Annotated in this window: 52 protein-coding genes, 1 tRNA gene, 1 riboswitch and 1 other annotated feature (2 of these 55 running past the window's edge); of the genes, 25 read left to right on the top strand and 28 right to left on the bottom strand. The window is 67.7% G+C overall.

Annotation, left to right across the window (positions count from 1 at the left end; translation table 11 throughout):
- The 3 genes from CHRYSEO8AT_RS03245 to CHRYSEO8AT_RS03255 all read left to right on the top strand — a co-directional run.
- Window positions 1-518, top strand: partial view of a DUF1800 family protein gene (locus tag CHRYSEO8AT_RS03245; RefSeq protein WP_159846196.1) — the 3' portion only. 985 nt of this gene lie to the left of the window's left edge; only the last 518 of its 1,503 coding nucleotides appear in the window; its start codon lies off the left edge, out of view; it ends in the stop codon at window positions 516-518.
- Window positions 515-1,708 carry a DUF1501 domain-containing protein gene (locus CHRYSEO8AT_RS03250; protein WP_159846199.1) on the top strand — a complete coding sequence of 398 codons (1,194 nt, stop codon included), beginning with the start codon at window positions 515-517 and terminating at the stop codon, window positions 1,706-1,708. Before CHRYSEO8AT_RS03245 ends, CHRYSEO8AT_RS03250 begins: the two co-directional genes overlap by 4 nt.
- A gap of 49 nt (window positions 1,709-1,757) precedes the next feature.
- Window positions 1,758-1,821 (top strand) — a sequence feature (sul1 is cis-regulatory element that is thought to sense ions involved in sulfur or methionine metabolism; They are found in Alphaproteobacteria).
- 56 nt (window positions 1,822-1,877) lie between these two features.
- Window positions 1,878-3,356: a SulP family inorganic anion transporter gene (locus CHRYSEO8AT_RS03255; protein ID WP_236547592.1), complete on the top strand. Its 1,479-nt coding sequence runs from the start codon at window positions 1,878-1,880 to the stop codon at window positions 3,354-3,356.
- A gap of 7 nt (window positions 3,357-3,363) precedes the next feature.
- Here the strand turns inward: CHRYSEO8AT_RS03255 and CHRYSEO8AT_RS03260 are convergent, their stop codons facing one another.
- Entirely contained in the window at window positions 3,364-3,588 is a 225-nt protein-coding gene (locus CHRYSEO8AT_RS03260; RefSeq protein WP_159846204.1) for a hypothetical protein, read from the bottom strand.
- 237 nt (window positions 3,589-3,825) lie between these two features.
- Here CHRYSEO8AT_RS03260 and CHRYSEO8AT_RS03265 point away from each other — a divergent pair, with 237 nt between their 5' ends.
- Complete coding sequence (locus CHRYSEO8AT_RS03265) at window positions 3,826-4,038, top strand: cold-shock protein (protein ID WP_008260410.1); 213 nt, start codon at window positions 3,826-3,828, stop codon at window positions 4,036-4,038.
- Window positions 4,039-4,552: 514 nt separating this feature from the next.
- Here the strand turns inward: CHRYSEO8AT_RS03265 and CHRYSEO8AT_RS03270 are convergent.
- The 12 genes from CHRYSEO8AT_RS03270 to coxB all read right to left on the bottom strand — a co-directional run bounded on the left by CHRYSEO8AT_RS03270 (window position 4,553) and on the right by coxB (window position 14,888).
- Entirely contained in the window at window positions 4,553-5,107 is a 555-nt protein-coding gene (locus tag CHRYSEO8AT_RS03270; RefSeq protein ID WP_159846207.1) for an NADPH-dependent FMN reductase, read from the bottom strand.
- Window positions 5,108-5,808: 701 nt separating this feature from the next.
- A complete protein-coding gene (locus CHRYSEO8AT_RS03275; RefSeq protein ID WP_159846210.1) occupies window positions 5,809-7,023 on the bottom strand; it encodes a pitrilysin family protein in 1,215 nt (404 codons plus the stop codon).
- A 50-nt stretch (window positions 7,024-7,073) separates the two neighbouring features.
- A complete protein-coding gene (locus CHRYSEO8AT_RS03280) occupies window positions 7,074-7,823 on the bottom strand; it encodes an SURF1 family protein (protein ID WP_159846213.1) in 750 nt (249 codons plus the stop codon).
- Complete coding sequence (locus CHRYSEO8AT_RS03285; RefSeq protein ID WP_159846216.1) at window positions 7,820-8,221, bottom strand: DUF983 domain-containing protein; 402 nt, start codon at window positions 8,219-8,221, stop codon at window positions 7,820-7,822. Before CHRYSEO8AT_RS03285 ends, CHRYSEO8AT_RS03280 begins: the two co-directional genes overlap by 4 nt.
- Window positions 8,218-9,126: a cytochrome c oxidase subunit 3 gene (locus CHRYSEO8AT_RS03290; protein ID WP_159846219.1), complete on the bottom strand. Its 909-nt coding sequence runs from the start codon at window positions 9,124-9,126 to the stop codon at window positions 8,218-8,220. The genes CHRYSEO8AT_RS03285 and CHRYSEO8AT_RS03290 overlap by 4 nt, the downstream gene beginning before the upstream one ends.
- Window positions 9,127-9,240: 114 nt before the next feature.
- Window positions 9,241-9,930, bottom strand: coding sequence for a hypothetical protein (locus tag CHRYSEO8AT_RS03295; protein ID WP_201304344.1), 690 nt, complete (start codon window positions 9,928-9,930; stop codon window positions 9,241-9,243).
- A 78-nt stretch (window positions 9,931-10,008) separates the two neighbouring features.
- A complete protein-coding gene (locus tag CHRYSEO8AT_RS03300; protein WP_159846222.1) occupies window positions 10,009-10,422 on the bottom strand; it encodes an NUDIX domain-containing protein in 414 nt (137 codons plus the stop codon).
- Window positions 10,419-10,955 (bottom strand): cytochrome c oxidase assembly protein, encoded by a 537-nt coding sequence (locus CHRYSEO8AT_RS03305; protein ID WP_159846225.1) that lies wholly within the window; start codon window positions 10,953-10,955, stop codon window positions 10,419-10,421. The genes CHRYSEO8AT_RS03300 and CHRYSEO8AT_RS03305 overlap by 4 nt, the downstream gene beginning before the upstream one ends.
- Window positions 10,952-11,125 carry a hypothetical protein gene (locus CHRYSEO8AT_RS03310; RefSeq protein WP_201304345.1) on the bottom strand — a complete coding sequence of 58 codons (174 nt, stop codon included), beginning with the start codon at window positions 11,123-11,125 and terminating at the stop codon, window positions 10,952-10,954. Before CHRYSEO8AT_RS03310 ends, CHRYSEO8AT_RS03305 begins: the two co-directional genes overlap by 4 nt.
- Window positions 11,126-11,129: 4 nt before the next feature.
- Window positions 11,130-12,095: a heme o synthase gene (gene cyoE, locus CHRYSEO8AT_RS03315; protein WP_159846228.1), complete on the bottom strand. Its 966-nt coding sequence runs from the start codon at window positions 12,093-12,095 to the stop codon at window positions 11,130-11,132.
- 90 nt (window positions 12,096-12,185) lie between these two features.
- Complete coding sequence (gene ctaD / locus CHRYSEO8AT_RS03320; RefSeq protein ID WP_159846231.1) at window positions 12,186-13,871, bottom strand: cytochrome c oxidase subunit I; 1,686 nt, start codon at window positions 13,869-13,871, stop codon at window positions 12,186-12,188.
- 15 nt (window positions 13,872-13,886) lie between these two features.
- Window positions 13,887-14,888, bottom strand: coding sequence for a cytochrome c oxidase subunit II (coxB, locus tag CHRYSEO8AT_RS03325; protein ID WP_370514223.1), 1,002 nt, complete (start codon window positions 14,886-14,888; stop codon window positions 13,887-13,889).
- Window positions 14,889-15,142: 254 nt separating this feature from the next.
- Between coxB and CHRYSEO8AT_RS03330 the strand changes: the two genes are divergently transcribed.
- The 5 genes from CHRYSEO8AT_RS03330 (at window position 15,143) to CHRYSEO8AT_RS03350 (ending at window position 19,008) form a co-directional block, all read left to right on the top strand.
- The gene (locus CHRYSEO8AT_RS03330) at window positions 15,143-15,487 is read left to right on the top strand and encodes a PadR family transcriptional regulator (protein WP_159846234.1); all 345 of its coding nucleotides are present in this window, start codon (window positions 15,143-15,145) and stop codon (window positions 15,485-15,487) included.
- Window positions 15,484-16,083, top strand: a complete 600-nt coding sequence (locus tag CHRYSEO8AT_RS03335) for a DUF1700 domain-containing protein (protein WP_159846237.1) — start codon at window positions 15,484-15,486, stop codon at window positions 16,081-16,083. Before CHRYSEO8AT_RS03330 ends, CHRYSEO8AT_RS03335 begins: the two co-directional genes overlap by 4 nt.
- The gene (locus CHRYSEO8AT_RS03340) at window positions 16,080-16,862 is read left to right on the top strand and encodes a GIN domain-containing protein (protein WP_159846240.1); all 783 of its coding nucleotides are present in this window, start codon (window positions 16,080-16,082) and stop codon (window positions 16,860-16,862) included. The genes CHRYSEO8AT_RS03335 and CHRYSEO8AT_RS03340 overlap by 4 nt, the downstream gene beginning before the upstream one ends.
- Window positions 16,863-17,140: 278 nt before the next feature.
- The gene (locus CHRYSEO8AT_RS03345; RefSeq protein ID WP_159846243.1) at window positions 17,141-18,169 is read left to right on the top strand and encodes a UbiA family prenyltransferase; all 1,029 of its coding nucleotides are present in this window, start codon (window positions 17,141-17,143) and stop codon (window positions 18,167-18,169) included.
- 14 nt (window positions 18,170-18,183) lie between these two features.
- Complete coding sequence (locus tag CHRYSEO8AT_RS03350; protein ID WP_201304347.1) at window positions 18,184-19,008, top strand: DUF3298 domain-containing protein; 825 nt, start codon at window positions 18,184-18,186, stop codon at window positions 19,006-19,008.
- Between the two features lie 133 nt (window positions 19,009-19,141).
- On the opposite strand, the gene CHRYSEO8AT_RS03355 is transcribed toward CHRYSEO8AT_RS03350, so the two are convergent.
- The 3 genes from CHRYSEO8AT_RS03355 to CHRYSEO8AT_RS03365 are packed head-to-tail and all read right to left on the bottom strand — an operon-like array spanning window position 19,142 to window position 20,731.
- Window positions 19,142-20,089, bottom strand: a complete 948-nt coding sequence (locus CHRYSEO8AT_RS03355) for an alpha/beta fold hydrolase (RefSeq protein ID WP_159846249.1) — start codon at window positions 20,087-20,089, stop codon at window positions 19,142-19,144.
- Window positions 20,090-20,126: 37 nt separating this feature from the next.
- Window positions 20,127-20,327, bottom strand: a complete 201-nt coding sequence (locus tag CHRYSEO8AT_RS03360; RefSeq protein ID WP_039244155.1) for a helix-turn-helix transcriptional regulator — start codon at window positions 20,325-20,327, stop codon at window positions 20,127-20,129.
- Entirely contained in the window at window positions 20,324-20,731 is a 408-nt protein-coding gene (locus CHRYSEO8AT_RS03365) for a hypothetical protein (RefSeq protein WP_159846252.1), read from the bottom strand. Before CHRYSEO8AT_RS03365 ends, CHRYSEO8AT_RS03360 begins: the two co-directional genes overlap by 4 nt.
- 127 nt (window positions 20,732-20,858) lie before the next feature.
- Here CHRYSEO8AT_RS03365 and CHRYSEO8AT_RS03370 point away from each other — a divergent pair, with 127 nt between their 5' ends.
- Window positions 20,859-21,827, top strand: coding sequence for a fatty acid desaturase family protein (locus CHRYSEO8AT_RS03370; protein ID WP_159846255.1), 969 nt, complete (start codon window positions 20,859-20,861; stop codon window positions 21,825-21,827).
- A complete protein-coding gene (locus CHRYSEO8AT_RS03375) occupies window positions 21,824-22,474 on the top strand; it encodes a methyltransferase (RefSeq protein ID WP_159846258.1) in 651 nt (216 codons plus the stop codon). The genes CHRYSEO8AT_RS03370 and CHRYSEO8AT_RS03375 overlap by 4 nt, the downstream gene beginning before the upstream one ends.
- Here the strand turns inward: CHRYSEO8AT_RS03375 and CHRYSEO8AT_RS03380 are convergent.
- A complete protein-coding gene (locus CHRYSEO8AT_RS03380; RefSeq protein ID WP_159846261.1) occupies window positions 22,471-23,034 on the bottom strand; it encodes a type 1 glutamine amidotransferase domain-containing protein in 564 nt (187 codons plus the stop codon). The genes CHRYSEO8AT_RS03375 and CHRYSEO8AT_RS03380 overlap by 4 nt on opposite strands.
- A gap of 106 nt (window positions 23,035-23,140) precedes the next feature.
- Between CHRYSEO8AT_RS03380 and CHRYSEO8AT_RS03385 the strand changes: the two genes are divergently transcribed.
- The 3 genes from CHRYSEO8AT_RS03385 to pgm all read left to right on the top strand — a co-directional run bounded on the left by CHRYSEO8AT_RS03385 (window position 23,141) and on the right by pgm (window position 26,136).
- Window positions 23,141-23,530 carry a hypothetical protein gene (locus CHRYSEO8AT_RS03385; RefSeq protein WP_159846264.1) on the top strand — a complete coding sequence of 130 codons (390 nt, stop codon included), beginning with the start codon at window positions 23,141-23,143 and terminating at the stop codon, window positions 23,528-23,530.
- Between the two features lie 77 nt (window positions 23,531-23,607).
- A complete protein-coding gene (locus CHRYSEO8AT_RS03390) occupies window positions 23,608-24,462 on the top strand; it encodes a neutral zinc metallopeptidase (RefSeq protein ID WP_159846267.1) in 855 nt (284 codons plus the stop codon).
- 36 nt (window positions 24,463-24,498) lie between these two features.
- On the top strand, window positions 24,499-26,136 hold the full coding sequence (pgm, locus tag CHRYSEO8AT_RS03395) for a phosphoglucomutase (alpha-D-glucose-1,6-bisphosphate-dependent) (protein WP_159846270.1): 1,638 nt from the start codon (window positions 24,499-24,501) through the stop codon (window positions 26,134-26,136).
- Here the strand turns inward: pgm and CHRYSEO8AT_RS03400 are convergent.
- Together CHRYSEO8AT_RS03400 and CHRYSEO8AT_RS03405 are read right to left on the bottom strand one after the other, a co-directional pair.
- Window positions 26,133-26,921 carry a TSUP family transporter gene (locus tag CHRYSEO8AT_RS03400; protein ID WP_159846272.1) on the bottom strand — a complete coding sequence of 263 codons (789 nt, stop codon included), beginning with the start codon at window positions 26,919-26,921 and terminating at the stop codon, window positions 26,133-26,135. The two genes, pgm and CHRYSEO8AT_RS03400, sit on opposite strands and share 4 nt — an antisense overlap.
- A 47-nt stretch (window positions 26,922-26,968) precedes the next feature.
- Window positions 26,969-27,928, bottom strand: a complete 960-nt coding sequence (locus CHRYSEO8AT_RS03405; RefSeq protein WP_159846274.1) for a retropepsin-like aspartic protease — start codon at window positions 27,926-27,928, stop codon at window positions 26,969-26,971.
- A 342-nt stretch (window positions 27,929-28,270) separates the two neighbouring features.
- On the opposite strand from CHRYSEO8AT_RS03405, the gene thrC reads away from it, so the two are divergent.
- A complete protein-coding gene (gene thrC, locus CHRYSEO8AT_RS03410) occupies window positions 28,271-29,677 on the top strand; it encodes a threonine synthase (protein WP_159846276.1) in 1,407 nt (468 codons plus the stop codon).
- Between the two features lie 66 nt (window positions 29,678-29,743).
- Entirely contained in the window at window positions 29,744-30,742 is a 999-nt protein-coding gene (locus CHRYSEO8AT_RS03415; protein WP_159846278.1) for a hypothetical protein, read from the top strand.
- 18 nt (window positions 30,743-30,760) lie between these two features.
- On the opposite strand, the gene CHRYSEO8AT_RS03420 is transcribed toward CHRYSEO8AT_RS03415, so the two are convergent.
- The 4 genes from CHRYSEO8AT_RS03420 to CHRYSEO8AT_RS03435 form a co-directional block, all read right to left on the bottom strand.
- Window positions 30,761-31,075 (bottom strand): CsbD family protein, encoded by a 315-nt coding sequence (locus CHRYSEO8AT_RS03420; RefSeq protein WP_135194776.1) that lies wholly within the window; start codon window positions 31,073-31,075, stop codon window positions 30,761-30,763.
- 572 nt (window positions 31,076-31,647) lie between these two features.
- Window positions 31,648-32,601, bottom strand: a complete 954-nt coding sequence (thrB, locus tag CHRYSEO8AT_RS03425) for a homoserine kinase (protein WP_159846280.1) — start codon at window positions 32,599-32,601, stop codon at window positions 31,648-31,650.
- A gap of 4 nt (window positions 32,602-32,605) precedes the next feature.
- Window positions 32,606-34,342 (bottom strand): Gfo/Idh/MocA family oxidoreductase, encoded by a 1,737-nt coding sequence (locus CHRYSEO8AT_RS03430; RefSeq protein ID WP_159846282.1) that lies wholly within the window; start codon window positions 34,340-34,342, stop codon window positions 32,606-32,608.
- A gap of 102 nt (window positions 34,343-34,444) precedes the next feature.
- Entirely contained in the window at window positions 34,445-34,588 is a 144-nt protein-coding gene (locus CHRYSEO8AT_RS03435; protein ID WP_201304348.1) for a hypothetical protein, read from the bottom strand.
- Window positions 34,589-34,775: 187 nt separating this feature from the next.
- A riboswitch (SAM riboswitch) is annotated at window positions 34,776-34,892 on the top strand.
- 75 nt (window positions 34,893-34,967) lie between these two features.
- Between CHRYSEO8AT_RS03435 and CHRYSEO8AT_RS03440 the strand changes: the two genes are divergently transcribed.
- From CHRYSEO8AT_RS03440 to CHRYSEO8AT_RS03455, 4 genes are all read left to right on the top strand, one after another.
- Window positions 34,968-36,008 (top strand): homoserine O-succinyltransferase, encoded by a 1,041-nt coding sequence (locus tag CHRYSEO8AT_RS03440; RefSeq protein WP_159846284.1) that lies wholly within the window; start codon window positions 34,968-34,970, stop codon window positions 36,006-36,008.
- The gene (metB, locus tag CHRYSEO8AT_RS03445) at window positions 36,005-37,201 is read left to right on the top strand and encodes a cystathionine gamma-synthase (RefSeq protein ID WP_159846286.1); all 1,197 of its coding nucleotides are present in this window, start codon (window positions 36,005-36,007) and stop codon (window positions 37,199-37,201) included. The genes CHRYSEO8AT_RS03440 and metB overlap by 4 nt, the downstream gene beginning before the upstream one ends.
- Window positions 37,202-37,253: 52 nt before the next feature.
- Window positions 37,254-37,328 (top strand) — tRNA-Glu (locus CHRYSEO8AT_RS03450).
- A gap of 203 nt (window positions 37,329-37,531) precedes the next feature.
- A complete protein-coding gene (locus CHRYSEO8AT_RS03455) occupies window positions 37,532-37,798 on the top strand; it encodes a hypothetical protein (RefSeq protein ID WP_159846288.1) in 267 nt (88 codons plus the stop codon).
- Here the strand turns inward: CHRYSEO8AT_RS03455 and CHRYSEO8AT_RS03460 are convergent, their stop codons facing one another.
- The 4 genes from CHRYSEO8AT_RS03460 to CHRYSEO8AT_RS03475 all read right to left on the bottom strand — a co-directional run bounded on the left by CHRYSEO8AT_RS03460 (window position 37,799) and on the right by CHRYSEO8AT_RS03475 (window position 43,243).
- On the bottom strand, window positions 37,799-38,743 hold the full coding sequence (locus CHRYSEO8AT_RS03460) for a hypothetical protein (protein WP_159846290.1): 945 nt from the start codon (window positions 38,741-38,743) through the stop codon (window positions 37,799-37,801).
- 4 nt (window positions 38,744-38,747) lie between these two features.
- Complete coding sequence (gene carA, locus CHRYSEO8AT_RS03465) at window positions 38,748-39,908, bottom strand: glutamine-hydrolyzing carbamoyl-phosphate synthase small subunit (RefSeq protein ID WP_159846303.1); 1,161 nt, start codon at window positions 39,906-39,908, stop codon at window positions 38,748-38,750.
- 82 nt (window positions 39,909-39,990) lie between these two features.
- A complete protein-coding gene (locus CHRYSEO8AT_RS03470) occupies window positions 39,991-42,228 on the bottom strand; it encodes a glycoside hydrolase family 3 N-terminal domain-containing protein (RefSeq protein WP_159846306.1) in 2,238 nt (745 codons plus the stop codon).
- 235 nt (window positions 42,229-42,463) lie between these two features.
- Window positions 42,464-43,243 (bottom strand): ZIP family metal transporter, encoded by a 780-nt coding sequence (locus tag CHRYSEO8AT_RS03475; protein ID WP_236547408.1) that lies wholly within the window; start codon window positions 43,241-43,243, stop codon window positions 42,464-42,466.
- A gap of 67 nt (window positions 43,244-43,310) precedes the next feature.
- Between CHRYSEO8AT_RS03475 and proB the strand changes: the two genes are divergently transcribed.
- Window positions 43,311-44,480, top strand: a complete 1,170-nt coding sequence (gene proB, locus CHRYSEO8AT_RS03480; protein WP_159846309.1) for a glutamate 5-kinase — start codon at window positions 43,311-43,313, stop codon at window positions 44,478-44,480.
- On the top strand, window positions 44,477-45,754 hold the full coding sequence (locus CHRYSEO8AT_RS03485; RefSeq protein ID WP_159846312.1) for a glutamate-5-semialdehyde dehydrogenase: 1,278 nt from the start codon (window positions 44,477-44,479) through the stop codon (window positions 45,752-45,754). The genes proB and CHRYSEO8AT_RS03485 overlap by 4 nt, the downstream gene beginning before the upstream one ends.
- Window positions 45,755-45,924: 170 nt before the next feature.
- Here the strand turns inward: CHRYSEO8AT_RS03485 and CHRYSEO8AT_RS03490 are convergent, their stop codons facing one another.
- Entirely contained in the window at window positions 45,925-48,336 is a 2,412-nt protein-coding gene (locus tag CHRYSEO8AT_RS03490) for a membrane-bound PQQ-dependent dehydrogenase, glucose/quinate/shikimate family (RefSeq protein ID WP_159846315.1), read from the bottom strand.
- 228 nt (window positions 48,337-48,564) lie between these two features.
- On the opposite strand from CHRYSEO8AT_RS03490, the gene CHRYSEO8AT_RS03495 reads away from it, so the two are divergent.
- The 3 genes in view from CHRYSEO8AT_RS03495 to CHRYSEO8AT_RS03505 are tightly spaced (at most 28 nt apart) and all read left to right on the top strand, a layout consistent with a single transcriptional unit that may run on beyond the window.
- Window positions 48,565-49,992: an NAD(P)-dependent oxidoreductase gene (locus CHRYSEO8AT_RS03495; RefSeq protein WP_159851597.1), complete on the top strand. Its 1,428-nt coding sequence runs from the start codon at window positions 48,565-48,567 to the stop codon at window positions 49,990-49,992.
- On the top strand, window positions 49,989-54,500 hold the full coding sequence (gene gltB / locus CHRYSEO8AT_RS03500) for a glutamate synthase large subunit (RefSeq protein WP_159846318.1): 4,512 nt from the start codon (window positions 49,989-49,991) through the stop codon (window positions 54,498-54,500). Before CHRYSEO8AT_RS03495 ends, gltB begins: the two co-directional genes overlap by 4 nt.
- A 28-nt stretch (window positions 54,501-54,528) precedes the next feature.
- Window positions 54,529-54,740: the beginning of an ammonium transporter gene (locus CHRYSEO8AT_RS03505; protein WP_159846321.1), read on the top strand. Its footprint extends 1,102 nt past the window's final position; only the first 212 of its 1,314 coding nucleotides appear in the window; its start codon is at window positions 54,529-54,531; its stop codon lies off the right edge, out of view.

Genomic DNA, 54,740 nt, shown 5'->3' on the forward strand with positions numbered 1-54,740 from the left:
TGTCGCGCCGCCTCGCCGCCCATTTCGTCGCCGACGACCCGCCACCGGCCCTGGTCGCCCGGCTGGAAGACGCCTGGACCCGTTCGGGCGGCGATCTGGCCCAGGTCGCCCGCGCCCTGATCGATGCGCCCGAGACCTGGACGCCCCAGCCCGCCAAGATCAAGACGCCCTACGACTTCGTCGTCTCCACCCATCGCGCCCTGGGAACCCGCCCCCAGCGGATCCAGCCGCTGCGTCAGGCCCTGCTGGACATGGGCCAGCCGCCGTTCGCCGCCCCCTCGCCCGAGGGCTGGCCCGACGCCGCCGCCGACTGGGCCGGACCCGACGCCCTGGTCAAACGGCTGAACTGGTCGCGCACCGCCGCAGACCTGGCCCAGACGGCCGACACCAACGCCGTGGCTGTCGCCGCCCTGGGGCCGCGCCTCGGCGACCGCACCCGCCTCGCCATCGCCCGCGCCGAAAGCCGCCCCGAAGCCCTCACCCTTCTCTTCATGTCGCCGGAGTTCCAACGCCGATGACCGCCCTCAACATGAACCGCCGCCACCTGCTGGCCGCCGCATCCGCCGGGGTCGGCCTGGCCTTCGCCGGGCGGGTCGCCGCCCAGACCAACGGACCGTCCAACAAGCTGGTCGTCGTCATCGCGCGCGGCGCCATGGACGGCCTGTCCGTCACCGTCCCCTATGGCGACGCCAACTATGTCCCCCTGCGCGCCGGCCTGGCCATCGCCGCCCCTGGCGAGGCGAACGGCGCCCTGGCGCTGGGCGAAGGCTTCGGCCTGCATCCGGCGCTCGCCGGCCTGCACGGCCTGTATGGCGCCGGCCAGATGCGGTTTGCACCCGCCGTCGCCCTGCCCGTCCGCATCCGTTCCCATTTCGATGCCCAGGACGTGCTGGAGAACGGCGGCGAGGGGCTGCGGCAACAGACCGACGGCTGGCTGAACCGCGCCATCGTCGCGGCGGGCGGCACGTCGCTGAAGGGCCTGTCGATCGGCGCCCAGACCCCGTTGATCCTGCGCGGCGACGCCCCCGTCTCAAGCTGGGCGCCGGGCGGACAGGTGCGCGGCGGCGACCGCATCGCCTCCCTGCTGCAGGATCTGTATGTCGAGGATCCGATGCTGGGCCAGAACCTGGCGCGCGGCCTGGCGACAGAGGAACTGGTCGGCCAGGGGCAGAACATGGACGGCGAGGACAGCCGCCTGCGCCGCAACGACGTCCAGGGCCTGGGTCGCGCCGTCGCCCGGCTGATGTCGGGCGCCGAGGGGGCCGACATCGTCGCCGTCTCGCTGGACGGATGGGACACCCATGCGGGCCAGCGCGCGCAACTTCAGACGCGGCTGACCGGCTTGGATCAACTGGTCTCGGGTCTGAAGGACGGGCTGGGCGAAACATGGTCGCGCACGGCCGTCGTCGTCGCCACCGAGTTCGGCCGCACCGCCCGCGCCAACGGCACGCAAGGCACCGACCACGGCACCGGCTCGTCGCTGTTGCTGGCGGGCGGGGCGATCAAGCGCGGCGGCCCGATCGGCGACTGGCCGACCCTGGCCGACAATCGCCTGTTCGAGAACCGCGACCTGGCGCCGACGATGGACATCCGATCGGTGTTCAAGGGCGTGCTGCGCGATCACATGGGTCTGGACCGCGCCGTTCTGGACGCCCGCGTCTTCCCCGGCAGCGCCGCCGAGGCGCACGCGATGGACGGTCTGGTCTAGCCGCCACGCTTGCTTTTCGCGACGTGAGGTCGCATCAGGACGCCATCACCTTGGACCCGGCCCTGTTCGCAGGCGACGGGTGGCTATCCCCGCCGCCGATCCGCTGGGAAACCGAGCCCCAAAACCGAAGCATCGGCACGGCTCATCCAGATGAAATCCTGAAATGTCCATCATCGCCTCCGCGCGCCAGCAATGGCTCGCCAATCCTCGCCGCGACCTGCTGGCGGGGACCGTCGTGGCCCTGGCCCTGATCCCGGAAGCCATCGCCTTTTCCATCATCGCCGGCGTCGATCCGGCCGTGGGCCTTTACGCCAGCGTGGTCATCGCCGTGACCATCGCCTTCGTCGGCGGGCGCCCGGCCATGATCTCGGCCGCCACCGGGGCCATGGCCCTGCTGATGGTCACGCTCGTGCGCGATCACGGCATCGAATATCTGTTCGCCGCCTCCATCCTGTGCGGCGTGTTCCAGATCGTCATCGGCCTGCTGAAACTGGGCCGCTACATCAAGTTCGTCAGCCGCAGCGTCATGACCGGCTTCGTCAACTCCCTGGCCATCCTGATCTTCCTGGCCCAGATGCCCGAGCTGATCGGCAGGGGCTGGCTCACCTACGCCCTGGTCGCGGCGGCCCTGGTGGTCATCTACGGCTTCCCCCGCATCACCAAGGCCGTGCCCTCGCCCCTGGTCGCCATCGTCGCCATCAGCGCGGTGGTGATCATGCTGAAACTGGACGTGCGCACCGTCGGCGACATGGGCCAGATGCCCACGACCCTGCCGATGTTCCACCTGCCCGGCGTGCCGCTGACCTGGGAGACGCTGGCGATCATCGCCCCGATCTCGGCGACCCTGGCCTTCGTGGGTTTGCTGGAAAGCCTGCTGACCGCCAATCTGATCGACGACATCACCGACACCCCGTCCGACAAGGACCGCGAGACGCGCGGCCAAGGCATCGCCAACATCCTGTCGCCCCTGTTCGGCGGCATGGCCGGCTGCGCCATGATCGGCCAGTCGATGATCAACGTCGGGTCCGGCGCGCGCGGGCGGCTGTCGACCCTGTGGGCCGGTCTGTTCCTGTTGTTCCTGATGCTGGTGCTTCAGGACTGGGTCGCGCAGATCCCCATGGCGGCCCTGGTCGCGGTCATGATCATGGTCTCGGTCGGGACGTTCGACTGGTCCTCGGTGCGGAACCTGCGCACCCTGCCGTTCCAGTCGTCCCTGGTGATGATCGCCACCACGGTCACGGTCGTCCTCACCCACGACCTGTCCAAGGGCGTGATCCTGGGCGTGCTGCTGTCGGCGGTCTTCTTCATGCGCAAGGTCGGCAAGACCATCGTGGTCACCGAGATCGAAACGCCCGAGGACGGCGTGCTGCGCTACCGCGTGTCAGGTCAGCTGTTCTTCGCCTCGGCCGACCTGTTCGCCGCCAGCTTCGAGCATCACGGCCATCCCACACGCGTCGAAATCGATCTCAGTGACGCCCACTTGTGGGACCTGACCGGCGTCGCCGCCGTGGACAAGGTCGTCTTCCGCTACCGCCGCCAGGGCGCCGAGGTGCAGGTTGTCGGCATGAACGACGCCGGCCGCACCCTGGTCGCGCGGGTGGGGCGGTTTGAGAAGATGCATCTGCCGGACGGTTCCGGCGCGCATTAAGGTTGGGTCAGGCGGCGTCGGAGGTCGGTTCGGCCTCGGCGTTGGCGGCGTCCGGCTTGGGCATCTTGCAGATGCGGTTCAGGTCGGCGCGGATCGAACTGCCCTGGAAATGCGAGATTTCGGCGCCGGAATAACCCTCGCCGGACAAGGCCTTGACGACGTCGCCGGTGTTCAGACAATCGGGCGAACGGGCGAGCTGGTAAGCGCGCTCCACGACGTGAGTGCGGTTCATGATGGGAGCCTTTCGTGCCCCCTAACAACGTCCGCCAAGCTAAACCGTTCCGGTTGTTGAATTTCCTTCACACGGGGCGCGCTTGCATCCGTCACAAATATCTGCGCACATATAGCTCGTCGATCTCTCTGCGTAACGCCCACTCTCTCTGCGAACGCACGAGTCAAGGCCGCTCCCATTCAGACCCGACAGGCCGCAGGGGCGTTCCCTCGGTCAACTTCTAACGGAGGTCTCAAAATGGCTACCGGCACTGTTAAATGGTTCAACCCGACCAAGGGTTACGGCTTCATCCAACCCGACGACGGCGGCAAGGACGTCTTCGTCCACATTTCGGCCGTCGAAGGCGCTGGCCTGCGCGGCCTGGATGAAAACCAGAAGGTTTCCTACGAGCTGGAACGCGACAAGCGTTCGGGCAAGGAATCGGCTGGCCAGCTGCAAACCATCGGCTGATTTCAGCTTCACAGCTGATATGGCGACGGCGGCTCCTCACGGAGCCGCCGTTTTCAATTGCGGGTCTAGACGGCCTTTAACTCCGGCTCGTCTGCAAAACCCTGGATCGCAGGCCCCGTGATGTAATCCTCGGCCCAAATCTCCTTGGGATCGACCTTCGGGGCTGGGCGGGCTTCATCTCTTCGTTTCATGACGGCGCCCAGACTTACGAGCAGTGACGAGAGGAATTCGCCGAGTTCTAGAACCTGATGGTCGAAGTGATCTTCATCTTGATAGAGAGGCACAAGGGTTCGCGTCCAATAACGCTGTTCACAGTATCAGCGCTATTCGGGCGAATTTGTTCCATTTTCTCAATATTTGAGAGAACTTATTCTTATTTTTTATTTGATTTAGGCGATTATTTTACTGATTGGTATCGGAAGGTCGAAAATATTCGCACCATAATAACGTTGGATTTCAATGCGGTTTCAGTCGAATGACTTTAAACGCCGACACCGACACCCGACAAAGGTGATCACGCCTTCGTCTTGTCGATCCACGCCGCAAACGCATCCGTGAAGCTCTTCAGGAAGTCGCGCGTGCCGTCGGTTTTCAGCTTGCCGTCGTCGTCCAGCAAGTCGGCGACATTGCCGATATAGGCCTCGGGCTGCTGCATCACGGGCATGTTCAGGAAGACCAGGGGCTGGCGCAGGTGGTGGTTGGCGCCGAAGGCTCCGATGGCGCCGGGCGAGACGCTGACGATGGCGGCGGGCTTGCCCTGCCAGATGCTATGGCCATAGGGGCGCGAGCCGACGTCCAGGGCGTTCTTCAAGGCGCCGGGGATGGAGCGATTATACTCCGGGGTCACGAACAGGACGGCCTGCGTGGTCTCGACCTCCTCGCGGAACCGCACCCAGGGGGCCGGCGGGGCGTCCGTCTCCAGATCGGGATTGTAGAGCGGCAGGTCGCCGATCTCGATCAGTTCAAGTTCCAACTCCGGCGCGGCGATGGCCCTCATCTCAAGGCCAATGGCGCGGGAATAGGCGCCTTCGCGCAGGCTGCCGACGATCAGGGCGACGCGGACGGGCATGGGAAGTCTCCGGGCTGGACGGGTTCAAGCGCCAGCATAACCGATCCCAGTGGTCGGATGTTCCGATCAGATTAAATCCGTCACCCTCGGGCTTGTCCCGAGGGCCCACGGCGGGGCCGGTCGCCGATCTCGAACCCGTCGCAGCAACGGCGGGCCGTGTCCGGTGAAAAGTAGGCCCTCGGGACAAGCCCTACAATGAAGGGGATACACCAACACTGGCAAACCCGGTCGCCAGCGCAGAAAGCGGACATTGCGACGGGCTGTTCGGGGTGGAAAGCGGACGCGCGCGTCCGTGGTTACGCATCCTCAGTCCTCAGCATAGAAAGCCCCGACGCCTCAGCGCGCCCATGTGCTAAACAGATGATCGGGCCTTTTGCGCCCGTGCATACCATTCAAACTCGGGTTGGTTAGACTGTTGAAAAAACGCCGCTTTGACCCCGTACCCGCCTTCCTAGTGCTTGCGATGATCGCAGTCTCTGCCCTGCTTGCCTTCATGATGATCAAGGATATTTGGGACGTGACTACTTGGCTTTAAGTCCAATCTAACCGGCTTAGTTGATGACGATTGGTCCGCTTCGGGTCGTGAAGAGAAGTTTGCCCCGCCCCCTGACCCGAACATTCAGATGGCCACCGTGAGAAATTGTCTGTCCCGGTGAACTCCCGCCCGAGGGGACGGAAGTTAAGAAAGCAGAGCTAAAAGCCTAACCCCCGAACAGCGCCGTCGCGAACGCCTCGCCTGCCGGCCCGGCCGACTTGGGTCCCAGCACGGCGCTGGCCGCCTGGCCCGAGGCCAGCAAACGCCCGCCGACCGCTCGCACGTCCGCGACGGTCTGGGCTTCAAGCTGCTCGGTCATCGACAGGCTGGAGCGCGGCGCGCCGAAGATCAGGGTCTGGGCGGCGTTGCGGCCCGCCCGGCTCATCGGGTTTTCGTCCGACATCCACAGGCCCGCCTTCATCACCGCCTTGGCCCGCGACAGCTCCTTTTCGGTCGGGCCGGTCTCGGCCATGGCCCGCACCTCGGCCGCCGAGACCTCGGCCAGTTCCTTCGCCCGATCCGCCGCCGCCCCGGCGTAGATGCCCAACACCCCCGTGTCCTCGTACGGCTCCTGATAGGCGTCGATGGCATAGGCCAGGCCCCGCTCCTCGCGCGCGCTCTGGAACAGGCGCGAGGCCATGCCGCCGCCCAGGATCTCGCCGAACAGCCGCATCGCCGACAGGGCCGGATCGGTCGCCGACAGGGCCGGCAACTGGAACACCAGATTGGCCTGTTCGATCTTGCGCGTCAGCTTGGCATGACCGCCGACGAAGGCCGCCGGCGCCGGGGCCTCGACCGGCGTCGCGACCGCGTCGCCGAACCAGCGCTCGGCTAACGCCAGCAGTTCGGTCTCGTCCACCGCGCCCGACACCGACACCACCATCCGGTCGGGGGAATACAGCCGCGCGCGCCAGGCCTCGACGCTCGCCTTGTCCGCCGGCTTCAGGCTGGCGATGGAGCCCAGGATCGGCCGACCCAGCGGCTGTTTGGCGAAGGCGCGCGTCTGGACCATCTCGAACACATGGTCGTCGGGCGTGTCGAAGGCCTCGGCGATCTCCTGGGCCACCACGTCCTTTTCACGCTCGATCTCGGCCGGGTCCAGCGTGGGACGGAACACCAGGTCCGACAGCACCTGCATCGCCAGCGGCAGGGATCCGTCCAGACCCCGCACCTCGAAGCTGGTCCGCTCGTACCCGGTGGAGGCGTTGATCGTGCCGCCCTCAGCCTCGATCCGTTCGACGATCTCGCGCGCGGCCATGTCGCCGGCGCCCTTGAACACCAGATGCTCCAGCAGGTGCGACCAGCCGGAGCGATCCTGCGCCTCCCACCGCGCCCCGCCCTTGACGGTGACGACGACGGCTAAAGTCTTGAGCCCCGGCATGGGGTCACAGATGACGCGGACGCCGTTCGACAGGCTGTGCAGGGAAGCGGTCAGGACTTTTCTTCTTTCCTATCGCCTCGCACGCGGTGCGAGGCTTCTTGAGGAGCGTCTTTCTTGGTTCGACGCCGAAGCAAGGCCACATAGAAGCCCGCCAGCGCGATCGCCAGTCCGAACCACGTCAGGGCGTAACCGAAATGATTGTTGGAGAAGGCCGCCGGCGGCGCGGACGGCCTCAGGGCCGGGAACTCGGGATTGACGGCGGTGACGGCGAACACGGCTTCCGGCCGCACCGGCCCCGTGACGTTCAGCGCCTTGGCCATGGCGGCGGTGTCGCGGGCGTAGAAGCGGCCGTCCCTCGGGGCGGGGCTCATGGCGCCCGGCTTGTCGAAGGTGCGGAACTCCCCGACCATCACCAGCGGCAAGGTCGTCTCGACCACGCGCGGCCGCGCGGTCACGCCGTCGCCGACGAAGCCCCGGTCGATCAGCAGGCTGAAATCGGCCCCCGCTGGCTTGCACGCCGAGATCAGCCGCACCCCGGCCTCGCCGTCATGGATGGACTGAAGCTCGATGAAGGGCGCGCTGGCCAGGCCCGGGCAGACGATCAGCGCCTTGCGGAACTCCAGGTCGCCTTCACCCAACACCTGATCCAGCGGCGCGGGCGGTTCCGCCGCCGCCGCATCGGCCGCCGCGATCAGGCCTTCCTTCCACTTCAGCCGCTGGACCTGCCACACGCCCAGGCCGATCAACAGGATCAGGGCCAGGACCGTCAGCACGGTCAATATCCAGGGAAAACGCTTCATCGCTGATTCCGGTATTGCAGCCCGATCATCAGCCCCCGTCCCGGCCGCATCAAGGCCAGCGACAGGGCGACGACCAGGGGCAGCCAGACGATCAGATGCAGCCACATGGGCGGATGGTATTTGATCTCGACGAACAGGGCCGAGAACCCGACGATGAAGCCGGCGATCTGCATGATGAAACTGGCCGGGCCGTCGCCTGTGTGGATGGTCGAATAATCCAGGCCGCAGATCGCGCAGGCCGGCGCCACCTTCAGAAAGCCCGCGAACAGCGCACCCTGCCCGCACCGGGGACAGCGCCCCCGCATCGCCGCGCGAACCGGCGTGTCGCAAACGACGACGGCGCGGGACGATCCCTCGTCCCGCGCCGCCTCAAGGTCTTCAGGACCGTCTTGGATCAACCGAAGACGACATAGACGAAGGCGAACAGGAACAGCCAGACCACGTCGACGAAGTGCCAGTACCAGGCCGCCGCCTCGAAGCCGAAATGCTTCTGCGGGGTGAAGTCGCCGGCCAGCAGGCGGATCAGGCAGACCGCCAGGAAGATGGTGCCGATCAGGACGTGGAAGCCGTGGAAGCCCGTCGCCATGAAGAAGATCGAACCATACAGGCCCGAGTTCACGGCTTCTTCGTTGAAGAACAGGTGTTCGTGCAGGATGTGGTGATACTCATAGGCTTGGACGCAGGTGAAGATCACGCCCAGCGCCACGGTGATGCCCAGGGCGATCTTGGCGCCCTTGCGATCGCCGACCTGGATCGCGTGGTGCGCCCAGGTGACGGTGCAGCCGCTCAGCAGCAGGGTCACGGTGTTCAGCAGCGGCAGCTGCCAGGGGCTCAGCACCTCGACGCCCTTGGGCGGCCAGGTCGACCAGGCCTTGGCGGTGTCGGCCCAGGTGCCGACTTCCGGCGTCAGCGCCCGCGATTCATGGAACAGGGCCATGTCGAAGAACATCCAGAAGAAGGCGACGAAGAACATCACCTCCGACGCGATGAACAGGATCATGCCGTAGCGCAGGCCGATGGAGACGACCGGCGTATGGTCGCCCGCCTTGGATTCCTTGATCACGTCCGACCACCAGCCGAAGGCCGAGATCAGCACGCCCGCCAGACCGGCGAAGAAGACGCCCGGCTTGCCTTCGGCCAGGAAGTTGGCGGCGATCGGGCCGCCGTCCGCCGGGGCCAGACCCTTCATCCAGATCACGGCGCCGATGAACATGATGGTCGCCGCAACGGACGACAGCAGCGGCCAGGGGCTGGGCGGCACCAGGTGATAGTCGTGCTGCGGAGTGGCGTGGGCGTCAGCCATGTATCGCGTCTCTTCGTCGGCCAGAGTCGGTTGTTATAGCGGCTATAGCGTCCCCGTTTGCCCGACGCCAGAGCCGCGCCGCCTTTCGGCCTTGTTCGAACTCACGCGTGGGGCTCAGGCCTTGTGCACAGGCGGATCGGCGGGGTCGTCAGGGTTTGAGCCCATGCCGCCCCCCATGCCCATTCCTCCGCCCATGCCGCCTCCCATACCGCCTCCGCCACCACCGCCTCCCCCGCCGCCAGCCCCGCCGCCCCGACCTCCGCTAGACGACGGTCGCGTCGGTCCTTGCAGGGGAATGTCCGGCCCGGTCGGCACGGGCGCCAGGTCCAGGGCCTGGCGGATGAAGTCGCGTAAGGACACCACCAGCTCATGCGTCCGCACCGGCCGCCCCGCGACCAGCTCTCGCGCCGCTTGCTGCGCCAGCCGCACCTGCTCTTCGGTGCCCAACAGGATGATGTCCGCCAGGCACGCCTCGACGGCATCGCGGATGCGTCGGGTGCGGTCGGATCCCGCCGCCGCCTCGGCGCTCAGATCCAGCCCCGCCTCAGACGCATTGCGGCGGCTCAGGTCGCGCTTGTGCGTCGGATCGACGGTCAGGTCGCCGGTGAACGATCCGCCCAGCACCTTATAGGCGGCGATCAACGTCTTGAGCCGCTCGTTGATCTGGCGGTTCATCCGCTCGCGTCGCTGCTGGATGGTGAACATCATCACCAGCCGGATGCCCATGCCGATCAGGGTGACCAGCGCCAGACCGACCAGGGTGATCAGCAGACTGTGCCAGTTGGTGAAGTCCAGACCGCGCAAATCCCCGTCTCCGTCAGTTCGCCGTGCAGGCCGCACGCTGGAACGGAACGCGCGCCGACGCAAACGGCGCCGGTGTCGTCAGGCCGTCATCGCCGCGAACGCCTTGGCCGAAAAGGCCGACAGCGGTTGTGGCAGGTCGTTCAGATCGAACCAGCCGATGTCCGACAGCTTGTCCGGCTCGGTCAGCGTCGCCTCGCCGGTGAAGTCGCGCGTGACATAGATCAGCGACACCCAGTGCTGGCCGTCTGCGGGGATGATCTCTTCGGCCAGGCACAGGAAATCGACAGCCCCGATCTTCAGCCCGCTCTCTTCCTCGGCCTCGCGGCGCGCGGCCTCGATGCTGGGCTCCATCAGGTCGACCTTGCCGCCGACGATGTTCCAGAACCCGGCCTCGGGCGCCTTCAGCCGCTTGCACAGCAGCACCCGCCCGTCGCCGCGCTGGATCACCAGCCCGCAGCCGACGCCGGGAAAGTCTACGCCCGGTCTACTCACGCCTTGGGCGCGTCCGGGGACGGATAGAAGGTGTAGCTCAGGGTGATGTCGCGCGCGCCCTTGGACTCGCGGTCCGTGGCCAGCTCCGGGGCGATGAAATACTGCATCGGGAACTGACGCGTCTCGCCGGCCGCAATCGTCTGGTCGGTGAAGCAGAAGCATTGCAGCTTCAGGAAATACTGCCCCGTCTGTTCCGGCGAGACATTATAGCTGGCCCGCACGAACAGCGGCTTGTCCGAGGTGTTGGTCACGTCGAAATAGGCTAGGCCCGTCTCGCCGATCCGCACGCGCTGCGTCGACTGTTCGGCCTTGAAGGTCATGGGCAGGCCGCGGACATTGGTGTCGAACCGCACCAGCACCGTCTCTTCCAGCACCGTGTCCGAGGCTTTGTCCGCCTTCATGGTCGTGCCGCCGAAGCCGGTGACCTGGCAGAACATCCGGTACAGCGGCACCGCCGCGAACGCCGCCCCCGTCATCCCCATCACGCCCAGCACGCAGGCGATGGCGATCAGATTCTTGCGGCCCGCGTTCATTTCGGCGCGGTCCCCGTCGCCGCCTCCAGCAGCGCCCGCTCGGTCGCCTGGTTCTGTTGCAGCCGCAGGACGGTGGTGGTGAAGATCAGCACGATGAAGGCGACCAGCGCCGTCGCGATCCAGACGTTGCGACGCTTGCGCGCGCGAAGTTCCTCAGGCGTCAGACGCATGGTTTTACGCTCCCAGACCGGACAAGGCCTCGACCAGAAGGGCCGAGAACAGGGCCATCAGATAGAGGATGGAAAAGGCGAACAGGTCACGCGCCGGTTTGGCCTGGGCGCGCACATCATACAATGCGGCCTCGCGCCCCACGGCCTCGGCCTTGTCCGGCTCGTCGCCCGCGCGCGAACGGTACAGGCGCAGCGCCAGACCGAGGAAGCCCAGGCCGCCCGCGACCGACACCACCAGATAGATCAGGCCGCCCAGGCCCACGAAGGCCGGAGCGATGGCGACCGGCACGAAGACCAGGGTGTAGAGCAGGATCTGCAACCGCGTGGATTTTGCGCCCTTCGCCACCGGCATCATCGGAATGCCCGCCTTGGCGTAGTCGCCGGCCGAATACAGCGCCAGCGCCCAGCTGTGCGGCGGGGTCCACAGGAAGATGATGGCGAACAAGAGCCAGGCCTGCCACGGCGCATGGCCCGTCGCCGCCGCCCAGCCGATCACGGGCGGAAAGGCGCCCGCCGCCCCGCCGATGACGATGTTCTGCGGCGTCCTGCGCTTCAGCAGCAGGGTGTAGAAGCCGGCGTAATAGACAATGGTCATGGCCAGCAGACCCGCCGCCAACCAGTTCGCATTCATCCCCAGCAGCATGACCGAGAACAGGCTCAGGATCACGCCGAACGCCATGGCGTCGTTCTTCTTGACGCGCCCCGCCGCCACCGGCCGGCCGCGCGTGCGCCGCATCAGGGCGTCGGTCTCGCCTTCCAGCGCCATGTTCAGGGCGCCGGCCGCGCCGGCCCCCACGGCGATGCACAGCACGGCGATGGCCGCCACCAGCGGATTGATCGACCCCGGCGCCACCACCAGGCCGGTCGCGGCGGTGAACACCACCAGCGACATCACACGTGGCTTCAACAGCTGGAAGAAGTCCTCCGGCTGGGCGGTCGAGATGGCGGGTTGTGTTTGAACGTCAGTCATCTGTGCGCGCCGCATAGCACACCCAAAAGCAGAAGGCCGCCCCTTCCGATGGAAAGAGCGGCCCGCTGTTTTAGATAGGCAGGAAAGGGATCAGTGTTCTTCTTCTTTAATCACCGGCAGTTCGTTGAACTGGTGCGTCGGCGGCGGCGAGGACAGGGTCCACTCCAGGGTCGTGGCGCCTTCGCCCCACGGGTTGGCGACGCCTGGACGACGACGGATCGCCGCCTCGGCCAGCATGATCAGGAAGACCAGCACGCCGAAGGCCGTGATCGCATAGCCGACCGACGACACGTGGTTCCACAGGGTGAACGCCTCGGGATAGTCGATGTAGCGACGCGGCATGCCCTGCAGACCCAGGAAGTGCTGCGGGAAGAACACCAGGTTCACGCCCACGAACATGATCCAGAAGTGGGTCGCGCCCAGGAACTCGTTGTACTTCACGCCGAACATCTTCTCGAACCAGTAGTAGAAGCCCGCGAAGATGGCGAAGACGGCGCCCAGCGACAGCACATAGTGGAAGTGGGCCACCACGTAATAGGTGTCGTGCAGGCTGTAATCGATGCCCGCGTTGGACAGGACCACGCCGGTCACGCCGCCGACGGTGAACAGGAAGATGAAGCCGATCGCCCACAGCATGGGCGTCTTGAAGCTGATGGACCCGCCCCACATGGTGGCGATCCAGCTGAAGATCTTCACGCCCGTCGGCACCGCGATGATCATGGTGGCGGCGATGAAATAGGCGCGCAGATTGATGCTCATGCCGACCGTGTACATGTGGTGCGCCCACACGATGAAGCCGACGAAGCCGATGGCCACCATGGCGTAGGCCATGGCCAGATAGCCGAACACGGGCTTGCGGCTGAAGGTCGAGACGATGTGGCTGATGATGCCGAAGCCCGGCAGGATCAGGATGTACACTTCCGGGTGGCCGAAGAACCAGAACAGGTGCTGGTACATGACCGGATCGCCGCCGCCGGCGGGATCGAAGAAGTGGGTGCCGAAGTTGCGGTCCGTCAGCAGCATGGTGATGGCGCCGGCCAGGACCGGCAGGCTCAGCAGCAGCAGGAAGGCGGTGATCAGCACCGACCAGGCGAACAGCGGCATCCGGTGGATCGTCATGCCCGGCGCGCGCATGTTCAGAATGGTGGTGATGAAGTTGATCGCGCCCAGGATCGAACTGGCGCCCGCGACGTGCAGGGCGAAGATGGCCAGGTCGAAGGCCGGACCGACGTGGCCCGTGGTCGACAGCGGCGGATAGGCCGTCCAGCCCCCGCCGAAGCCCTTGCCCGGTCCCCCGTCGACGAACATCGACAGGATCAGCAGACACCAGGCGGCGACCAGCAGCCAGAACGAGATGTTGTTCATGCGCGGGAAGGCCATGTCCGGCGCGCCGATCATGATCGGCACGAACCAGTTGCCGAAGCCGCCAATCATGGCGGGCATGACCATGAAGAAGATCATGATCAGGGCGTGGGCCGTGACCACGGCGTTGTAGCCGTGTTTGGACTGCTCCACGAGACCCAGCAGTTGGATCGACGAGCCTTCCTTGAAGATCTGGATGCCCGGCTCGGCCAGTTCCCAGCGGATCAGGCCCGACAGGGCGCCGCCCACGATGCCCGCCATGATGGCGAACATCAGGTACAGGGTGCCGATGTCCTTGTGATTGGTGGACAGGAACCAGCGGGTGAAGAAGCCCACCTTGTGGTCGTCGTGATGATGGTGGTCATGAGCGTGACCGAGGTCGGTCGCGTCGCGGGTTACGGTAGCGTCAGCCATATGTCTGTTCGCCTCTTACTGGGCGGCCGGCGCGGCGGGCGCCGCGGCGGGAACGGGTTGGGCGGCAGGGGCGGTTGCGCCCGCCTCCGGGGTCGCGGCGGCTTCGCCGGCGGCGGGCGTCTCGGCGGTCGCGGCAGCGGGAGCAGCGGCGGCCGGCGCGGGTTCGGCGACCTTAGGGGTCATCGATCCGCCCTTGGAGGCGATCCACTGTTCGAACTGGGCCTGGGTCACGACCCGGATTTCCAGCGGCATGAAGGCGTGGTCGACGCCGCACAGTTCCGAGCACTGGCCGTAGAAGACGCCGGTGCGCTCGGCCTTGAACCAGGTGGTGTTGATCCGGCCCGGAACGGCGTCGGTCTTCAGGCCGAACGCCGGCAGGGCGACGGCGTGGATGACGTCGGAGGCGGTGATGACCAGTTGCACGGTCTTGCCGACCGGCACGACCATCGGCTCGGTCGCGGCCAGGCGATAGGGCACGCCCTTGGCCTTGGCTTCCTCTTCCGGGAGCATGTTGGAGATGTATTCGGCGACGCCCTGGTCCGGGTACTCATAGGCCCAGTTCCACTGGTTGCCGGTCACCTTCACCGTCAGGTCCGGCGACGGCATGTCGTGATAGGCGAACAGCAGGCGGAACGAGAACAGCGAGATGAAGACCAGGATCACCACCGGCAGCACGGTCCAGACGATCTCGACCGCCGTGTTGTGGCTCCAGCGCGCGGGCGTCGGATTGGACTTCTTGTTGTAGCGGATCGCGATCCACGCCAGCAGGCCCAGCACCAGCAGGGTGATGGCCGTGATGATCGGCATCAGGATGATGTTGTGGAACCAGATGGCGTCGTGCTTCAGCGGCGCGGCGGCCGGCTGAAGATCGATGCCGCCGGGTGTCGGCTGGCCCATCAGGTCCTGCGCCCACGTCGGCGCCGCAGCGAACATCGCCAGTCCGGCGCCCAGAACGATCGAAGACGCGCCAGTCGCAGCGCCCTTCAACGTCCCCCGGGCTCGCTTGCCCATCCCCATATGAGACTTCCCCATAAAACCGTTTAGCAGCAGATACTTGCGAATGGCTCGCAAGAAATCACACTGGCGCGATTCCCACGCCCGGCGATCTCGGTCACCTATCGGATCGCTTTCGGCTTGCCAAGCGATCAACGCCATCGACGCCCCGAAGCCGCCCCGAACCTGCCTCGATTAAATCGCTGTCATGTTTCGCCAGCTACCTTGCGTCACAAGATACCTTGCCGTAGTCAATGGGCATCAACGGGAGAGCCGAGGTGCCTGAAACCATCGAGATACAGCTGAAGAAGGGAGTGCTTGGACTGTGCGTCCTGGCGCTTCTGAACCGGGCGGACAGCTACGCCTACGAGATCGCCAGCCGCCTGTCGGACGCGATCGATATGGGGGAAGGAACCATCTATCCCCTGATGCGCCGCATGCAGTCGGACGGACAGGTGGAGACCTATCTGGTCGAATCCTCCGCCGGGCCTTCGCGCAAATACTACCGACTGACCGAAGCGGGCCGGGGGGCCCTCGCCGCCCAGACTGCCGAATGGTCCGCCTTCACCAAGGCCGTCGACGCCATCGTGGCGAACGACGCCGATCAGGGAGCCGCACAATGACGCGCGCCGAGTTCATCGATCGTCTGAAGGAAGGCCTCGTCGGCCTGCCGACCGCGACCGCCAACGACATCATCGCCGACTATCAGACCCATTTCGACGACGGCATCGCCGCCGGCCGGACCGAGGCCGAGGTCGCAACCGCCCTGGGCGATCCGATCCGCCTGGCCCGCGAGCTGAAGGCCGAGGCCGGCATCCAGCGCTGGCATCAGGAGAAGAACCCCTCCGCCGCCGCCGCCGCCGTCTTCGCGGTCCTGGGCCTGGGGGCGCTGGACATCCTGATCTTGCTGCCCCTGCTGATGGGCGTGGTCGGGACCGTGTTCGGCTTCTTCATCGCCGCCATCGCCCTGTTCATCTGCGGCGGCGTGATCATGGTCGCCGGACCCTTCGCCGGCTTCCCCGGCGGACCGTTCGCGGCGATCCTGATGGGTCTGGGCCTGATGGCCGGCTCCGTCTTCATCGGCGCCCTCTTGGCCATCTTCACCATCTGGCTGGTCAACGGCGTCGTCTGGTTCGCCCGGCTGCACTATCGCCTGCTGAAGCCGGCGCTTGAATCCTCGCCCGTCCAATCCACCTCGACCTCGGGAGTTTCGGCATGATCCGCACATTGTTCATCATCGCCGGCGCCGCCCTGGTGCTGTGCCTGGTCACCGTCGGCGGCGCCGTCGCCATCGGCGGCCACGACCTCCAGCGTCACGGCTGGGCCTGGACCTTCAAGGACGATAACGGCGAAAGCGTCCGCTTCGAGCGGGTCAAGGGCGGCGGGACCGACGACCTCGGCCCCCTCACCACCCGCACCCTCCCCTGGACCGGCGGCGAGAGCCTGACCGTCGATTCCAGCATCGACGCCGAATATGTCCAGGGTGACGCGAACACCGTCGTCATCACCGGGCCCAAGGGTCTGACCGACCGGGTCCGCCTGGTCGACGGCCGGCTGGACCTGGGCGACGGCGACGAGCGGATCGTGTTCGGCTGGAGCAGCGGCAACTTCTCCGCCCGCTCAGAGCGCGACGCGCTGAAGGTCGTCATCACAGCCCCCAAGGTGAACCGCTTCAACGCCAACGGCTCGGGCGATCTTCAGATCACCGGCTATGACCAGCCGTCGCTGGCGGTGGACATCGCCGGCTCGGCCGAGGTCACGGCCTCGGGTCGCACCGACGATCTGAAGCTGGACATCGACGGGTCGGGCGACGCCTCCCTCGGCGACCTGACGACCCGCGACGCCTCGGTGGACATCGCCGGCTCCGGCGACGCCCGCATCGCCCCGACGGGCCAGGTCAAGGTCGTCATCGCCGGTTCCGGCGACGTCGCCCTGGCCACCCGCGCCGCCAATGTGAACAGCACCGTCACCGGTTCGGGCGAGGTCTATCAGGACTGAACGACACAAAGCGTCGAACCGAAGGGGGCTGGATCCATCCAGCCCCCTTTTTTTCTTCCCTCTCCCATCGGGAGAGGGCTTGAGCGCCCGAGAGCGTAGCGATCGGTCTTGCGCGACCCGAAGGGCGGCGCGAAGCAGCCAAAGGGTGAGGGGTTACGCTGTGCGACCTCGTCCACCACCGTAACCCCTCATCCGGCCCTTCGGGCCACCTTCTCCCTCAGGGAGAAGGATCGCTCACCGCCCTTCACCCCCCGCCCCATTCCCGCTAAGTCACCCGCATGACTTTCGCCCCCCTTCCCGACGCCGGCGCCAACTGGGTGGATCGCCATGCGCCGGAAGGGCTTAAGCCGTGGCTGAAGCTGGGGCGGTTCGACCGGCCCATCGGCATCTGGCTGCTGCTGCTGCCCGGCTGGCAGGGGATCGCCCTGGCCCTGGCGCAGTATCGGCAAAGCCCCAGCCTCTATGACCTGTGGCTGTTCGTCGGCTTCGCCATCGGCGCCTGTCTCATGCGAGCGGCAGGCTGCGCCTTCAACGACATCGTCGACCGCGACTTCGACGCCCAGGTCGCCCGCACCGCCCAGCGTCCCATCCCCTCGGGTCGCATCACAGTCAAACAGGCCTGGGCCTTCGTGGTGGCGTGCAGCCTGATCAGCCTGATGGTCCTGCTGACCCTGCCGACCGTCGCCATCCTGCTGGGCATCGGGTCGCTGGCCCTGGTCGCCGCCTATCCCTTCATGAAGCGGATCACCTGGTGGCCCCAGGCCTGGCTGGGCCTGACCTTCAACTGGGGCGCCCTGATGGGGTTCGCCGCCGCCCTGCCGCTGGCGGCCGCCGCGCTCCTGCTGCCCGCCGACATCGCCGGCGAGTTCCGCCCCTTCCTATGGTCCCAAGCCAGCGACAGCAGCCATGCTATCGCCCTGGCCTGGCAGGCCTATATCCCCGCCGTCCTGCTGTGGATCGGCGGCGTCTTCTGGACCCTGGGCTACGACACCATCTACGCGCTGCAGGACATCGAGGACGACGCCATGATCGGCGTCAAATCCTCGGCCCGCCGCCTGGCCTCGGCCGTGCGGCCCGGCGTGGCGATCTTCTATGTCCTGACCGTCGTCATGGCGGCCCTGACCGGCCTCGCCGCCGGCCTGGGTCCGCTGTTCTGGCTGGGCCTGATCGCCTACGCCGCCCATCTGGCGCGTCAGGTCGTCCGCCTCGACCGCAACGACGGCGCCCTGGCGCTGAAACTGTTCAAGTCCAATCGCGAGGCCGGCTTCGTCCTGCTGGCGGCCATCGCGCTCGGATCCCTGGTTTGATGAAGGAGCCTTTCATGTCTCACGCCGCTCGCCTCCTCCTGCTGTCCGTCGCCGTCGCCGCGACCTTGGCCGCCTGCCAGCGCAAGGAGGACAAGACCCAGCCCCCGGCCAAGGCGGCGCCCGCCGCCGTTGCGCCTGCCGTTTCCAACACCCCCGTCGGCTATGACAGCAAGACCCCCTACGCCACCGTCAAACTGACCCTGCCCCAGGCGGTCAAGACCACCCCCGCCCTGCACGCCGCCCTCTATGCCGACATGGTGCGCGACCTGAAGCAGTTCGAGGAAGGCGCCCAGGCGGACCTCAGCGAGGCGGGCGGCGGCCCCAACCCCTATGAGAAGACCATCGCCTTCGCCCCCGGAGCGGAGACCGCCAAACTGGTCAGCCTGGCCCGCACCGATTTCGAGTTCACCGGCGGCGCCCACCCCAACACCAGCTTCGCCTCGGTGATCTGGGACAAGACGACCAACAAACGGCTGGGCTTCGCCGACCTGTTCCGGCCGGGCGCGGACCTGTCGGTGCTGGACAAGGCCCTGTGCGCCGCCGCCAACGCCGCCAAACAGGCCCGCTCGCCGGGATCGGAAACCGCCACCCTGGACGGCAAGATGTGGACCTGCCCCAAGGCCGTCTCGACCCCCTTCGTCCTGACCCCGGGCACGACGCCGGGCAAGGCGGGCGGCGTCACCTTCCTGATGGGACCGTATCAGATCGGCCCCTATTCGGACGGCCCCTACTGGATCGCCCTGCCGCAATCCGCCTTCCGCGCCCTGCTCGCCCCCGCCTACGCCGACCAGTTCGACGGTGCCCCCGCCAAGGCCGGCGATGTGACGCCGAAGAACTAAGCCCTCCGAATTAAAGCCCGTCATCCTCGCCCTTGTGGCGAGGATCCAGACTCCCGGTTCACACCTTGGATCACCGTCATCGACGGAGCGTATGAATCCTAGGCACAAGGCCTAGGATGACGGATCCAAGGGTTCACTTCGCCAGGAACGCATCCACCAGCTCGGCGAACCGCTCGGGCTGATCCGCCATGATGAAGTGCCGCGATCCATCCACCCGGATCAGCGTCACGCCCGGCAGGGCCGAATACTCCCGCCCCCACAGCCCGTCGGCCATCGCCGCCGGCGCCCCGCCGTCCGCATCGGCGGCGTACAGCGCCGTCACCGGCGTGGTCATGGCCGCCAGCCCCGGCCTTGCATCCGTAGTCATCACATCCTTCATCGCCGAGGCGACCGCATGGCGGTCGCTGGCCATAGACCAGTCCACGATCCGCGCCTGTTCCGACAACGTCCGCGACAGGGCCTTGGCCGTCGCCTCCTGCTGCGTGCGGAAACTCGCCACGTCCGCCCCCAGGATCATGCCCGCCGCCTGATCCGCGAACGGTCGCGCGCTTTCGGCGGTCGCAGTCGGCCCGAACATGGCGCTGTAGAAGGGCAGCGAATCCACCGTCATCACCCGCCCCACCAGACCCGGCTGCTGCTGCACCAGCAACAGGCCGCTCAAACCGCCCATCGAATGGCCGATCACCGCCGGCCGATCCAGTCCGGCCTCGCGGATATAGCGCGCCAGTTCCTCCACCTCGGGCCGGACGAAGGCCCCGTCGCCATGCGCCCAGGGCTCACCGGCGAACCCGGCCAGCTGCACCAGATGCACCCGGTGCGTCGCCTTCAGCCGATCCGCCGTCGCCCGCCACACCTCGCGCGAGGACGCCAGTCCGGGGATCAGGATCACGTCAGGCCCCGCCCCCACGACCTCGACCGATAGCCGGTCGGAGACGAAGGGCGCGGCGGCGGACGCCACGGGGGTCGCGGGCTGAGCGCGGGCCTGATCGTTCGCGACGGCGCAGGCGATCAGAACGCCGAGAATGACGGCGAGGCGCGGAGGGGCGAAGACGCCCCGGCAAGGGCGAATGAGGTTCGACATCACAGTCTCCATTTGTAAGGTTATTCTGACTTTTTGGTCAGCCCGCGTGCGGGTTCTCGAAGATTTCTTCCACCGGCCGCTCGAACACGGCGGCGATGCGGTAGGCCAAGTCCAGCGACGGATCGTGCCGCTCGGTCTCCAGGGCGATCACCGCCTGGCGCGACACTCCCAGCGCCTGCCCCATCTGTTCCTGGGTCCAGCCGCGCTCGACCCGCAGAAGCTTCAGACGGTTCTTCATCGGCTGGTCTTTATGAAGGGCGACACGACGCCGTACATCGCCCAGAACAGCGGCACGATCAGCCAGGTCTGCATATGCGGCGCCCGGGCGAAACTCTCGCCAAAGCCCCAGAAGGTCGCCACGGCCATCGCCAGGCCCGCCGCCACGATGAACTGTTTGGCGGTCACGCCCCGCACGAACTCGTCGCTCTCGCGCATCAGGGCCAGGGTCGCCCATATCTGACCGATCACCGGCGCCGACAACACCGCCGCCAGCCCCCAGGCCGCCGGCGTGCCCATGACCTGATCGAACGCGTCCGTCGTCATCATCGATATGCAGATCGCGACATAGGGCACGGAAAACGCCATAGTGCGGATGATGTAGCGCCGATGCGCCGGCGTTCCGTTCTTCCAGGCGGCAAACATCTTGGCTCTCCTTGTGTAAGGGCAACCTGACACCAAGCCAATGTCATGTCAACCTGACTTTTTGTCAGGCGCGCCCCACATTCATCCGTTGCTTTTCCAGACGCGCTTCAGGGGTTAGACTTGCCCCATGTCCGCCGCCCCGCGCATCGCCCCGTCGGCCCTGTTCACACCTCAGGAGTGGGCGCCGTTCCAGACCCGTTCGGCCTGGGCCGGCCCGCTTCTGGTTATGCATTGCTGGGCCGTGATCGCGCTGGCGGTCGTCGCGGGCGTCCTGATCCCCTGGCTGATCCCGCTGTGCATCATGATCGTCGGCACGCGTCAGCTAGGCCTGGCCATATTGATGCACGAGGCGGCCCATGGGGGCCTGTCGAAGTCGCCCCGCCTGAACGATTTTCTCGGCCACTGGCTGTGCGCCGTGCCGATCGGCGCCAGCCTGAAGGCCTATCGCCCCTATCACCTGACCCACCACCGCTTCGCCCAGCAGGCCGAGGATCCCGACCTGATGCTGTCGGCGCCCTTCCCGGTCACGCCCGCCTCGCTGCGCCGCAAGCTGATCCGCGACCTGACCGGCCAGACCTTCTTCAAGCAGCGGGTGCTGCTGCCGCTGAAGCAAGCGCGCTCGAGCAGCCCGACGGGCGATAGCGCAAAAGGAATGAGCGATAGCGCCCATGACTATGAGTCGATCGTCACCGGCCGATCCGTCCTGCCCTTCCTCGTCTTCAACGCCGTCCTGCTGGCGGGCTTCATCGTCGCCGGGGTCTGGTGGGCATTCTTCGCCCTGTGGCTTCTGCCGATGGCGACCTGGTTTCCGATGGTGACGCGCCTGAGGAACATCGCCGAACACGCCTGCGTCGAGGGCTCGGCCGACGATCCCTTCCGCGCCGCTCGCACCACCCGCGCCGCCTGGTGGGAGCGCGCCTTCATCGCGCCCTACTGGGTCAACTTCCACGCAGAGCATCACCTGTTCATGCATGTGCCGTGCTGGAAGCTGCCGCGTCTGCACCGCGCCATCCACGCCCGACCCCAGGCCCATGCGATGGAGGTCGCGCCTGGCTATGCCAGCGTGCTCAAGGCCGTCACCCGCCAGCCTGAATGACCATCCTCGATCCCGCCGCCTTCATCCGCGCCAACACGCGGCTTCAACCCGTACCGCATGCGCCGGAGATTTCGTTGTGGCTGGCGGACGAGATCACGCCGATCTGGCGGCTGACGGAGGAGGAGTTGGGAGAAATGGGCGTGCCGCCGCCCTTCTGGGCCTTCGCCTGGGCGGGCGGACAGGCGCTCAGCCGCTATATCCTGGATCACCCGCATGAAGTCGCCGGAAAGCGGGTGCTGGATTTCGCCGCCGGCTCGGGCCTGGTCGGCGTGGCGGCGATGCAGGCGGGGGCGACATCGGTCCTGTGCGCCGACATCGATCCGTTCTGCCGGGCGGCTGTGGCCGCCAATGCGCGGGCCAACGGCGTGACGCTGGACTTCACCCAGACCAACCTGCTGGACGCCGCCCCGCCGGATGTCGAGGTCATCTGCGCGGGCGACATCTGCTACGAACGGCCCATGACCGACGCCGTCCTGGCCTGGCTGGCCCAGGCCCGGGCGCAGGGGACGCGCGTCCTGATCGGCGATCCGGGACGCACCTATTTCCCGCGCACGGGCCTGGATTTCCTGGCGGAATACCGCGTCCCGACCTCGCGCGAGCTGGAGGACCAGGAGATCAAGCGGTCCTCCGTCTGGGCCATGCCTTAAGCTGTTTGGCCGTTGTGCCGCCCCTCGCCGAACTCCTCGATCATCTTGGCGTTGAAGGCGGGAATGTCATCGGGGCAGCGGCTGGTGACCAGGCCCTGATCCACCACCACTTCTTCGTTGACCACATTGGCCCCGGCGTTCTTCAGGTCGGTGCGGATGCTCTCGAACGCCGTCAGGGTGCGCCCCTCGACCACCCCCGCCTCGATCAGCAGCCAGGGCGCGTGACAGATGGCGGCGACCGGCTTGCCCGCATCGAAGAAGGCCCGCACGAACGCCACCGCATCCGCATCGGCCCGCAGCAGGTCCGGATTGGCCACCCCGCCCGGCAGCAACAGGGCGGAGTATGACGCCGCATCCACCGCCGCCACCGCCTTGTCCGCCGTCACCTTGTCGCCCGGCGTCAGATGATCGAAGCCCTGGAAGTCGCCGGCCTTCAGCGACACGATCTCGATCACGGCGCCCGCATCCTTCAGCGCCTTCATCGGTTCATTCAGTTCGATCAACTCGACGCCGTCGGTCGCCAGGATGGCGACGGTCTTGCCGGAAAGGGATTGGGCCATGAGACATGCTCCGTATTTGAAAAGGGTTCGGCGCAGTGAACCCGTGACAAGTCAAAGGGTTGCGGCTCCGCTTGGCGCGACCTTCCCGCGTCCCCACATCCCCTCCATGCGACGCATCCTGACCCTGACGGCCCTGCTGGCGGCGACCGCGACGCCCGCCCTGGCCCAGACCTATCCCCAGCCCGGCCGGCCCTATCCGACCTATCCGGGCGGCGTTCCTGCGGCCATCGCCGACCAGCACCGCTATGAGAACGACCGCCTGCGCGCCCAATCCCAGTCCAACGCGAACGAGGCCCGCCAGCAGCAGGTCGAGACCCAGCTTCGTCTGGGCGCCATCGAATCCGCGCGCGAACCGGCGGCGTCCTACGCCCTGCCGCCCCGCCCCCTTTACAGCCCCGAGCAGGAGCGGGCCTTGCGCCAGTCCGCCACCGAACGCCGCCAGCAGACGGCCCAGGGCATGAGCCAGATCGACGACTGGCTGAACCGTCCCCAATGAAGCGTCACCCTGACGCATCCCTTCCCTTGCCCCTGCGTTCCGGCCTAGCTTAGGGGCGATCAGGCGGAGAACGACACATGCGCTGGCAGGGCGGACGACAGGGCGGCGGCGGCGTCGAGGATCGGCGCGGAATGGGCGGCGGGGCCATCGCAGGCGGCGGCCTGGGCGTGGGCGTCCTGGCCATCATCGGCTACCTCGTCTTCGGCATCGACCCCTCGACCACGACCCAGCTGGCCAGCCAGTTCGGCGGCGTCGGCGCGGAACAGCAGCAGGGCCAGGTCGGCACGCCGCGCGACGAAGCCGGCCAGTTCGTCGACGTCATCGGCGGCAACATCAACGATGTCTGGGCGCAAAAGCTGAAAGGCTATCAGCGGCCCAACGTGGTGATCTACGAACAGGGCACCCAGACCGGCTGCGGCATGGGCCAGTCCGCCATGGGCCCCTTCTATTGCCCGACCGACAAGACCGTCTATCTGGACCTCGGTTTTTGGCAGGAGATGGAGACCCAGTTGGGCGCATCGGGCGCCGACTTCGCCCGCGCCTATGTCATCGCCCACGAGTTCGGCCACCACATCCAGACCCTGACCGGGACCTCGGAACAGGTCCGCAAGGCCCAGCAGCGCGCCAGCGGTCAGGGCGAGGCCAACCGCTATTCCGTCGCGCTGGAGCTTCAGGCCGACTGCTACGCCGGCGTCTGGGCCAAGAACGCCTCGGCCGTCTCGAACGGTGAAGTCGCCCTCGACGCTGGCGAGTTCGCTGAAGGCATGAAGACCGCCCAGGCCATCGGCGACGACACCCTGCAACGGCGCGGCGGCGGACGGGTCTCGCCCGAAAGCTTCACCCACGGCTCCTCGGCCCAGCGGGTCGAATGGCTGCAACGCGGTTATCAGTCGGGCGACCCTGCGTCGTGCGACACCTTTAGCGGCGCCTGATCGCCCCTTTTCCCGACAACGATTGATTGACTGACGATGCATGATCGCGCCGGCCAAACGGCTCGCCCCGAAGACCTGATCGACCTCAACGCCCTGCTCGGCGCTTATGAGGCCATGCGGCCGGACATGACGGACCCAATGCAGCGGGTGGTGTTCGGCACCTCGGGCCACCGGGGATCCAGCCTGGACGGCGCCTTCAACGAAGCGCACATCCTGGCGATCGCCCAAGCCGTCGCCGAATACCGGGCGGCCCAGGGCGTCGACGGCCCGCTGTTTCTCGGTCGCGACACCCACGGCCTGTCCGAGCCCGCCTTCCGCACCACGCTGGAGGTGTTGATCGCCAATGGGGTCGAGGTGCTGATCGACGCCCGCGACGGCTTCACCCCCACCCCCGCCGTGTCGCACGCCATCCTGACCTACAACCGCGCAAACAGCCGCCAGGCCGACGGCGTCCTGATCACCCCGTCGCACAATCCGCCCCGCGACGGCGGCATCAAATACAATCCCCCCTCTGGCGGCCCGGCCGGAGGCGAGGCCACGTCCGCCATCGCCGCCCGCGCCAACGCCCTGATCGAAGGCGGGCTGACCGGGGTCCGTCGCATTCCGTTCGCCCAGGCCCATGCGGCGGCCGGCCGGTTCGACTACCTTGCCGCCTATATCGACGACCTGCCCAGCGTTCTGGATCTGGACGCCATTCGAAACGCCGGGGTCCGCATCGGCGCCGACCCGCTGGGCGGCGCGGCCGTCGCCTATTGGGGCGAGATCGCCACGCGCCACCGGCTGAATCTGACCGTGGTCAACGACGCCGTCGATCCGCGCTGGGCCTTCATGCCGCTGGACGCCGACGGCAAGATTCGCATGGACTGTTCGTCGCCGTGCGCCATGGCCGGTCTGATCGGCATGATGAAGGGCGGCTCGGCCTACGACGTCGCCTTCGGCAACGACGCCGACGCCGATCGCCACGGCATCGTCACCCCCGACGCCGGACTGATGAACCCCAACCATTTCCTGGCCGCCGCCATCGCCTATCTGTTCGCCAATCGACCCGGCTGGGGTGCTGACGTGGCGGTGGGCAAGACCCTGGTCTCGTCGTCGATGATCGACCGCGTCGTCGCCGGCCTGGGCCGCCGCCTGCTGGAAGTCCCCGTCGGCTTCAAGCATTTCGTGCCCGGCCTGCTGGATGGAACCGTCGGCTTCGGCGGCGAGGAATCGGCCGGCGCCGCCTTCCTGCGCCACGACGGCACGGTCTGGACCACCGACAAGGACGGATTGTTGCTGTGCCTGCTGGCCGCCGAGATCCAGGCCCGCACGGGCCAGAGCGCCAGCCAGCTCTATGCCGGCCTGACCGACCAGTACGGCGCGCCCGTCTATGCCCGCGTCGACGCCCCGGCGAACCGCACGCAGAAGGCCCGCCTCGCCGCCCTCAGCCCCTCGGACATCACCGCCACCACCCTGGCCGGCCAGCCGATCACCGACATCCTGACCAAGGCCCCCGGCAACGGCGAGGCCATCGGCGGCCTCAAGGTCGTCACCGCCGACGCCTGGTTCGCCGCCCGCCCCTCGGGCACCGAGGACGTCTACAAGATCTACGCCGAATCCTTCCTCGGCCCCGACCATCTGGCGACCGTCCAGGCCGAGGCCAGGGCCGTGGTGGCGACGGCGCTGGCGGGCTAGATCAGGCCCTCGACCCACGCCCTCAACGGATTGGCGGGATCGGACAGCAGCTTGATCACCATGCCGATGCAGATCACGACCAGCAGCGGCCGGATCAGCTTGGGTCCGAACCGCATGGCCGCGTGCGACCCCAGCCAACCGCCCAGCACCTGGCCTACCGCCATGATCAGACCGATGGCCCACAGCACATGGCCGCCGATGGCGAACACCACAACGGACACCAGATTGCTGGAGAAGTTCAGCGCCTTGGTATGGGCCGTGGCGCGGGTCAGCCCCATCCCCATCAGGGTCACCAGGGCCAGGGCGAAGAAGGACCCCGCGCCAGGACCGAAGAAGCCGTCATAGAAGCCGATCCCGCCCGCCACGGCCCCGAAGGCGAAGGGCGTCAGCCGCGCATGGACATCCTCGTCGCTGGCCTTGGGTCCGACCAGGAAATAGACCGCGATCCCCGCCAGCAGCAGCGGCAACAGCACCATCAGCCAGGTCGCATCGACGAAACTGACCACCACCGCGCCCAGGGCGGCGCCGATGACCGTGGCGATCAACGGCCATTTCAGCAGGGCGAAATCGATCCTCCCCTTGCGCCAGAAGGTCCAGGTCGCAGACGCCGTGCCGAAACTGCCCTGGATCTTGTTGGTGGCGATGGCCGCCACTGGATTGACCCCCACCGCCAGCAGCACCGGCACGGTGATCAGGCCGCCGCCCCCGGCGATGGCGTCCACGAACCCCGCCGCCACGGCCGCAGCGAACAACAAGACGATGATTTCCGGGGCGAACTCGATCATGGCGCGGACCTAGGCCGTTGTTCGCCGCCGATCCAGCCCCGATGTCTTCAGGCCCCGACCGTGATCTCCATCGGCCGCTCGACGAACAGGCCCGGCCCGCCCAGGTCCAGCGCCAGACGCCGGTTCTCGAACGCCGCCATCCCCACCAGCGCCTTGGGGAAGCCCGGCACGGCGACGTCGTCGTATATGGCCACCGCCGCCTGGCGATACAGTTCGTCGCCGATCGTCAGGGTGCGGACGATCACCGTCTCGGCTCCCACCACGCCGCCCAGGACGATGCTCTGGCCGGCCGTCCGTTCGCGCCCATCCAGCAAGCCCGCCGCCTGCGCCGTCTCGCGCGTCACGGCCAGCACCGCCGAGGCGCCGGTGTCGATCACCGCATTGACCGTCGCCCCCTCGACCGTGATCGCCGCCTGCAGCGCCTTGCCCGCCCGGGTCACGGTTATGGGCGCCAGCGACGGCGGCGGCGTCCAGCCTTCGCGCGCCAGGAACCGCATCCGATGTTCGGCCGTATCCAGCTCCAGCACCAGCTCGCGCAGCACGTCCTGACCCAGGATCAGCGCAGCCCCCAACCCCTGCTCACCCGCTAATGGCCCCAGCCCCAGGATCGCCGCCCGCAACCCGTCCAGCCGCAGGCCGCCTACCGCCCCCCCGATGGCGACATCCAACGTCGTCCCGCGCCCCACCTGCGCATCCCCGCCGACGCCATAGGCCACCATCGGAATATTGAAGACGTTGGTCAGCCCCAGCGTCTCGACCAGCGACCGATCGATCACCGAATACTGCGCCCCGGAATCGATCAGCGCCCGCACCGGCTTGCCGTTGACCGTCACCTCCACCGTCGGCGTCGCCGCCCGAGGCTCGGCATAGGCCAGCCAGCCGGTCGATCCGCCCGCCGCAAAGACGACCGTCGGCCCCTTCCACACCACATGGTCGCGCAGCCACCAGGCCCCGCCCACACCACCGGCGACCAGCCCCAGCCGGATCAGAAGATCGCGTCGTCTCATCGCCCAGACATGGACCGTCGCGACGACCGGCGCCAGCGGAGGAATGGTCGCAACGCCCCTTCCCCCTCCCTCTCCGTCATCCTCGCCCTCGTGGCGAGGATCCAGACTCCCGGTCTTCCCGCAGCCCGCACTACCGTCATGCACCGGGAGTCTGGATCCCAGGGACAAGCCCTGGGATGACGGGCTTGAGCAATGGAGGCATGAAATTGTCACCCGCACCTCCATTTACCGCCCATCACGCGCCAAGCCCGCCACAACTGTGCAAAACCCGACAAAATCATCCCTGATGCGGGCAGAAACCGGATGACGCCGCCGCCCCGTCTGGCTACGACCTCAACCATTATGAGCACCTCCAGCGCCCGCTACATCTCGACCCGAGGCCCAGTTTCGAACCTGGCGCCCGACACCGATTTCGCCGACGCCCTGCTGCGTGGCATCGCCCCCGACGGCGGCCTCTATATGCCGACCGCCTGGCCGAGCCTGTCGCCCGAAACCTGGACCGGCGCGGCCGACTACAAATCCATCGCGCTCCAGGCCATCGCCCCCTTCATCGGCGACGCCCTGCCCGCTGGCGCCCTGGATCGCGCTCTGGACCGACTGACCGCCGGCTTCGACCATCCGCTGATCACGCCCCTGGTCGAGCTGGAGCCCGGCCTGTTCGTGCTGGAGCTGTTCCACGGCCCGACCGCCGCCTTCAAGGACCTGGCGATGCAGCTGGTCGCCAGCCTGACGGACGAGGCCCTGGCCGCCTCGGGCGAGCGCCTGACCATACTGACCGCCACGTCCGGCGACACCGGGGCCGCCGCCGTGCGCGCCTTCGCCGGCGCGAAATCCGTCGATCTGGTCGTGCTCCACCCGCTGGACCGCGTCTCGCCGATCCAGCGCAAGCAGATGACGACGGTCGAGGCCGACAACGTTCTGAACCTGGCCGTGCGCGGCGATTTCGACGACTGCCAGCGCCTGGTGAAAAGCCTGCTGGCGGACGAAAACCTGCGCGCACGCGGTCGCCTGTCTTCGGTCAATTCGATCAACTGGGCGCGTCTGGCGGGCCAGATCCCCTATTACGTCTCCGCCACCGCCCAACTGGGCGAGGCCGCCACCTTCGTCGTTCCGACCGGCAACTTCGGCGACGCCTTCGCCGGCATCGCCGCCACCAAGATGGGCCTGCCGTGCTACGGCTTCGTCGCCGCCGTGAACCAGAACGACGCCCTGGCCCGCGCCATCAACGACGGCCTCTATTCGCGCCGTCCGGCGGTCGAAAGCGGCAGCGTCTCCATGGACGTCCAGGCCCCCTCCAACTTCGAGCGCCTGGTGTTCGAGGCGACCGGCCGCGACGCCGAGGCCACCCGCACCGTGTTCGAGACCTTCGCCCGCGACGGCGCCGTCGCCTTCGATCCCGACCTCCTGGCGGCCTTGCGCGCCCAAGTCTCGGCCATCTCAGTCGACGAGACCGAAACCCGCGCCGAGATCGCCCACGCCTACGAGGCCTGGGGCCGCGTCGTCTGCCCGCACACGGCCGTGGCCCTCGCCGCCGCCCGTCGTCAGGACCGCTCCAAAGGCCCCGTCGTCGCCCTGTCCACCGCCCACCCGTCCAAGTTCGGGGCCTTCGTCTCCGACGTCCTGGGCTTCCAACCCGAACCCGCAAACGTCATCGCCGCCCTGGGCGACAAGCCCGAGCGGTTGACGGTGATCGATGGAACGATGGAGGCCGCCTTGTCCGCGATCCAACACCGGGCGACAGCGCTTTAACCAAGCCTATGCACCGCGCCTTAGGTTGCGATCCGCCAGACATGGGACGCAACCACGAGGTGAGTCATGATCCGAACGGATAGGAAAGCTTTCGGCGTCGCCGCTGCGTTTGCGGCCGCATTTTATTTCTTTTGCTTGAAGAACGGCCTGCTCTTCCTTCCGGTCCTTTTCAAGAGCTTTGACAAGCTGGTTATCTGGCTGGCGCTGGGCGCAGCCGGCTACGTCATCCTGTTCGCCGGAGCGCATTTCGCCATGCGCCGCCTTAAGTTCGGCGGGCGGGGCGCCTATGCCTTGGCAGGGGGCGTGTCGCTGGCGATCATGTTCACTCTGCTTGATCTGACGGCCGCAATCGACGCCTTCCGAGAGGGCTATGGGTTGGTGCGAGTGATAGCGCCTGGCATTTTGGGAGCGATCTTCGGCTTCCTCTACGCCTATCGCGCTGGCTGGGATCAGCCGGATGACATCGAGGGTCTCGCCGACAGGGTTGCATCGACTTCGGGAGATCGGTCTTCACCCGCTTTGGTCGAAACTGGCGTCACGAAATATTTCGACGGCCCCGTTCAGGTGCGGACGTCCGTTCCGATCATGTTGCTGGCGGCCTTGTTCGGCTCAATCCTGATGGCCGTCGCCACTGTGCTCAGCAAGGCGGGGTGGGAGACGCTTATGCTACCCGAGCGAGCACTGGGCCCCGTGTTGCAACATGGAACAAATGCGATCCTGGCTTACTCGCTTGAGGCGACCATGCTCGGCATCATCACGATTTTACCGATGACAGTCATGATCTGCGCCGGCCACTACGCGCTGCGAGGCCTCGGAAAGACGAGTCCTGTTGCATTCTTCGTCGTGGGCCTCACAGCGCCGATCCTGTTCACCATTTTCACGCTTGGCATGTTTATGGTTATTGGCGTGTCGCTCATTATTCCAATGGGAATAGCGATGGTCGTTTACAGACACATGGCGGGCCTAGAACCTCGCCCTGTTCGCGAGGATATTCTCGCCAAGGATCACAGAAACCTGGTCGGGGCCGACCACCCGCGTCGCCGCTTTGGTCGCGTCATCCGGTAAGCCGGCCCCTTTAGTTTATTAGCGACGGCCGCCGCGGGTCAGCATGCCCAGCAGCATCAGGCCGACGCCGGCGACCGACAGGGTGGTGACCAGCGGACGCTTGCGCGCTTCGGCGGCGACGGTGCGGGCCTTGTCGCGGTAATCGGCGGGCACCTTGTCCACCAGACGATCGACCGAATCCATGGCCTTGCCGAAGGTTTCAAGCGAGCGACCCTTGGCGTCGTTATAGGCGCCTTCGACCTGCATCTTCTGGTCGCCGACAAGGTTGCCGAAAGCCTTTTGCGCCTTGCCTTGGGCTTGCGAGGCGGCGCCGTTGATTTGTTCGTCGGTCATGGTGTCATCCTTGGGGAGAGAGCGGCGATCTCGCCGTTGCTGCATCAAAAGCCCGGTTACGCTTTCGGTTCCAGCGACCTGCCGACGCAGGGGCATCCGATCCTCTCCTTCCCCGCCCGGGGAGGGTGGTCGCGCAGCGACCGGGTGGGGCGGCCCGGCAATGGGGCCCTCCGCCTCTCCGTCATCCTCGGGCTCGACCCGAGGATCAAATGTGGATCGGGCTGTGCGTCACACTTGGCGCAAAGCGGCCCAACGCCCGCCCCTCGGGTCAAGCCCGAGGGTGACGAGCCGAGGGAGTTGCTGACATACTGGGGCGCGCAAATCGCTGTTTTAACAGCCACCTACACGCCGCCACCGTCATTCGACCATACAGCCCCTGAAACCGTGAGACACTGTCCCTCCGGTCTTTGACATCGCCGCAACGCCTAATTGCATCTTCTTGCACTTTGCACGCCTTTTCCGGGTGCAGTGCAATTTCTAGATTGAGACAAAGTGCACACTTTGCACCCTGTTTTTTCGCCCGTCTGCAGATGACGAAGTGCACACATTGCACTGTGTTTTTCGCGCCCGCCTTACGCCGGCTCCACCGCCCGCCAGTGGTCCATTCGGCGCAGGAAGACCGCCGGATCCTTGGGCGTCACCAGGTTGGCCGGGTCGTGGAAGATCCGGTCGTGCAGCCGCGTCACCGTGAACCGCAGCGCCGCCGCCTCGCCCAACCGGGGCAGGGCCGACCTCTCCGCCGCGCTCAGCGGCCGAACGGTCTCGTATCCGCGCTGGAAGGCTGCCAGGGCTTCGGGGATCGCCTGCCCTTCGGCATCGAACCCCCAGGCCGACAGGGCGATGGCCAAGTCATAGGCGAAGGCGCCGGTGCAGCCGAAATAGAAGTCGATCACCGCCGAAACGGCGCTGTTCTCGAACAGGATGTTGTCGGGGAAATAGTCGGCATGGATCGCCCCGCTCGGCAAATCATCCGTAAACGGATCACCCAATCGCGCCAGCGCCGCCTCGACCCGGTCCAGCAACGCCCGATCCTCGACTGACGCCCTCGCCGCGCGCCCCGCACACCGATCCGCCAGCCTGCACCACATGGCCGGCCCGACCGGGTTGTTGCGTTCCAGTTCGAAATCAGCCGCCATCAGATGCAGCCGCGCCAGAACCGCGCCCGCCGCCGCCTGATCGGCCGACGACGGCGAGCGCAGCCAGGCGCCGATCTTCCATTCGATCACCGCCGCCGCCCGCCCGTTCAGCCGCCCCAGCCAGCCGCCCGTCCGGTTCTCGATGGGCGTGGGACAGGCAAAGCCGCGCGACGCCAGATGCGCCGTCAGCCCCAGGCAGAACGGCAGCGACGCCTCGTCCGTCCGTCCCTCGAACAGGGTCAGGACGAACCGCCCCAGGGTCGTATTCAGCCGATAGTTGGTGTTCTCCACCCCCTCGGCGATGGCCGTCAGTTCGACCACCTCGCCGATGTCGTATGCGGACAGGAAGGCCTCGGCCTGGGCCAGGGAAACGGGGGTGAAGACGGCCATGGGTCTAGTTTAGGCCTGCATCGGCGCGGCGCGCACGCACGATTTCGGCCAGGTCCGCCATGATGCTCTCGGTGGTGGCCCAGCGCCCGGCGCCCCGGCCCCGGCAACGCCACACCCGGCCGTCGGCGCCGTAAACCTTCAGCGCATTGCCCTCGCCGCGCAGGTTGGAGAACAGCGGATCGCCGTGGTCGGCGTTCAGCGACACCGAGGGGCTGATGACCCCGTCCTTCAGGTGGGCGGCGCCGATCTGGCGCACCCCGCCCTCGGCCGAGGTGGCCTCGGTCAGGTGGTCGCGCGGCACCTCGCCATCGGGTGAGCGGCCGAACGCCTCGTGGCACAGCAGCCGCACCTTGGCGGCCGCATCCAGCCCCTCCAGATCCGACGACGGATCCTCTTCCGCAAAGCCCGCCGCCCGCGCATCAGCCAAGGCCTCGTTGAAGGCCGCGCCGTCGCCCAGCCGCTCCAGCATGAAGTTGACCGTGCCGTTCAGCACCGCCTCGAACCCGACCACCTCGCCGGCCGCGCGCGCCGCGCGCACCGTCTCGATCATCGGCGATCCGCCCCCGACCGAGGCCGACCAGAAGATGCGACGGCCGTGCGCCTGGGCCAGGGCCTGAAGCCCGCCCGGATCGCGGGCGACCGCCTGCTTGTTGGCGCTGGCCACGTCGCAGCCGGCCTCCAGCGCGGCGCGGATCACCGCATGACCCGCCTCGCCTTCCGACAGGGCCTCCAGCACGATGTCGGGCTTCTTCGCCCACAGGTCTTCGGCGTTGGCGGTGAACAGCGAGGCTGGACAGGCCACGTCGCGCGCCTTATTCGGATCGCGCACCAGCACCCCGACCACGTCATAGCGCGGATCGGCCAGCAGCCGCCCCAGCACCCCGCCGCCGACCACGCCGCAGCCCGCGACCGCAACCTTCAGCGGCGGCAGGGCGGGCGCAGGTCCAGGCGGCGCCGACTTGTCGCCGATGACCGTGCCGTCGCCCCGGTCCAGCGCCGCGACCTCGATCTCGACCCCCCGGCTTTCGCCCAGGTCGATGGCGTCGTGCTGAACCAGCGCCCCGCCCAGCTTGCGCGCCACGTCCCAGGACGCGCGGCGATAGCGCAGGGCCGGGGCCGTATTGTCGTTGGGATCGTGGTCGTACAGGCCGTCCACATCCTTGACCAACCGCACCCGCTTCAGCCCCAGTTCGGCCGCCAGGAAGACCGCCGTCAGGTCCGATCCACCCCGCCCCAACAGGGCGACCTTGCCGTCGGGCCGCACCGCGCCGAAGCCCGGCACCACCACCACCTCGTGCCTATCGAGCGCCTGTTTCAGCTGATCGGGCCGCAGGCCGCAGGGCCGCGAATGCTCCGGCTCGCCCTCCGCCACGATGCCCAGTTCGCGCACCGACAGGGCGCAGGCGTCCAAGCCGATCCGGTCGCAGGCGATGGCCACCAGGGCCGCCGACTTCTCCTCGCCCAGAGCCACATAGCCGGGCAGCAGGTCGTTGGAATGGGCCAGGCCCAGGGCCCGCGCCTCGCCCAGAAGCCGGTCGGTCGCCCCGCCGAAGGCCGAGACCACCGCCACCACCTTTCGACCGGCCCGCACATGGCCATAGACGGCCGAGGCGACCAGCGGCGCCTCCGCCGGGCTGCGCAGGATGGAAGAACCGAACTTCAGCACCACCACTTCGGGGACGAGCTGACTGCTGGGATCGAGGCTCTCGGATTTCTCTACGACGGCGAGGGTGGCGGACATCAGGGTTCTCGGAAAAGTCGGGATGGGGTGGGGTGAAATAGAAAAACCCCGCCAGGCGGACCGGGCGGGGTTCGGGTTCTGCGGTTGCCGGGGTTCGGCGCGCTAAACTCGTCCCGCCCGTGAGGGCATGGTGATGGTGGTGGTGGTCGTGCCGCCAATAATCGCGCCGCCGAGGGTCATGCCAAAACGCGTCGCGGCGAGGCCGGCGACGGTGGAAAGTTCGGCGATGATCGAGCGCTGTTGCACAGGGCGGGTCCGGCTGAAATCTGAGCCTAGGGTGATCGGACCGCCCCCATCCTGTCAAGCGGCGATGGATGATTTTTTCACGACAGGCCGCTTTTCGCTCATTTCACACCCGCCTGCCTCACGCCACAGCCGCTAATGGCATGAATTTTCCGCTTGACCGGCGCCCACTGTTTGATCAACGTAAAGTCACTCATCAAGACCAGCCGAGGGATTAGGCCCTTTGACGCTGGGGCAACCATCGGGTCTCACAACTCGAAACGGTGCCAACTCCTGCGAGATCCTTCGGGATCGCGAGAGATGAGTGGAGCATCGGCGATACGACGCTCCACGATCTGTCACCGCATCGAGCCTTGCTGAGCGAGAACGATGCGGAACGACGATGACACTGGCTGAAACCTCCCTGTTCGAAGACCCCGACTGTCGCACCACGACAGCCAAGCCGCTCGCCCGTGAACGCGGCGGCGCTCGCGACGTCATCGTGCCCATTCCCGCCGACTTCCGGCTGGCCTCGGGCGAACGGCTGAACCAGCCCAATATCGTCGGCCGCCTGCACGGCCGGATCGGCGCGCCCGTCGTCGTCGTCGCCGGCGGCATTTCGGCCGGCCGTTTCGTCCACCGCACCGAGACAAACGGCCTGGGCTGGTGGTCGGGCGCCGTGTCGGTGCGCGGGCCCATCGACCTGAGCCGCTTCCAGGTTCTGGCTGTCGACTTCGCCCCCGGCGCCGAGTTCCTGGAAACCCCCGTCACCATCACCACTCACGATCAGGCCCGCCTGCTGGCCCTGGTGCTGACCCATCTGAAGATCGAGCGCGTCTCCGCCTTCGTCGGCTGCTCCTACGGCGGCATGGTCGGCCTGGCCTTCGCCGAACTGTTCCCCGACTGGGCCGAGCAGTTGATCGTCGTCTCGGCCGCCCACCGCGCCCATCCCCAGGCCACGGCCTGGCGCGGCATTCAGCGCCGCATCCTTCAGTTCGCCGTCGCCGCCGGCCGCCCCGAGGAAGGCGTCGCCCTGGCCCGCGAGCTGGCCATGACCACCTATCGTACGGCCGAAGAGTTCCACGACCGGTTCGAGACCACCGCGCCCCAGGCCGTCGGCGGCGCTTATCCCGTCTGCGACTATCTGACGGCGCGGGGCCAGGCCTACCGCACCCACACCACCCCGGCCCGCTGGCTGTCGATGTCCGACTCGCTGGACCGTCACAGCGTGACGCCCGAAGCCATCACCACCCCCGTCACCCTGATCGGCTTCACCTCCGACCGGCTGGTGCCGATCGACGACATCCGCGAACTGGCCGCGCGGTTGCCCACCCTGTGGCGCTTCGTCGAAGCGCCCTCCCTCTACGGCCACGACGCCTTTCTGAAGGAGGACGCCTTCGTCGGCGACATCCTCCGCGCCGCCTTCAAGGATATCAAAGCATGACCCGCCGTCCCCCCTCTTTGCGTCAGGCCGACCCGCACACCATCGCCGCCCGCACGGGCGTGGATACGGACACGGCCCACGGCGCGGTCATGCCGCCGCTCTATCTGTCGTCGAACTATTCCTTCGCCGGCTTCGAGCAGAAGCGGAAATACGACTATAGCCGCTCGGGCAATCCGACCCGCGACGTCCTGGCCGAGACCCTGACCGAGCTGGAAGGCGGCGCCGGCTGCGTCATCACCGCCACCGGCATGGCCGCCGTCGACCTGCCCTTGACCCTGCTGGAGCCGGGCGACCTGCTGATCGCACCGCACGACTGTTACGGCGGCACCTGTCGCCTGCTGAACGCCCGCGCGAAGAAGGGTCATTTCGAACTGCTGCTGGTCGATCAGGGCGATCCCGTCGCCTTCGAGGCCGCGCTTGCTCTGAAGCCCAAGCTGGTTCTGGTCGAGACGCCGTCCAACCCCCTGCTGCGTCTGGTCGATGTCGCCGACATCTGCACCCGCGCCCATGCGGCCGGCGCCAAGGTCGTCTGCGACAACACCTTCCTGTCGCCCGCGCTTCAGAACCCGATCAAGCTGGGCGCCGACTTCGTCGTCCACTCGACCACCAAGTTCATCAACGGCCATTCGGACGTGGTCGGCGGCGCCGTCATCTCGGCCGACGCCGAGGATCATCAGACCCTGGCCTGGTGGGCCAACTGCACCGGGGTGACCGGCTCGCCGTTCGATGCCTATCTGACCCTGCGCGGCGTGCGTACCCTGTTCGCCCGCATCGAGCGGCAACAGGCCACGGCCGGCAAGATCGCCGAACTCTTGGACGCCCACCCGGCCGTGAAGGTCGTCCACTATCCCGGCCTGAAGTCCCACCCCAACCACGCCCTGGTCGCCGCCCAGCAGGCCGGCCCCGGCGCCATGCTCAGCTTCGAGCTGGAAGGCGGGACCGAGGCCGTGCGTGACCTGGTCGAGGCGCTGGAGATCTTCACCCTGGCCGAGTCCCTGGGCGGCGTCGAAAGCCTGATCGCCCACCCCGCCACCATGACCCACGCCGCCATGACCCCGGAACAGCGCGCCACCGCCGGCATCGGGGATGGTTTGGTGCGCCTGTCGGTCGGGCTGGAGCATGTCGAGGATCTGATTGCCGACCTGTTCCCCGCGCTGGACGTCGTCGTCCCGGCGAAGGCGCAAGCGGCGTAACTTTTTGCTTGCAGGAGGGGCCGAACCGGGGCAAATGCGCCGCCCCGGCCGCGGTCCCTTCGTCTATCGGTTAGGACGTCAGGTTTTCAACCTGAAAAGAGGGGTTCGACTCCCCTAGGGACTGCCACCGGGTTTTTTGATCACGGACCGTCGAGCGATCGCTCCGAGCCCGGATTAAGATTTCAGTAACCATTTTGTTCGGAACCGGGCAGTAAGCCTTTCGATTCATGGACTTTTTTCGGACGTACTCAGGAACTATCCACAGGGACTGTGGTTAACCCACCGTTAGCACGGCGCAGAAGCGCCTCTTCCTCCCGCACCGAGACATTCATGTTTATCGCCATCGCCCGCCCGGCGGTGGAGCCCCAAGGCCCCGACGCCGTCGCCGTCCCCGGCTCTCCCGCCATCGCCGAACTGTCGCCCCGCGCCCTGCATGCGCGCCTTCTCGAAAACGCCGCCCTGCGCAGACTGCGGGGGCAGGAACGTCGCCGCGAACAGCGGATGGACGACGCCGATTACTGGCTTCACGCCGCCCCCATCGCCGTCAGGAAGGCCTGCGCCCTGCGCGAAGAGCGCAGTTTCGCTCCCTTGCCTTAATCAGCGCAGTTCGGGCGTCCGACGCCGCAGAGAGGCCTTCAGCTTCTCAAGCTTCTGTCCCGCCGACTTGGGCCGCACGCGCTTGCGGTGCTCCAGGCCGCCGCCCCACAGGGCATGGACCGGCGCATCCAGATGCGGATGGCGGTCGTGCTGGTGGACGATGGGGCTGAAGCCGCCGTCGGGATTGATCACCTTGCCATCCGCAAAGGTCAGGTCCGCGCCGCGCGTCAGACCCAGGGTCGCCACGCGGCCGTAGTTGGGTCGGATCGACGCGCCGACCAGCCCCTGATGGATCGCCATGTTGAAGCCCGCCTGATCGGCGCCGAAGGCCCCGCCGAACTCCGAACGCGGCGTTGCCGCCAGCGACAGGATCAGTCGCGACAGGCGCGAGACCTCGGCGCGCGGCCCCAGGATCGTGCCGACGCACAGGCAGGCCTTGTCGGCTAAAGACGCCGCGATCCCCTCGCCGAACAGGGCGCGCAGATATTTCATGTTGAAGGCGTGATCGGCCAACGGCGCCTCGGCCTCGACGAAGGCCTCCAGACCCTCGGGCGCCGGCGCGAACGGCGCGGCCTGAAAGATCACGTCGCGCACGTCGCAGGCCAGGGCCGCACCAGGGCGATCCCCCAGCAGACCGGCGAAGGCGACGAACCGCTGCATCACCGGATGCGGCGCCCAGCCACGCCAGACCGGCGCATCGACGGCGACCACATCATGCTGGGCCAGGAAGGCGCGCAGGGCCGGCTCGGCGTCCACGACCAGGGCGACCGGACCGTCGAACACGGCCCTCAGCGACAGGACGAAGGGCGCGATGTCGGCGGCGTCGTATCCGGTGGCGTAGCCGACCACCACGTCGCCGTCCGGCAGGGGCGCGATGCCGCGTCCGACCTCCAGCGCCTGGGCCAGCCAGTCCAGATAGTCTGACCGGACAGCCCCCTGTTTCATGATGTCAGCGGTCGCCCATCAGGTCGGCGAACCGGTCGAAAAGATACAGGCTGTCGGTCGGTCCGGGTGAGGCCTCGGGGTGGTGCTGGACGCTGAAGATCGGCTTGTCCTTGACCGCGATGCCGCAGTTGGTGCCGTCGAACAGGCTGACGTGGGTTTCGGTCACGGCGTCGGGCAGGCTGTCGCGATCCACGGTGAAGCCGTGGTTCATCGACACGATCTCGACCTTGCCGGTGGTCAGGTCCTTGACCGGATGGTTGGCGCCGTGGTGGCCCTGTTCCATCTTCACCGTCCGAGCGCCCAGGGCCAGGGCCAGCATCTGGTGACCCAGGCAGATGCCCATCAGGGGCTTGCCGCTGGCGACCAGTTTCTGGATTTCCGGCACGGCGTATTCGCCGGTCGCGGCCGGATCGCCCGGACCGTTCGACAGAACGACGCCGTCGGGATTGCGGGCCAGAACCTCTTCCGCCGTCGTCGTCGCCGGCACCACGGTGATGCGTGCGCCGGTCGAGGCCAGGGCGCGCAGGATGTTGCGCTTCACGCCATAGTCGATGACCACCACGTCCTTGCGGCCTTCAGTCTTCGGATGACCTTCCGGCCATTCCCACAGGCCCTCGTCCCATTCGAACGCCTGAAGCGTCGAGGCGGGCTTGGCCAGGTCCAGCCCGACCAAGCCGGTCCAGGCCCTGGCCTGGGCGACCAGGGCGTCCAGGTCGAATTCGCCGTTCGGATCATGGGCGATGACCGCGTGGGGCGCGCCCTTGTCGCGGATGATCTTGGTCAGGGCGCGGGTGTCCACCCCGGCCAGGCCCACCACGCCGCGACGCTTCATCCATTCGTCGAAACTGGCGTCCGAACGATAGTTGGCCGGATCGGTCGGCACGTCGCGGAAGATCGCGCCCCGCGCCGAGGTCTCCGAACCGCCGCCGATCTGTTCGATGTCCTCGACATTCGTGCCGGTGTTGCCGACGTGCGGGAAGGTGAAGGCCAGGATCTGGCTCATGTAGGACGGGTCAGTCAGGATTTCCTGATAGCCGGTCATGGCGGTGTTGAAGACCACCTCGCCCAGGGCCGAGCCGGTCGCGCCGACGCCGATCCCCTGCAGGATGGTGCCGTCGGCGAGCGCGAGGACGCCGGTGGCGCCCGGAAGTAGCTTGGTCGTCATGGGCGCGCTCCTAAAACCGAATCCGGCCGATACGAAGGCCGGAGGCAAACGGCGGCGTCGTTAAGCCCTGCCGTCGCCTGGGTCAACGACCATCGGTGATCGAAGCCGGTCCGATCAGCTGGAAAGTCGCCGTCGCCCCGCCCTGGGCGTGCGGCGCCAGCCACACGTCGAACAGGCCCGGCTCGATGCGCCAGGTCTCGTCCGCCCCGATGAAGCCCAGTTGCCGGGGGTTCAGGGTGAAGGTCACCTTCTCGCTCTGGCCTGGACGCAGCGACACCCGCTTGAAGTCCTTCAGCAGCCGCCCCGGCTGGGTCAGACTGGCGACCCGGTCGTGGATATAGAGCTGCACCAGCTCTTCGGCCGCGTGCGATCCGGTGTTGGTCACGGTCACGGCCAAGTCCAGCGTTCCGGCCCACTGGAGCTTGTCGCTTTCCATCTCGATCGGCCCATAGGTGATCGCGCCATAGGTCAGGCCATAGCCGAACGGATAAAGCGCCGTATTGGGCGTCTCGCGATAGCGGGACTTGTACTCCTCGGTCGCCAGATCGGGATTGGCCGGGCGGCCGGTCGTCTTGCGGTCGTAGGAATAGGGTTGCTGGCCCGACTTGTGCGGGAAGCTAACCGGCAGGCGCGCCGACGGGCCGTGATCGCCGAACAGGACGTCGGCGACGGCATGGCCCATCTGTTCGCCGAGGAACCAGGTGACGACGATGGCCTGGGCGTTCTTGACATTGCCTTCCAGCGCCAGGGCCCGGCCGTTGCGCAGCAGGATGACCATGGGCTTGCCCAGGGCCGTCATGGCGTCCACCAGCGCAACCTGCGGCGCAGGCACGACGATCTCGGTGCGCGACTGGGCCTCGCCCGACATATTGGTCGCCTCGCCGATGGCCAGGACGATGACGTCGGCGTCGCGGGCGGCGGCGATGGCCTGGTCGATCCCGCCGTCCAGCGGCGTCTCGACGCCCGAACCACGCGCGATGGTCAGGCGCTGGGGGTCGCTCATGGCTGCACGGAAGCCGGCCTCCAGCGAGACGCGACGCTCGGGCGCGCCCCAGATGGTCCACGGCCCCCAGACATTGTCCACGTCGTCGGCGAACGGGCCGATCAGGGCGATCTTCTGGCTCTTGTTCAGCGGCAGCAGGCCGTTGTCGTTCTTCAGCAGCACGACCGACTTGCGGCCCGCCTCGCGTGACAGTTCGATATGTTCGCGCGCGCCCACCACGGCCTTCTCGCGCACCGGATCGGTGCCGCGATAGGGATCGTCGAACAGGCCCAGGGCCGCCTTGGTGTTCAGGACGCGGCGCACCGCCTCGTCCAGACGCGCCATCGACACCTCGCCCGAGGCGACGAGGCCCGGCAGATGCTCCAGATACAGGCCCGACACCATCGACACATCGACCCCGGCGTTGAACGCCAGGCGCGCGGCGTCGCGGCCGTCCTCGGCGAAGCCGTGCGCCACCAGCTCCTGCTCGGAGGTGTAGTCGGAGACCACGAAGCCCTCGAAGCCCCATTCCCCGCGCAGGATGTCGGTCAGCAGCTTGCGGCTGCCTGACGCCGGCACGCCGTTCACGTCGTTGAAGGCGCTCATGATCGACAGGGCGCCGGCGTCCACCGACGCCTTGAACGGCGGCAGGAAGACACCGCGCAACGTCTGCTCGCTCATGTCGGTGGTGTTGTATTCCATCCCGCCGACGGCGGCGGAATAGGCGGCCATATGTTTGGCGGTGGCCAGGACGGCGTCGCGGTCGTCCAGCCCCTTGTCGCCCTGGAAGCCGCGCACGCGGGCGGCGGCCAGCAGGTTGTTCAGCAGCACGTCCTCGCCGGCGCCCTCGACGTTGCGACCCCAGCGCTGGTCCCGCGCCACGTCCACCATGGGGGCGTAGGTCTGGTGCACGGCCGACGCCGCCGTCTCGATGGCCGCCGCCCGCGCGGTGCGCCGCGCCAGTTCGGTGTCGAAGGCCGCAGCCTCGGCCAGCGGCACGGGGAAGATGGTGGACAGGCCGTGGATCACGTCCGCCGCGAACAGCAGTGGGATCTTCAGCCGGCTTTCCTCCATCGCCACCTGCTGGATCTGGCGGCCCGTCTCGGCGCCGATGCCATTGAACAGGCTGCCGACCTTGCCTTCGCGGATCAGGGCGGTGACGCGCGCGGGGTCCCCCGTGCCGTCCAGCGGGTTGACCGCCGTGGGCATCCAGCGGAACGGGTCGGCCAGCAGGTTCAGCTGCCCCGCCTTCTCCTCGACCGTCATGGCCGCGATCAGATCTTCGATCTTCTGGCGGTGACGCGCGACTGTGCGGGACGCTTGGGCGGATACAGGCATTGGGAACACTCCGGCGCCCATCAGGGCCAAAAGCCCCAGGCCAGACAAGAAATTTCTACGGGAAGCCGCAGGCTTGAGAGGTCGCGTCATTTAAGCTGGCGCTCCTTGCGGGGGACTAATCGAGCAGCGAGAGCGCAGGCCTAGCCCTTCGCGCCCGACGGCTTCAACCCCCGCCGGCCATGTAAATCGATGTAACGCCCCGGTGCGCGGTCACGCCGCGTTTCATGCACGAGCTTCATCCCAGGGCGATATCAAGGAACATCATCCCCACCAGGCCGATCATCAGGCCGATCATCGAGCCCTCGCCCTTGGACTTCTCGCGGGTCTCGGGAATGATCTCGGCGGTGACGACATAGATCATGGCCCCGGCCGCCAGACCCAGACCCCACGGCAGGGCGCCGGGCAGCACATCCACCACGCTGGCCCCGATCAGGCCCCCGACCGGCTCGACCAGCCCCGAGGCCACGGCGGCCAGAAAGGCGGGCCAACGCCCATAGCCCAGGGTCGCCATCGCCGCCGATACCGCCAGACCCTCGGGCATGTTCTGGATGCCGATGCCGATGGCGGTGGACAGGCCCTGATGCATGTCGCCGCCGCCAAAGCTGACGCCCACCGCCGCGCCCTCGGGGAAGTTGTGAAGGGTGATGGCGATGATGAACAGCCAGATGCGCCGCGACAGGTCGCGCGACCCCGCCGGCCCGATGGCCAGCATGTCCACCGGCGCGAACCGGTTCATCAGGCCGATCACCGTCGCCCCGATCAGCACCGCCGCCCCCATGACGCCAGCCGCCGCCGCCTGGCTGGATCCGCCGGCTTGCAGCACGTCCACGCCCGGAATGATCAGCGAGAAGAAGGACGCCGCCAGCATGACCCCGGCGGCGAAGCCCAGCAACGCGCTCTGGGTCTGCACCCCCGCCTTGCGGAAGAACAGCAACGGCACGGCGCCGACCGCGGTCATCATGCCCGCCGCCAGACTGCCGAGACCGCCCGCGGCGATCGGGGAAAGGGATTCCATCATCTGCCTGCATTGCGGCGCGACGCGGCAAGAGACAAGCCCGAACCGCCGCGTTAGAGAAAGCTTCATGTCCCAGGCTGTCGCCCTCCCCAAAAGCCCAAGCCCTGGAGCCGACGCTGCTTCGGCCCTGACGGCCGCCCGCCGCGTCGTGGTCAAGATCGGTTCGTCCCTGCTGATCGACGCCGCAACGCGTCGGCCGACGCGCGACTGGCTGGCCGCCGTCGCCTCGGATCTGGCCGCGCTGAAAGCCGAAGGCCGCGAGGTCATCGTCGTCTCGTCCGGCTCCATCGCCCTGGGCCGGGGCCGACTGCCAGGCCTGGGGGCGCGGCTGGAGGACAAGCAGGCGGCGGCCTCGGTCGGACAGTCGCTGCTGATGGCCGCCTGGTCCGAGGCCCTGGCCCCGCATGGCCTGATCGCCGGCCAGGTGCTGCTGACGCGCGACGACACAGAACGCCGCCGCCGCTGGCTGAACGCCCGCGCGACCATCCAGGCCCTGCTGACCCACGGCGTCATCCCCATCGTCAACGAGAACGACACGGTCGCCACCGAGGAAATCCGTTACGGCGACAACGACCGGCTGGCGGCCCGCACGGCCCAGCTGGCGCGGGCCGATCTGCTGGTCCTGCTGTCGGACGTGGACGGCCTCTACACCGCCGATCCGCGCGGCGACCCAAACGCCGCCCACCTGCCGCTGATCGAGACCCTCAGCCCCGACATCCTGGCCATGGGCGGGGGCGCCAACGCCGATGCAGGCGTGGGCACGGGCGGCATGGCGACCAAGCTGGCGGCGGCCCAGATCGCGCGCTCGGCCGGCTGCGCCACCATCATCGCCTCGGGCCAGACCCTGTCGCCCCTGTCGGCTGTGCGCAACGGCGCGCGCGCCACCCTGATCGCCGCGCCCGACGGGCCGATGGCCGCCTACAAGCAATGGATCGCCGGCAGCCTGTCGCCCGCCGGCACCCTGACGCTGGACGCCGGCGCGGTCACGGCGCTGAAGGCGGGCAAGAGCCTGCTGCCCGCAGGGGTCACAGGCGTGTCCGGCGGTTTCGAGAAGGGCGACTGCGTGCGCCTGACCGACCCGGACGGCCGTTCGGTGGGGGTAGGCCTGGCCGCCTACGCCGCCGACGAGGCCGCCCGCATTCGCGGCCGACGCTCGGACGAGATCGAGACCCTGCTGGGCTATCGCGGGGCCTCGGTGCTGATCCACCGCGACGACATGGTGCTGGACGACCGATGACCGATCTGAAGACCCGAATGCTGGACCCCCAAATGCTGGAGATAGGCCGGCGCGCCCGCGCCGCAGCATCAGCCCTGCGCGAAGCCCCCGCCGCCGCCCGCACCCACGCGCTGGAAATCCTGTCCGCAAAACTGAAGGCGGCCGAACCCGCCCTGCTGGCCGCCAACGCCCGCGACGTGGACGCCGCCCGCGAGGGCGGCATGACCGAGCCCCTGCTCGACCGGCTGTCGCTGACGCCCGCCCGCGTCGCCGGCATGGCCCAGGCCGTCGCGACCATCGCCGCCGTGCCCGACCCCCTGGGCGTCGAGACCGAACGCTGGACCCCCGCCAACGGTCTGGACATCGCCCGCGTCCGTACCCCCATCGGCGTGCTGGGCGTGATCTACGAGAGCCGCCCCAACGTCACCGCCGACGCCGCCGCCCTGTGTATCCGCTCGGGCAATGCGGCCATCCTGCGCTGCGGCTCGGACTGCCTGCAATCGTCGCTGGCCATCGCCGCCCTGATCGCCGAAGCCCTGGCCGAGGCCGGCCTGCCCGCCGATGCGATCCAGCTGGTCGACACCCCCGACCGCGAGGCCGTGGGCCTGATGCTGACCGGCCTGGACGGCGCCATCGACGTGATCATCCCGCGCGGCGGCAAGAGCCTGGTCGCCCGTGTTCAGGCCGAGGCCCGCACGGCGGTGCTCAGTCATCTGGAAGGCCTGAACCACACCTATCTGCACCACGCCGCCGATGTGGACACCGCCCGCGCCATCGTCCTGAACGCCAAGATGCGCCGCGTTTCAGTCTGCGGCGCGACCGAGACCCTGCTGGTGGACCGCGAGGGCGCTCAACGCCTGCTGCCCCCCGTCGCCGCCGACCTGATCGCCGCCGGCTGCGAACTGCGCGGCGACGCCGAGGCTTGCGTCCTGGTCCCCGCCATGATCCCGGCGACCGAGGCCGACTGGGTCACCGAATATCTGGCGCCCATCCTGTCGGTGCGGATCGTGGACGATCTGAACGCCGCGACCGACCACATCGCCCGCTACGGCTCGGGCCACACCGAGGCCATCGTCACCACCGACACCGCCGCCGCCGAACGGTTCGCGGCGCGGGTGGACAGCGCCATCGTCCTGATCAACGCCTCGACCCAGTTCGCCGACGGCGGCGAGTTCGGCTTCGGCGGCGAAATCGGCATCTCCACCAACCGCCTGCACGCCCGCGGCCCGGTCGGCGCCGAGCAGCTGACCACCTACAAATATGTGGTGCGCGGCCAAGGCCAGATCAGGCCCTGACCTTCTCCCTCCCCGTCGTGGGAGGGTGGCTGAGCCGCAGGCGAAGCCGGGTGGGGACGGCAGGCGACACATCCCTGAACGAAAAGAGGCGGCTCGTTTCCGAGCCGCCCCCACCCGGTCGCTGGCGCGACCACCCTCCCCTGCAGGAGGAGGGAGATTAGTGCGTCACCTCAGCCGCGTTGCGGCAGAGCATAAGCGATGACGTAATCGCCCTCCGGCGTCTCCATGAAGTGATGACCGGCGGCGACGATCACCAGATACTGGCGGCCGTTCTGCTCATAGATCATCGGGTTGGCCTGGCCGCCCGCAGGCAGGACGTCGGACCAGACGGTCTTGCCCGTCTCGATGTCGATGGCGCGGATCAGGTCGTCGGTCGCCGAGGCGATGAAGATCAGACCGCCCGCCGTGACCACCGACCCGCCATTGTTCGGCGTACCGATCTCGAGCGGCAGCATCGAGGGGATGCCGAACGGGCCGTTCTTGCGGGCCGTGCCGAACGGACGGTCCCACAGGGTCTTGCCGCTCTGCACGTCGATGGCGCGGATCCCGCCATAGGGCGGCTCCTTGCACAGCAGGCCGGTGAAAGGCATCCGCCAGCCCGCATTGACGTCGATGGCGTAGGGCACGCCCATCTGCGGATCGCCGGCGCCCTCGGCCTTGGAGCCCTCGCCGGTCTTTTCTTCCTGATAGCGAGGGTCGTCGCGCGGGAACCAGCCCAGCTTGTCGGCCTCGGCGCGGGGCACCAGACGGTTGTAGTTGGGCATGTCGTTATAGTTGGCGATGATCACGCCGCGACGCGGATCCAGCGCCACGCTGCCCCAGTCCGAACCGCCGTTGTAGCCCGGATATTCGATGAAACGACGGTCGGCGGTCGGGGCCGTGAACTGGCCCTGATACGACGCCTTCTTGAACTGGATGCGGCAGACCATCTGGTCGATGGGCGACATGCCCCACATGTCCGCCTCGCGCAGGTCGGGCTTGGCCAGCGAGTTGAACAGCGAATAGGGCTGGGTCGCCGCGCGCTGGGCCGGTTCGACGCCGCCGCGCGGGGCCGGACGATCCTGAACCCCGTGCAGAGGCTGGCCCGTGCGGCGATCCAGCACGAAGATCTCGCCGCGCTTGGACGGCAGGATCACGGCCGGAACCACGCCCCCTGCGGTCGGCATGTCGACCAGGGTCACCTGCGAGCCCAGGTCATAGTCCCATACGTCGCGACGCACGGTCTGGTAATGCCAGCGCGGCTTGCCTGTCGTGACGTCCAGCGCGACCAGCGAACTGGAATACTGGTCTTCCTGAGGCCGGCGCAGCGACGAATAATAGTCGGCGGCCGAGTTGCCCATCGGCAGATAGACCAGGCCCAGGGCCTCGTCCGCCGTCGCCGTGGTCCACATGTTCGGCGTGCCGGGGGTATAGGTCTGGCCCGCCGGCGGCGTCGTTGTGGTTTCGGGACGCATCATGTCCCAGGCGAAGCGCAGCTGGCCGGTGATGACGTCATAGCCCTGGATCACGCCCGAGGCGTTCCAGCGTTTCTGACCGTCCAGCACCTGGTGACCCGTCACGATGACGCCGCGCACGATCACGGGCGGCGAGGTGATCGAGACCATGCCGGGATAGGGGTTCCCCATCCCTTCCTTGATGCTGACGGCGCCGTTCGTGCCGAAGGCCGGGCAAGGCACGCCGGTCTTGGCGTCCAGCGAAATGATGCGGCCGTCCAGCGTGCCTTCGATGATGCGGGTCGCGCAGGGCTGGGCCTGATCGACGTTTGGCACGGCGTAATAGGTCACCCCACGGCAGGCGGCCGTATAAGGGATCTGCTCGTCCGGCACCTGCGGATCATAGGTCCACTTCTGCTTGCCGGTGTTGGCGTCCAGGGCGAACATCCGGTTGCGGGCTGAACACAGATAGACGGTGTCGGCGATCTTCAGCGGCGTGGTCTCGGCGCCGAACCGCTCGCCGGGCAGGTCGCCCGTTCGGAAGGTCCAGGCCCGCTCCAGCTGGCCGACATTGTCCTTGTTGATCTGGTTCAGCGGGGAATAGCGCTGGGCGGCGTCCGAACCGCCATAGGCGGGCCAGTCCATGCCGGCCTTGATCAGGGCGGGATCGCCGAACGGTCCGCGCGCGCCCGGCACGGGGCTGTCGACACGGGCCTGGTTCACCTGGCCCACGACCAGGCCGAACACCAGCGTCAGGACCGCCAGGCCCAGGGCGCCGAAGCCCGCCGTCTTGCCCCCGCCCCGCGCCCGCAGCACCGGCAGGGTCGCCAGCACCAGGAACATCAGCACCAGAGGCCCGACCAGGCGCGGCACCATGGCCCAGCCGTTCAGGCCCTTTTCCCACAGCGCCCAGATCACGGTGGCGACGAAGACCGCCCCATAGACCCACGCCCCGCGCACGTCGCGATAGACAAGCAAAAGGCCTGCTGCGATCAGCGCCAGGCCCGCGATCAGATAGTACCAGGAGCCGCCCAGGGTCGCGAGCTGAACGCCCCCGACGGTCAGGACCAGACCGATCACGGCCAGCAAGAGACCGAGAAGCAGCGTCAGCCACCCTCCCAGTCCGGTCGGGGTTGTCCATCGCGGCATGATCGCACTCTCTGGCTGCAGATTGAGCCTCGGCAACGCTTGGACGCCGCGTGGGTTCCTAATTGTCGCACCCCGGAACAAAAGGCCGTTGCGCCGCACACGCCTCCACAGAGCAACTTTTGACGACGAAACATCCGCAATTGGATGATTTTTTCTTTTTCAACGGCTGAGAACCGCTCACGGCAATAATATTTGCCTTGAACCGAGCGTTTGCGGCATATGCGCGGTATGCATAAGACCCTGAAGCAAGGCGGGACTTTCGTCGTCGAACCACGCCGCCTCTCGAAGGCCTCAGCCGAACTGCGCGCGCGCGGTTTCGGCGAGATCACGATTCCGCCGTCCACCGAGACGGCCGAGAAACAGGCGTCGCGCTGCACCGACTGCGGCGTGCCGTTCTGCCAGAACGCCTGCCCGCTTCAGAACAACATCCCCGACTGGCTGCGCCTGTCGGCTGAGAACGAGCCGCGCGAGGCCTGGCGCGTCGCGGCCCTGACCTCGACCATGCCCGAAATCTGCGGCCGCATCTGCCCGCAGGACCGACTGTGCGAAGGCTCGTGCACCTTGAACCAGTCCGGCTGGGACGCCGTGACCATCGGCTCGGTCGAGGCCTGGTTGGGCGATCAGGCCTTCGCCAACGGCTGGGTCGAACCGATCCGCCCGGCGGCCGAACGCGGCGAAAGCGTGGGCGTCGTCGGCGCCGGCCCCGCCGGTCTGGCCGCCGCCGACCGTCTGCGCACCGAGGGTTATCAGGTCACAGTCTATGACCGCCACGACCGCGCCGGCGGCCTGCTGATCTACGGCATTCCCGGCTTCAAGCTGGAGAAGCACGTGGTCCAGCGCCGCGTGGACCGTCTGGTCGACGGCGGCGTCCAGTTCGTGCTGGGCTGCGAGGTCGGCAAGGACGTGACCCTGACCGAACTGCGCGAGCGCCACGACGTGGTCCTGCTGGCCATGGGCGTCTATCAGCCCCGCATCCTGTCGGCGCCCGGTCGTGGCGCGGACTCGACCGTCGAGGCCCTGTCCTATCTGACGCATCAGAACCGCCGCGACCTGGGCGACGCCGAGGAAGCCGGCTGGCACGAGGCGCGCGGCAAGCGGGTGGTCGTGATCGGCGGCGGCGACACCGCCATGGACTGTGTCCGCACCGCCGTGCGGCAGGGCGCGGCCTCGGTCACCTGCCTGTATCGTCGCGACCGCGAGAACATGCCCGGCTCGGCCCGCGAGGTCGTCAACGCCGAGGAGGAAGGCGTCATCTTCGAATGGCTGGGCGCGCCCAAGGCCCTGCTGTCCCAGGGCGACACCGTCACCGGCGTCCGCGCCGCGCGTATGCAACTGACCGAGGCCTCCCCGGGCCAGCGTCGCGACATCGTGCCCGTCCCCGGCGCCGACTTCGACATTCCGGCCGACATCGTCATCGAGGCCCTGGGCTTTTCACCCGAGCCGTTCGCGGCGCATGAGCCCGATCTGCGCCTGCGCGACGACGGCACCATCAAGGTCGGCTCCATCAGCTTCGCCACCAGCCTGCCCGGCGTCTTCGCCGCCGGCGACGCGGTGCGCGGCGCCTCCCTGGTCGTCTGGGCCGTCCGCGAAGGCCAGGACGCCGCCGCCGAGATCGACCGCTACTTCAAGACCCGCACCGAGGAGGTCGCGGCATGACCTGGCTGACCAAGTACAATGAGACCCGCGACCGGCTGGAAGCCGGCAACGCCTATGATCGCGCCTCCGAGCGCGACGCCTGCGGCGTGGGCCTGGTCTGCTCCATCGACGGCACGCCGCGCCGCGATGTGGTCGAATATGCGATCCGCAGCCTGAAGGCCGTAGCCCACCGGGGCGCGGTCGATCCCGACGGCCTGTCGGGCGACGGCGCCGGCATCATGGCCGAACTGCCCCAGGGTTTCTTCGCCGAACAGGTGGCCTCGATCGGCCAAAGCTTGCGTCCCGGCCCGATCTGCGTCGGCCAGGTCTTCCTGCCGCGCACCGACCTGGGCGCCCAGGACCGCGCCCGCGCCATCGTCGAGACCGAGGCCCTGCGCGCCGGTTTCTGGATCTATGGCTGGCGCCAGACGCCGATCGACCTGTCGGTCGTGGGGACCAAGGCCGGCGCGACCCGGCCCGAGATCGAACAGATCATGCTGGCTCCGCCGCTGGACGACGCAGGCGAACCCTTGGACGGCGAGGCGCTGGAGCGCGAGCTGTATCTGTGCCGTCGCCGCATCGAGAAGACGGTCAAGACCGAGAATCTGGCCGCCGTCTATATCTGCACCCTGTCCGCACGCTCCATCGCCTACAAGGGCATGGTCCGCGCCGAACTGCTGGGCGACCTGTATCCCGACCTGGAGGACCCGCGTTTCGTCTCGGCCTACGCCGTCTTCCACCAGCGCTATTCGACCAACACCTTCCCCGAGTGGAAGCTGGCCCAGCCCTTCCGGATGATGGCCCACAACGGCGAGATCAACACGCTGAAGGGCAACCTCAACTGGATGAAGTCGCACGAAATCCGCATGGCCGCCCAGGCCTTCGGCGACCGCGACCGCGAGGTGAAGCCGGTGGTCCAGCCGGGCGGGTCGGACTCGGCGGCGCTGGACAATGTCATGGAGGTGCTGGTCCACGCCGGTCGCCCCGCGCCGATGGCCAAGGCTCTGCTGATCCCCGAGGCCTGGGCCAAGGACGACGTGGTCATGCCGCCCGAGCACCGGGCCTTCTACGCCTATTGCAATGCGGTCATGGAGCCGTGGGACGGCCCGGCCGCCATCTGCGCCGCCGACGGCCGCTGGATCGTGGCGGGCAAGGACCGCAACGGCCTGCGTCCCCTGCGCGCCGTAGAGACCGTCGATGGTTTGCTGATGGCCGGGTCCGAAGCCGGCCTGGTTCCGATCCCAGAAAGCCGGGTGAAGCGTCGCCTGCACATCGGCCCCGGCAAGCTGATCGCCGTCGATATGAAGCACGGCCGTCTGTACGACGAGCACGAAGCCATCGACGCCCTGTCCGCCGCCCACCCCTATACCGAGTGGCTGGACAATATGGTCGATCTGGAGCCGATCATCGGCCCCGGACCCGAACCGCGCTCGGCCTCGGGCGAAGCTTTGACCCGCCGTCAGATCGCCGCCGGCTACAGCCGCGAGGACCTGGACCTGCTGCTGGACGCCCTGGTGCGCGACGGCAAGGAGGCGGTCGGCTCGATGGGCGACGACGCCCCGCCGGCGGTGCTGTCGGCCCTGCCGCGCCCGCTGAGCCACTATTTCCGCCAGAACTTCAGCCAGGTCACCAACCCGCCCATCGACCCGTTGCGCGAAGCAGGCGCCATGAGCCTGAAGACCCGGTTCAAGAACCTGGGCAACATCCTGGCCGAGGAAGAGGCCCAGACCGACGTCTTCGTTCTGGACAGCCCGGTCCTGACCAACGGCATGTACGAGCGGATGGTCGAGACGGTCGGGGCCGGTTCGACCGTGGTCATCGACTGCAGCTATGACGTTCCGTCGGACGAGGCCCGTTCCGGCGCCGGCCTGCGCGCGGCCCTGGACCGCATCATGGACGAGGCCGAGGCCGCCGCCCGCGACGGCGCCGCCCTGATCGTGCTGACGGATCAGGCAGGGGCCGTGGATCGTTTGGCCGCCCCGATGATCCTGGCCACTGCCGGGGTTCATGGCCGCCTGACCAAGGCGGGCCTGCGCACCTATTGCTCCATCGTCGTGCGCACGGCCGAGACGCTGGACCCTCACGGGTTCGCCGTCCTGGTCGGTGTGGGCGCCACCACCGTCAACGCCTGGCTGGCCCAGGACCTCTTCCAGGAGCGTCTGGACCGGGGCCTGTATCCCGGCCTGACGCTGCGAGACGCCTGTCTGAACTACAAGGCGGGCATCGAGGCGGGCCTGCTGAAGACCCTGGCCCGCAAGGGGATCAGCGTCATCTCCGCCTATCGCGGCGGCTGCGAGTTCGAGGTGCTGGGCCTGTCGCGTGCCCTGACGGCCGAGTTCTTCCCCGGCGCGCCCTCGCGCATTTCCGGCATCGGTTTAGCCGGTCTGGAGCAGGCGGCGATGAAGCGGCACAAGGTGGCCTGGGGCGAGGCCCTGCCCTCGCCCGCCATCGGCGGCTTCTTCAAGATCCGTTCGGGCGGCGAGGCCCACGCCCACGAGGCCAAGACGATCCACCTGCTGCAGGACGCCTGCAACCGGGGCGACTATCGCCGCTTCAAGCAGTTCTCCGAGGTCGTCCGCGCCCAGGCCGACCTCAGCCTGCGCGACCTGCTGGACTTCCGCAAAGGCGTCGCCATTCCGGTGGAGCAGGTCGAGAGCGTGTCGGACATCCGCCGCCGCTTCCTGACCCAGGCCATGTCGCTGGGGGCGCTTGGCCCCGAAGCGCACGAGACCCTGAACATCGCCATGAACCGCATCGGGGCCCGTTCGGTCTCGGGCGAGGGCGGCGAGGATCCCGAACGCTATCACCCGCGTCCGAACGGCGATGACGCCAACTCGGCGGTCAAGCAAGTCGCCTCGGGCCGGTTCGGCGTCACCGCCGAATATCTGAACCAGTGCCGCGAGATCGAGATCAAGGTGGCCCAGGGCGCCAAGCCCGGCGAGGGCGGCCAGTTGCCAGGCTTCAAGGTCACCGAGTTCATCGCCCGGATGCGCCACGCCGTGCCCGGCACGACCCTGATCTCGCCGCCGCCGCACCACGACATCTATTCGATCGAGGACCTGGCCCAGCTGATCTATGATCTGAAGGCCATCAACCCCGATGCGCGGGTGACGGTGAAACTGGTGTCGGCCTCGGGCATCGGCGCAATCGCCTCGGGCGTGGCCAAGGCCAATGCCGACGCCATCCTGATCGCCGGCCACAACGGCGGCACCGGCGCCTCGCCCCAGACCTCGATCAAACACGCCGGCCTGCCGTGGGAGATCGGTTTAGCCGAGGCCCACCAGGTGCTGACGCTGAACAATCTGCGCGGCTCGGTCACCCTGCGCACCGACGGCGGGGTCCGCACCGGCCGCGACGTGGTCATCGCCGCCATGCTGGGGGCCGAGGAATACGGCGTCGGCACCGCCGCCCTGATCGCCATGGGCTGTCTGATGGTGCGCCAGTGCCACTCGAACACCTGCCCCGTCGGCGTCTGCTCCCAGGACGACCGGCTGCGCGAAAAGTTCACCGGCACCCCCGACAAGGTCGTCAACCTGTTCACTTTCATCGCCGAGGAGACGCGCGAAATCCTGGCCTCCATCGGCGCCCGCACCATGGACGAGATCATCGGCCGCACCGACCTGCTGCGTCAGGTCCGTCGCGGCGGCTCGCACCTGGACGACCTCGACCTGAACCCCCTGCTGGTTCAGGTGGACGAGGGCGCGGCCGGCAAATGGGCCGACAAGACGACCCGCAAGCCCATCGCCGACAGCCTGGACGCCCGCGTGCTGCAGGACGCCGTCCGCTTCCTGGATCGCGGCCAGACGCTGGAACTGTCCTATCCGCTGAACAACACCCAGCGCACGGTCGGGGCCGCCGTCTCGTCCGCCATCGTGCGGCGCTTCGGCCCTCAGGGTCCGGCCGGTCGTCTGAAGCTGCGTCTGGAAGGCATCGCCGGCCAGAGCTTCGGCGCCTTCGCCGCCAAGGGTCTGGAACTGCACCTGACGGGCGAGGCCAACGACTATGTCGGCAAGGGCCTGTCGGGCGCCGAGATCTCGGTTCGCACGCCCGAATGGCGCGAGGATCAGCTGATCTGCGGCAACACCACCCTGTATGGCGCGACCTCCGGCAGGCTGTTCGTGGCCGGCGCGGCGGGCGAGCGGTTCGCGGTGCGCAACTCGGGCGCCGAGGCCGTGGTCGAGGGCCTGGGCGCGCACGGCTGCGAATATATGACCGGCGGTCGGGTGGTCGTGCTGGGCTCGGTCGGCTGGAACCTGGCGGCGGGCATGAGCGGCGGCGAGCTGTTCGTGCTGGACCAGCCGGGCTTTGCAGAACGGGCTCTGAACGGCGACCTGGCGGGCGTGTCCGACATCGACGCGGCCGCGGCCGAACGGCTGCGCGGCCTGGTCGAGGCGCATCTGGCGGCGACCGCATCCCCGCTGGCCCGACGCCTGCTGGGCGACTGGGACAACAGCCTGAACCGCTTCGTCCGCATCGTGCCCCTGACTGACATCGTCGCCCGCACGGAACGCCTGAAAACATCCGCCTGATCGCCACCGTCCACTCTAGAAAGACGCCATGACCCGACACGCCGCCCTCGCCGCCACACTTGTCGCGGGGGCGGCGTCGCTGGCGTCTCCCGTTCTCGCCGCGCCCGCCCTGCTGGCGCACCAGGCGCCGCTGGTCATCGACAATGCGGCGACGGCCTGGATCCTGACCTCGACGGCGCTGGTGCTGCTGATGACCCTGCCGGGGCTGGCGCTGTTCTACGGCGGCATGGTGCGCAAGAA

Source organism: Brevundimonas sp. G8, assembly GCF_902506205.1.
Lineage (GTDB): Bacteria > Pseudomonadota > Alphaproteobacteria > Caulobacterales > Caulobacteraceae > Brevundimonas.

Bases quoted from the DNA above. Each gene is read 5' to 3' on its own strand.
- CHRYSEO8AT_RS03305 (WP_159846225.1), bottom strand. From the start codon at position 10,955: ATGAACGCGGGCCGCAAGAATCTGATCGCCATCGCCTGCGTGCTGGGC.
- CHRYSEO8AT_RS03370 (WP_159846255.1), top strand. From the start codon at position 20,859: ATGTCCGCCGCCCCGCGCATCGCCCCGTCGGCCCTGTTCACACCTCAG.
- proB (WP_159846309.1), top strand. From the start codon at position 43,311: ATGTCCCAGGCTGTCGCCCTCCCCAAAAGCCCAAGCCCTGGAGCCGAC.
- CHRYSEO8AT_RS03290 (WP_159846219.1), bottom strand. From the start codon at position 9,126: ATGGCTGACGCCCACGCCACTCCGCAGCACGACTATCACCTGGTGCCG.
- CHRYSEO8AT_RS03400 (WP_159846272.1), bottom strand. From the start codon at position 26,921: ATGATCGAGTTCGCCCCGGAAATCATCGTCTTGTTGTTCGCTGCGGCC.
- CHRYSEO8AT_RS03430 (WP_159846282.1), bottom strand. From the start codon at position 34,342: ATGTCCGCCACCCTCGCCGTCGTAGAGAAATCCGAGAGCCTCGATCCC.
- CHRYSEO8AT_RS03360 (WP_039244155.1), bottom strand. From the start codon at position 20,327: ATGAAGAACCGTCTGAAGCTTCTGCGGGTCGAGCGCGGCTGGACCCAG.
- CHRYSEO8AT_RS03420 (WP_135194776.1), bottom strand. From the start codon at position 31,075: ATGACCGACGAACAAATCAACGGCGCCGCCTCGCAAGCCCAAGGCAAG.
- thrC (WP_159846276.1), top strand. From the start codon at position 28,271: ATGAGCACCTCCAGCGCCCGCTACATCTCGACCCGAGGCCCAGTTTCG.
- CHRYSEO8AT_RS03460 (WP_159846290.1), bottom strand. From the start codon at position 38,743: ATGAAACAGGGGGCTGTCCGGTCAGACTATCTGGACTGGCTGGCCCAG.
- CHRYSEO8AT_RS03415 (WP_159846278.1), top strand. From the start codon at position 29,744: ATGATCCGAACGGATAGGAAAGCTTTCGGCGTCGCCGCTGCGTTTGCG.
- coxB (WP_370514223.1), bottom strand. From the start codon at position 14,888: ATGGGGATGGGCAAGCGAGCCCGGGGGACGTTGAAGGGCGCTGCGACT.
- CHRYSEO8AT_RS03275 (WP_159846210.1), bottom strand. From the start codon at position 7,023: ATGCCGGGGCTCAAGACTTTAGCCGTCGTCGTCACCGTCAAGGGCGGG.
- CHRYSEO8AT_RS03265 (WP_008260410.1), top strand. From the start codon at position 3,826: ATGGCTACCGGCACTGTTAAATGGTTCAACCCGACCAAGGGTTACGGC.
- CHRYSEO8AT_RS03380 (WP_159846261.1), bottom strand. From the start codon at position 23,034: ATGGCCCAATCCCTTTCCGGCAAGACCGTCGCCATCCTGGCGACCGAC.
- CHRYSEO8AT_RS03405 (WP_159846274.1), bottom strand. From the start codon at position 27,928: ATGAGACGACGCGATCTTCTGATCCGGCTGGGGCTGGTCGCCGGTGGT.
- CHRYSEO8AT_RS03390 (WP_159846267.1), top strand. From the start codon at position 23,608: ATGCGCTGGCAGGGCGGACGACAGGGCGGCGGCGGCGTCGAGGATCGG.
- CHRYSEO8AT_RS03490 (WP_159846315.1), bottom strand. From the start codon at position 48,336: ATGCCGCGATGGACAACCCCGACCGGACTGGGAGGGTGGCTGACGCTG.
- CHRYSEO8AT_RS03455 (WP_159846288.1), top strand. From the start codon at position 37,532: ATGTTTATCGCCATCGCCCGCCCGGCGGTGGAGCCCCAAGGCCCCGAC.
- thrB (WP_159846280.1), bottom strand. From the start codon at position 32,601: ATGGCCGTCTTCACCCCCGTTTCCCTGGCCCAGGCCGAGGCCTTCCTG.
- CHRYSEO8AT_RS03385 (WP_159846264.1), top strand. From the start codon at position 23,141: ATGCGACGCATCCTGACCCTGACGGCCCTGCTGGCGGCGACCGCGACG.
- CHRYSEO8AT_RS03345 (WP_159846243.1), top strand. From the start codon at position 17,141: ATGACTTTCGCCCCCCTTCCCGACGCCGGCGCCAACTGGGTGGATCGC.
- CHRYSEO8AT_RS03310 (WP_201304345.1), bottom strand. From the start codon at position 11,125: ATGCGTCTGACGCCTGAGGAACTTCGCGCGCGCAAGCGTCGCAACGTC.
- ctaD (WP_159846231.1), bottom strand. From the start codon at position 13,871: ATGGCTGACGCTACCGTAACCCGCGACGCGACCGACCTCGGTCACGCT.
- CHRYSEO8AT_RS03355 (WP_159846249.1), bottom strand. From the start codon at position 20,089: ATGTCGAACCTCATTCGCCCTTGCCGGGGCGTCTTCGCCCCTCCGCGC.
- cyoE (WP_159846228.1), bottom strand. From the start codon at position 12,095: ATGACTGACGTTCAAACACAACCCGCCATCTCGACCGCCCAGCCGGAG.
- CHRYSEO8AT_RS03375 (WP_159846258.1), top strand. From the start codon at position 21,824: ATGACCATCCTCGATCCCGCCGCCTTCATCCGCGCCAACACGCGGCTT.
- CHRYSEO8AT_RS03335 (WP_159846237.1), top strand. From the start codon at position 15,484: ATGACGCGCGCCGAGTTCATCGATCGTCTGAAGGAAGGCCTCGTCGGC.
- CHRYSEO8AT_RS03340 (WP_159846240.1), top strand. From the start codon at position 16,080: ATGATCCGCACATTGTTCATCATCGCCGGCGCCGCCCTGGTGCTGTGC.
- carA (WP_159846303.1), bottom strand. From the start codon at position 39,908: ATGACGACCAAGCTACTTCCGGGCGCCACCGGCGTCCTCGCGCTCGCC.
- CHRYSEO8AT_RS03475 (WP_236547408.1), bottom strand. From the start codon at position 43,243: ATGGAATCCCTTTCCCCGATCGCCGCGGGCGGTCTCGGCAGTCTGGCG.
- CHRYSEO8AT_RS03495 (WP_159851597.1), top strand. From the start codon at position 48,565: ATGCATAAGACCCTGAAGCAAGGCGGGACTTTCGTCGTCGAACCACGC.
- gltB (WP_159846318.1), top strand. From the start codon at position 49,989: ATGACCTGGCTGACCAAGTACAATGAGACCCGCGACCGGCTGGAAGCC.
- CHRYSEO8AT_RS03365 (WP_159846252.1), bottom strand. From the start codon at position 20,731: ATGTTTGCCGCCTGGAAGAACGGAACGCCGGCGCATCGGCGCTACATC.
- CHRYSEO8AT_RS03485 (WP_159846312.1), top strand. From the start codon at position 44,477: ATGACCGATCTGAAGACCCGAATGCTGGACCCCCAAATGCTGGAGATA.
- CHRYSEO8AT_RS03270 (WP_159846207.1), bottom strand. From the start codon at position 5,107: ATGCCCGTCCGCGTCGCCCTGATCGTCGGCAGCCTGCGCGAAGGCGCC.
- CHRYSEO8AT_RS03280 (WP_159846213.1), bottom strand. From the start codon at position 7,823: ATGAAGCGTTTTCCCTGGATATTGACCGTGCTGACGGTCCTGGCCCTG.
- metB (WP_159846286.1), top strand. From the start codon at position 36,005: ATGACCCGCCGTCCCCCCTCTTTGCGTCAGGCCGACCCGCACACCATC.
- CHRYSEO8AT_RS03470 (WP_159846306.1), bottom strand. From the start codon at position 42,228: ATGCCTGTATCCGCCCAAGCGTCCCGCACAGTCGCGCGTCACCGCCAG.
- pgm (WP_159846270.1), top strand. From the start codon at position 24,499: ATGCATGATCGCGCCGGCCAAACGGCTCGCCCCGAAGACCTGATCGAC.
- CHRYSEO8AT_RS03260 (WP_159846204.1), bottom strand. From the start codon at position 3,588: ATGAACCGCACTCACGTCGTGGAGCGCGCTTACCAGCTCGCCCGTTCG.
- CHRYSEO8AT_RS03440 (WP_159846284.1), top strand. From the start codon at position 34,968: ATGACACTGGCTGAAACCTCCCTGTTCGAAGACCCCGACTGTCGCACC.
- CHRYSEO8AT_RS03350 (WP_201304347.1), top strand. From the start codon at position 18,184: ATGTCTCACGCCGCTCGCCTCCTCCTGCTGTCCGTCGCCGTCGCCGCG.
- CHRYSEO8AT_RS03250 (WP_159846199.1), top strand. From the start codon at position 515: ATGACCGCCCTCAACATGAACCGCCGCCACCTGCTGGCCGCCGCATCC.